The sequence below is a fragment of the Lutimaribacter marinistellae genome, from assembly GCF_042648365.1.
Classification (GTDB): Bacteria; Pseudomonadota; Alphaproteobacteria; order Rhodobacterales; family Rhodobacteraceae; genus Lutimaribacter_A; species Lutimaribacter_A marinistellae.
Map to the genome: position 1 here is coordinate 448305 of NZ_JBHRXI010000010.1, position 57671 is coordinate 505975.

Sequence of the window (57671 nt, forward strand, 5' to 3'; positions counted from 1 at the left end):
TGGAACAGCAGATCCAGCACCGTCCGCGCGGCCTTGCGGCGCGTGGTATCGCCGTCGCAATAAAGAACATCCTTGCGGATATCGAAATAGAAGGCCGACAAGTCCACCGTGGCGAAGTTGAACACTGCGCTGAACACGTCCTGGAAATCGAACCGCGCATAGCCGTCGCGCACACGTGCATCCAGCTCGGCCATCCGGCTCAGAACCCACTGTTCGAGCGCCGGCATCTCCGCCGGGTCGATCCGGTCGGCCTCGGTGAAGTCGGCAAGGCTGCCCAGCATGAACCGCATCGTGTTGCGCAGACGGCGATAGCTGTCCGCCACACCTTTCAGGATCTCGGGTCCGATCCGCTGGTCGGCGGTGTAATCGGTCTGCGCCACCCACAGCCGCAGGATGTCGGCGCCGTATTGCTTGACGACCTCCTCGGGCACGATGGTGTTGCCGAGCGATTTGGACATCTTGTTGCCCTTCTCGTCCAGCGTGAACCCATGCGTCACCACGTTGCGATAAGGTGCCCGGCCCAGCGTGCCGCAGGCCTGCAGCATCGAGGAATGGAACCAGCCGCGGTGCTGGTCCGTGCCTTCCATATAGACGTCGGCAATGCCATCCTCGGTCCCGTCCTCGCGGTCGCGCAGGACGAACGCATGGGTGGAGCCGGAATCGAACCAGACATCGAGGATGTCGAACACCTGCTCATATTCCGCCGGATCGACGATACCGGACAGGAACCGCTCTTTGGCACCGTCTTTGTACCAGCAGTCGGCGCCCTCTGCCTCGAAGGCTTCGGCGATGCGGGCGTTGACCGCATCGTTGCGCAGCAGGAAATCGGGATCGGTCGGCAATGCACCGGCTTTCACGAAACAGGTCAGAGGAACACCCCAGGCACGCTGCCGCGACAAAACCCAATCGGGACGCGTTTCGATCATCGAGTAGAGCCGGTTGCGGCCGGTCTGCGGCCACCACTTCACCAGCTCGTCGATCGAGGTCAGGGCGCGGCTGCGGATCGTCTCGCCATGCGTGTTCTGCCCGTCACCGACCGGTCTGTCGATAGCAACGAACCATTGTGGCGTGTTGCGATAGATCACCGGTGCCTTCGATCGCCAACTGTGAGGATAGCTGTGCTTGATCTTTCCGCGCGCCAGCAGGCCGCCCACCTCGACCAGCTTGTCGATCACCGCCTTGTTGGCATCGCCCTCGCCGCCCTTGCGGCTGAGGATATACTTGCCGCCAAAGAACGGCAGATCCGCACGGAAGGAGCCGTCATCCATCACGTTGTAGGTGATGACCTCTTCAAGCATTCCCAGATCGCGATAAAGCTCAAACTCCTCCATCCCGTGGCTGGGCGCGCAGTGTACGAAGCCTGTGCCTTCTTCGTCGGTGACGAAATCGGCGGCGCGGAAATCGCGCGGCTGGTCCCATTCGCCGTTGGAGCCTTCGGCCCCCTTCAGCGGATGGCTTAGCGTCATGCCGGCCAGCTGCGCAGCACTCACGTCGCGGACGCGCCGCCATTGATCGTCGGAGAGCCGCGCACGGGCCATCACGTCGCCGGCCAGCTTGTCGGCGAGGATGAACCGGTCGCCAACACTTGCCCAGCACTCGTCAGGCGTGCCGGTCACTTCGTAGAGCCCGTAAGAAAACTCCTCGCCGAAGACGACCGCCTTGTTCGAGGGGATGGTCCACGGCGTGGTGGTCCAGATGACGACATGCGCGCCGACCAGATCCTGTGCCGCATCGGGTAAGTCGACGCTTTCGACACGGAACTTCACCCAGATGGTGAAGCTTTCCTTGTCGTGATACTCGATCTCGGCCTCGGCCAGCGCGGTCTTTTCGATGGGCGACCACATCACCGGCTTGGACCCCTGATAAAGCGTGCCGTTCATCAGGAACTTCATGAACTCCTCGGCGATCACCCGTTCTGCGTGGAAATCCATCGTCAGGTAGGGATCGGCCCAGTTGCCCGTGATGCCCAGCCGCTTGAATTCCTCGCGCTGGATATCGACCCAGCCCTCGGCGAACTTGCGGCACTCCTGGCGGAAGTCGATGACATCCACCTGGTCCTTGTTCTTGCCCTTCTTGCGGTACTGCTCCTCGATCTTCCATTCGATGGGCAGGCCGTGGCAGTCCCATCCGGGAACATAGCGGCTGTCAAAGCCCATCATCTGGTGCGACCGCACGATCATGTCCTTGATCGTCTTGTTCAGCGCGTGACCGATATGCAGGTGCCCGTTCGCGTATGGAGGACCGTCATGCAGGGTGAAGGCCGGGCGGCCCTCTTTCTCACGCAGGCGGTCATAGACTCCGATCGTTTCCCACCGCTCCAGCCAGGCCGGCTCGCGCTTGGGCAGGCCCGCGCGCATCGGGAACTCGGTCTTGGGAAGGTTCAGGGTGTCCTTGTAGTCTCGCGTCTCGGTCGTCGTGTCGGCGCACATGTGTCGCGTCCTTGGAATAATCGTCTTTCAGGGGATCGGTTCGATCGGTGCGAAATCTCCACACCTTGGCCCGGCGTCTCGAGGATCAGAGCGCCGGGTTGGTAATTCGAATGATGATGGCAAAAGGTCTGGCCATGCGGGCCTTATATGGCCAGCCCATGCGCGCGTCCAGTGCCGCAATGCCGCGCTCAGGGATGGAACAGGGTCCCCACCCCATAAGCGATGAACGCCGCAGCGCCCCCGATCGCCAGGGTCTCCATTGCCGAATGCCACCAAGGCGCCAGCGACCAGCGGCTTTTGACCGCGCCTATTGCAAAGAAAACCGCGCCGGTCATCCATGCGGATATCGCGAATGCGCCTTCGAATTTCAGGAGAAACGGCAGCAGCGGGATCATTCCGGCGACAAGGAAAGACAGGAACGTCGCAAGGGCGGCACGCATCGGATGCGGATCGACGGGTCCAAGCCCATACTCCCCCTCAAGCATCATCGCGATCCAGTTCTCGCGATTCGCCGTTACGGCCTGTGTCGCCTCGTCCAGAACCTGACCCGAGAGCCCTTTTTGCGCCAGTATCTCGCGGACTTCCTCGCGCTCGCCGTCGGGATACAGACGGATATGCCTTTCTTCGACGGCCCGTAGACGGCGGATATTGTCCAGTTCGGCCTTGGTCCCCGAGTAGTTGCCAGCCGCCATCGAAAACCCGTCTGCCAAGACATTGGCAATCCCGAGCGCCACGATGATGAACGGTGACAACCCCGCGCCGGCCACGCCAGCCACGATGGCAAATGTGGTGACGGACCCATCGATGCCGCCATAAACCACGTCCCGCAAAACGCCTTGTCCGGGCGGCGCGTTGATCCGCTCGGCGATTTCCTCCTTGCTGTGCCCGTGGTCTTGCATGGCTGTGGCTCGCTTTTCCACAGGACACTAGCAGTGGCGGGGAACGCCCGACTTGACCGAGATCATTCGACCTTGCTGCGGCGTGGGACCAGCCCGGTCAATGCCCGGCCAATCACCGATCGCACGGATGGCCGGTGTCGGGACGAGAAAGGCAAGGGACGACACACTTCCATAGCGGCAACCCCCACACGCGCACTGAGCGCGCCATTGACCAGCCCTTCGCCGAACCGGCGGGACAGCTTCGACAGAACAGACCCACCGAGGATCGGCTCGATCAGATCGTCGCCCGCAGCAACCGCACCGGTGGCCACGAGATGGGCAAAGACTGCCCGCGTCAAACGCCAGCTGCCCAACGTTCCTGCCCTGCCGCCATAGATCTCGGCCACACGTCGGATCATGCGCAGCGATGCCCCCAACGCGGTCGCGACATCGGCAAGGGCGAGCGGCACAAGGGCGGTCACGGTTGCAACCTGCCGCGCCGCAGCCTCGACTTCGCGCAATGCAGCGGCATCGAGCGGCGCCAGCAACTCGTCCTCGGCCATGGCGAAAAGCGTCTCGGCATCGAACGGCTCCTCCAGCCGTTCGCGCAGCCTGTCGCGACCCCAGCGGACCTCCTCTCGGCCGCCATAGAAGGCGACAAGGCGGCGCGTCACGGCACGGGCTTCTTCCAGATCGGCGTCGGCAAGCGCGGTATCGGCGGCCATGCGCAGGTCGTCGACCTTGCCCAGCCGTCCGATCGCTGCGGCTTCGCGCAGAACGATCAGCAGGAACACGAAAGCCAGCGCCGCGATCAGGCCGGACACCGCCCAGCCCAGTGCTGGAACACGATCAATCAGGGACATGGCGAAATCCCAGGCAGCAACCGATATCCACGCCCCCAATACGGCCGCGGTCAACCCCCAGAACCAACGCGCCAAGCGCGAAGGTTTGCGCGCCGCAACACGCGCAGCGATCTGCATCGCCTCGCCTTGTGGTGGGGCCATATCGGGAACCGGCGGCGCGTCGCTCACCTTTGGTGCAGGCTGCGCATCATCCTCCAGGTCGAAAAGGATTGGGCCTTGGCTCATGCGGTCACATTCTCCCTGATCCAGACATAGGCAATATCGGGCAGGTTTTCATCGTTTTCCGCCCCGGTGCCGCGCCCGGCCACAGTAAAACCGTTCCGTTCATAGAAGCGATTTGCAGGCCCGTTGGCAGCAAAAGCGCGCAAATGAAGACGTTCGCAACGATCCTGAGCGGCACGCAACAGCACGGCCCCCCAGCCCCGCGCCTGAACCGACGGCGCGAGGTACAACGCAACGATTTCCTCACCGTCACGCGCCAAAAACCCTTCAACGCGGCCCCGATGTTCAAGAACCGTTACCCATCCCCGGTCGATCATCTTTCCACAATGGGCGATGGTTTCGGCCTCGGACCACAATTCGGGCATCCACGCGGTGTCCCGTGCGAACGCGTGAAGGATACTGCCTGTCCTGCCCGCGTCGGTGGGGCGTGCCGGACGCACACGAATGCTCACAGCCGGTCACCAATCAGGAACTGCGCCGCGCGGTCCAGGCGGATATGCGGGGGGCCATCGCCAGGCGACAACGTGAGAGGGGCGGGCGCAAAGCGCATGTAGCCGAAATCGGCCTCCAGCCACGCCTCGGCCCCCTTGCGAGCCGGCCCCAACAGGTGCGAAGGATCCTCTGGCAGGGCGCCGGGATAGAACGCCGCCTGCTTGCCGGTCTCCTCCAACCTGCCACGGACACAAGGAAGCTCTCGGCCGTCATGTGTGCGGATCTCTTCGGTCGTTGCCCGAAGCGAGGCAAGCGAAAGCGCGGCGGTGTCTGCACCGGCAAACCGAGCCTTGTCGCGGGCCTCACGCGTCAGCGCCTCCATGATCGCCGTCAGGCGCGGATGTTGGGTGTGGTGCAGGTGGTCGGCCTTGGTGGCCGCGAACAGGATCCGTTCGACGCGCTTGCCCAGCAGCAACTGGGTCAGCCACGCGTTACGACCGGGACGGAACGCCCCGAGAATGTCTGCCATGGCCAGTCGCATATCCTCGACTGCCTGCGGCCCGCTATGGATCGCGCCCAGCGCATCCACCAGAACAACCTGCCTGTCGATACGCGCGAAGTGCTCGTGAAAGAACGGCTTGACCACTTTTGCCTTGTAGGCCTCGAAGCGGCGCTCCATCTCGCGGCCCAACGATTTGCGCGGCAGGTTATCGACATCGGCCAAAGGCGCAAAAGTCAGCGCGGGAGAGCCCGCAAGATCGCCGGGCAACAGGAACCGCCCCGGCGTGCAATCGTAAAACCCTGCTCCGCGCGCCGCCGACAGATAGCCGGTGAAACTCCGCGCCAGTGCCTGTGCCGCCGGTTCGTCGTGTGCCGCACCGGCATCGGTTGCACGGACCAGGCCGACGAACTCGGCCGCTTCGGTCCGCGGCTCGATCCGGCTGAGCGTTTCCGCAGACCATTCGGCATAGCTCTTGTCCAAAAGCCCCAGGTCCAGCAACCACTCCCCCGGATAATCCACGATATCGAGGTGAACCGTCCGCGGCCCCTGCAATCCCGACAGAAGGCCTGCGGGCCGAACCTTCAGCGACAGGCGCAACTCCGAAACCGCCCGCGTGCTGTCAGGCCAATGCGGCTCCGTCCCGATCAGCGCGGCAAGATGCGCCTCGTAGTCGAAGCGGGGAATCGTGTCGTCTGGCTGCGGTTGCAGGTAGGCCGCCAGAATGCGCGCCTCGGATTGCGCGACAAGACCCGGCATGCGCCCCCGGTCCAACAGGTTGGCGACAAGCGAAGTGATGAAAACCGTCTTTCCAGATCGCGCGAGGCCGGTGACGCCCAGCCGGATCACAGGCTCGAAGAATGCCTCCGATACGGTATCGCCGACGGTTTCGACGCCGCGAAAGATGCTGTCGGCGATAGAGGATATGACCAATTGACTGCCTCGCACTGCTCTTCGCCGCAAGATAGGCAGGGCGTGCCGTCAACACCACCCCTGCCCTTGCCTGCCCGCGTTGCGCACGCTACCAGCGCGCCATGCCGAGATACGCGTTGAAAATCGAATACCAGGGCGCGCCATTCGCCGGGTGGCAGCGCCAGAAGGACCAACCATCGGTGCAGGGCGCGGTCGAGGACGCCCTGACGCGGCTCGAACCCGGTCCGCACACCATCGCGGCTGCGGGGCGCACCGATGCCGGTGTTCATGCATTGGGCCAGGTCGCGCATTGCGATTTGACCAAGGATTGGGACCCGTTTCGCCTGTCCGAGGCGTTGAACTATCACCTGAAGCCTGCCCCGGTTGCCATCGTGGCCGTGGCACAGGTCGACGATGATTGGCATGCCCGTTTCTCTGCCATTGAGCGTCAGTACCTTTTTCGTATTCTCCAGCGTCGCGCCCCTGCCACGCATGACAAGGGCCAGGTTTGGCGCATCGGTCACAGGCTGGACGCCGAGGCCATGCAGACAGCGGCGAACGTGCTGTTGGGGCGGCACGATTTCACGACCTTTCGGTCGTCGATCTGCCAGGCCGCCAGCCCCGTCAAGACGCTGGACGAGCTACGCATAGAGCGGGTGGACGGGTTTTCGGGACCCGAGATCCATTTCCACGTCCGCGCCCGATCGTTCCTGCACAACCAGGTGCGTAGTTTTGTCGGCACGCTTGAACGCGTCGGGGCCGGGGCATGGACGCCCGAGGATGTGCGTGACGCGTTGGAGGCACGAGACCGCGCGGCCTGCGGACCCGTCTGCCCGCCCGAAGGGCTGTACCTTGCGCGCGTCGGATACCCGGAAACGGTGTTCGGCTAGGGTTACACAACGCGCAGGAACAGGCCGCCCGCGATCATCGCAACGACAAGTCCCGCGGCCATTTCTATCATCGGCAAGGCAACTCCCGCGACGCGCCAGGCCGATGCAGCACCGGCAAGACCACCGCGCATTCCGGCCGACATCAAACCGACGCCCACGGTGACGACCGCTGTACCAAGCGCCATTGCGAACGCGCCTGCAATACCCGTGGCTGCGATACCCATCTGCCAGGTCAGGATCAGGACGAAAACCGCACCCGTACAGGGTCGCGCCGCAATGCTCGCCACGAGGATCAACGCCTCGCGCAGCGAGCCGACATTCTCGACCTCTTCAAGGCTCGGGCCATGTCGATGACCGCATTCCGAGCATGCCTGGCCATGACCATGGTCGTGGTGATGATGATGGTCGTGATCATGGTGATGTTCATGATCGTGGTTATGGTGGTGATCGTGGTTATGGTGGTGATCGTGGACATGCTGATGGTCATGATGCGCCATCGCCGGTCCACGCGTCGCGAGCAGTTTCCGGGCGCCACGCCAGACGAGCCACACACCAACCAGCGCGATGGCGGCATAGCTCGCGGGTGCCATGATCCGTTCGGTGACGCCGACCAGTTGCTGGCGTCCCAGGTTCAGCAGGGCGACCCCGGCATAGACCAGCACCACTGCGGTAACCGCCTGCCCAAGGCTGGCGGCAAGTCCGATGCCAGCAAGCCGCAGAACCGGCACCTTTCGGCCCAGCCCGTAGCCGCCCACCAAGACCTTGCCATGACCCGGCCCCACGGAATGGAAGAAGCCATAGGCAAAGCAAACGCTCAGCAGCAGCATGACCGCCTCGGGTTGGCCTGCCCGCACCGCGCGCAAGGCAGTGGCGATCTGGTTCTGGAATTCCCGCTGCTCTCCCGCGGCCCAATAGGCCAACTGGTCGAAGCCGCCGCTTGCCCAGAACCACCCGATAATCAGAACCGCCGCACCGGCGGGCACAATCAGGAGACGGGACATGTAAGCCGGATCTCTGTCGCGAATTCCTCGCCCACGAGGGGGATGTCGTTCTCTTCCAGATCGGCATCGGCGTCAATCGTAAGCAGCATGGCCCGCATCTGCGCAAGTTGTCCGTCGATATCCGGCACGACCTTGTCGATCGCACATCCAGCCCGGCCGTTGACCGTAACCGGGCGGGTCACCTCGTAGGCGGTGTAATACATCTCGTCGAACGGCATGACCGACAGGACCTGCCCGTCAATCACGGGCGCGCCCGACACTTCGCGCAGGTGGGTCGAGACGATCCGCCCCTGCTCCGTCGTGGCCGTCGGCTCCAACGGCCCCGAAAGCTCCAGTTGTTGACCGCCCAAGCGCATGACCAGATCACCGTTGTATCCTTCGACCCACTCGGCGTCGAACCCGGCAAGCTGGCCCTCCTCCGCTTCGGTCAGGACGCCATCCATGTCGTTGTCGAGCCGCATTTCCTCCAGCAGCATCAAGGAGTAGAAATCGTCATAGGCCCATTCGACCCGCACATGGGTCAGGCGGCCCTCGTCGTCAAAGATGAGTTCGATACCGGTGTCCACGAATACATGTGGATGCGCCGCCAAACCGGCGGGCAGGCAACAGGCCAAAAGGGGAATGATCCAACGCATGACCCGATCATATTGCGGCGCGTGCAACGGAACAATGACTGCGCGCCCCTGATTCCCGCAGCGGACCCCGATGGGCGGAAACTTGCGCGCCTAACGCTTGAGCGGGTGCAGAACCAGCGTCTGCAGAGCGACCGCGACCGGCCCCTTGGTGTCATGCAGGATGGAATGGGACATGCCAATCCCGGTCCCGTGCCAATGCGACAGCGCCTCGGATGCCAGCCACTCGCTTTCCGGCTCGCGATGGATCTGCAGTGTCAGATCCGTATTCATGAATCCGAAGCGCACCGGTGGCTCGTTCCATGAGATCCCGTTGCCGCAATCGGCCAGCGCGCAAAGCGACTGGATCGGCGACTGGTCCTCCCCCTCCAAAAGCTGCGGCGTCCGCATCCAGACCGTCTTGGGGCCGGGTGCGCGCGACGCGCCCTTAGGGTAGGCCATGTCGACGAACGCACCAAAGGCAGGCTTGTCATGCAGGGCCCCTATCAGCAAGGAGTCATCCTGTTCCGCCTCGTCCCAATCGGGCGAGGCCACCTGCGCCGTCGGCACATCCTCAAGATCCTTGCGCACGAGGTGCATGGAACTGGCCGTCATGCACAATGTGCCGTCCAGTGCGTGGACCTCCACCCGCGTGGTGGCGAGTGTCCGCGTGCTGCGCGCCACCTCCGTCACCACCTTCAGACCGTCCAGCGGCAACGGCTTCAAGACGTCGAGCGTCAGCCGGGTCAGCATCTTGTCCGGCCCCACGGCCAGTTCGGCAGCCCGCGCGACCAGTCCGGTGACCGGCCCCGCGTGGCAGTGATCGGGCGACCACGGGCCGCGCGCGGGGTCGTTGCCGAAGAACACATCGTCCTCGGCCTGCCGGAAATAGGCCTGCGCAGTCATGGGATCAGACTTTTTCCTGCGTATACTTCTTCAATTCGGTCCGAGCGACCTGACGGCGATGAACAGCGTCCGGCCCATCGGCAAGGCGCAGTGCCCGCTGCCCCGTCCATGCCATGGCCAGTGGCGTGTCCTGGCTGATGCCCTGCCCGCCATGCATTTGCATCGCCTCATCGATGACCTTGAGCGCCAGACGCGGCGCCACGACCTTGATCTGGCTGATCCAGGGCGCGGCCGCCCGCGCATCACCCTGGTCCATCATCCACGCCGCCTTGAGGCACAGAAGGCGGGCCATCTCGATTTCCATCCGGCATTCGGCGATGATGTCGTAGTTCGCACCAAGCTGGGCCAGCTTCTTGCCGAACGCCTCCTTTGACAGCGACCGTTTGCACATACGCTCCAGCGCCACCTCGGCCTGACCGATCGAACGCATGCAGTGATGAATACGACCGGGCCCAAGCCGCCCCTGAGCGATCTCGAACCCGCGCCCCTCGCCGAGCAGAATGTTATCGGCCGGCACACGCACGTTCGTGAACCTGATATGCATATGTCCATGGGGGGCATCGTCGTGACCGAACACAAGCATCGGGCGCAGGATCTCGATACCCGGCGTCTCGGCATCGACGACTATCATCGACTGGCGCTTGTGCTTCGGCAGGTCGTCACCGCCGGTCTTCACCATGACGATGTAAACCTTGCAGCGCGGATCCCCCGCCCCGCTGGCCCAGTATTTCTCTCCGTTCAGCACATAGTGATCGCCATCGCGAACGCAGGACATTTCGATATTCGTGGCATCCGAGCTTGCTACGTCGGGTTCGGTCATAAGGTAGGCCGAACGGATCTGACCGTCGAGAAGCGGCTCAAGCCATTGCTTCTTCATCTGGTCGTTGCCGTAGCGCTCGAACACCTCCATGTTGCCGGTGTCCGGCGCCGAGCAGTTGAACACCTCCGCTCCGAGCGGCGTCTTGCCCATCTCTTCGGCGAAATAGGCATATTCAACCGTCGACAGGCCAAAGCCCCGCTCGCTGTCGGTCAGCCAGAAGTTCCACAAACCCGCGGCCTTGGCCTTGGCCTTCAACCCTTCCAGGATCTCGGTCTGCCGCTCGGTGTATTGCCAACGATCCCCTTTGGCGACCTCGGCGTGATACTCTTCCTCGAGCGGCATGATCTCGTCCCGGATCATCGCCGCAACGCGACCGAGCAGCTCACGGTTCTCCTCCCGCATGCCGAAACTCATGTTCTGGATGCTCATGCTCTCTCCTCCTCGCGCGCGCGCTTTACCTCGGGCGGAGGATGGCTTAGCTGGCAAAGCAATGTCCAGTTGCTTGACGGGACGTTACAGAAAAGTTTGAGAGGAAGGGCACATGGCACTGCTGATCGATATCGGCCACGACGGATGGATGCGTAACGAGGATCTGGCCCAGAAGCTCAAGGCCTTTTTCCCCGGCGCGGATATCCGCACCCGAGAGGCCCTCGGCGATCCGGCCGAGGTCACAATGGTCGCCGTCTCGCGCCTGTCCGAGGATCTGCCGGGCCTTCTGCCGAACCTCCAGCTCGTCCAGAAACTCGGCGCCGGGGTCGAGACCATTGTCGCGCACCCGGCGCTCCCACCGCATATCCGCGTCACTCGCCTGCGCCCCGACGCCCCCGCGCGCGAAATTGCCGAGTGGTTCCTCGCCCATATCCTCGTGCGCCAGCGCAATCTCAGGGAATATGCCAAGGCACAGGAAGAGCGCCGCTGGTCGCCGATCGAACCGGCCGAGACGCCGGAAACCACGGTCGGCGTTCTGGGCCTTGGCACGATCGGCGCACGCAGCGCATTGCTCCTGCGCGACCTCGGCTACCGTGTCGTCGGATGGAGCGCATCGCCCAAGTCCCTCGAAGGCGTCGACTGCCGGCACGGTCAGGCGGCTCTGCCCGATCTGCTGTCCGAGTGCGATCATGTCTGCTGCATCCTCCCCTCGACACCCCAGACACGCGATCTGTTCGATGCCGCGATGCTCGCGCGCATGAAGCCCGGCGGCACGCTCCTCAACGCCGGACGCGGCGACCTCATCGACGAAGCGGCGCTGCTGGCCGCACTTGCCGAGGGTACACCCGGCCATGCCGTGCTCGACGTCACGCGCACCGAACCCTTGCCGCAGGACAGCCCGCTCTGGAGCGATCCTAACGTGACAATCACCCCGCATGTTTCGGGCTGGCATCTTGGCGATGCGCTGACAGACGTGGCGGAAAACTACCGCCGCCTTGTCGAGGGCACTCCCCTCCTGCACGAAGTCGACCGAACCCGGGGCTACTGACAGGCCGATCAACAGACCAAGCTCAAATGGAACGCCGTGCGCTCGATGCTTGCTCCGACTGACCGTCCGTCAGGACGGTCACGCAAAGTGGCGGGCCGACAGGCCCGCCTCGTTTTTGCAGTTCCTACTCCGCCGCTTCCGCATACTCTTCCATCGGTGGGCAGGTGCAAACAAGATGCCGGTCGCCCCAGGCATTGTCGACACGGTTGACCGGCGGCCAGTACTTGTCGACCCGGAAGGCGCCCGGCGGAAAGCAGCCCTGCTCGCGGCTATAGGGACGGTCCCATTCGCGCACGAGGTCTTCCATCGTGTGCGGCGCGTTCTTGAGCGGATTGTTCTCATTCGGCATCCGGCCCTCTTCGATGGCGCGGATTTCCTCGCGGATCGCCAGCATCGCTTCGCAGAACCGGTCAAGCTCGGCCTTGGTCTCCGACTCCGTCGGCTCGATCATCAGTGTCCCCGCCACCGGCCAACTCATTGTCGGCGCGTGGAAACCGCAATCCATCAGGCGCTTGGCGATATCATCCACCGTCACGCCCGCGCTGTCGGCAAAGGGCCGGGTGTCGAGGATGCACTCATGCGCGATCCGTCCGTTGCCGCCCTTGTAAAGCACATCATAGGCCCCCTCCAACCGCTTGGCGACATAGTTGGCGTTCAGGATCGCCACCCGCGTCGCCTGCGTCAGGCCGTCACCGCCCATCATCAGGCAATAGGCCCAGCTGATCGGCAGGAGCGATGGCGAGCCATAAGGCGCGGCGGATACGGCCCCCTCGCCAAAAACCGGGTGTCCGGGCAAATGCTCGACCAGATGCTCCTTGACCCCGATTGGTCCCATGCCCGGACCGCCACCGCCATGCGGGATGCAGAACGTCTTGTGAAGGTTTAGGTGGCTCACGTCGCCGCCGACATCGCCGGGCCGGGCAAGCCCGACCATGGCATTCATGTTCGCCCCGTCGATATAGACCTGACCGCCATGATCATGGGTGATCTGGCATACCTCGCGCACCGTCTCCTCGAACACACCATGGGTCGAGGGGTAGGTGATCATGCACCCCGCCAGCGCATCGGCATGCTTTTCGGCCTTGGCGCGGAAATCCTCGACGTCGATATCGCCATTGGCGGCGGATTTCACGGCCACCACCTTCCACCCCACCATCTGGGCCGAGGCCGGGTTGGTGCCATGTGCGCTCATCGGGATGAGGCAAACACTGCGATGCCCCTGACCCTTTGCGCGGTGATAGGCCGCAATGGTCAACAGACCCGCATACTCGCCCTGAGCGCCCGAATTGGGCTGCATCGAGATCGCGGCATAGCCCGTGATTTCGCACAGCTTGGCCGACAGGTCGTCGATCATCTCCCTGTACCCCTCGGCCTGGTCACGCGGCACGAAGGGATGCAGATGCGCGTATTCCGGCCAGCTGATCGGCATCATCTCGGCGGCCGAGTTGAGCTTCATCGTGCAGGAGCCGAGCGGGATCATCGCACGGTCCAGTGCGAGGTCGCGATCGGCCAAGCGGCGCATGTAGCGCATCATCTCGGTTTCTGCACGGTTCATATGGAAAATCGGATGTTCGAGATAGCTGCTTTGGCGGATCAACGCATCCGGCAGGCGGTATTCGGGATCGAATTCCGCATCGTCCATGATGATCCCGAAGGCCCGCCAGACCGCCTCGATGGTTGCCGGGCGGCTGCGTTCGTCGAGCGTGATGCCGACCTTGGTTTCGCCCACGCGACGCAGGTTGATTCCCTCACGCACGGCAGCCTGAAGCACCCCGCGCTGAAGAAGGCCCACATCCACGGTGATCGTGTCGAAGAAATGTTCCGGCTCCACGTGGAATCCCGCAGCCTCCAGCCCCTTGGCCAGCCGGACCGTCTTGCGGTGAATCCGCTGTGCGATTGCCTTGAGCCCCTTGGGACCATGAAAAACCGCGTAAAAACCGGCCATTACGGCCAGAAGGGCCTGCGCCGTACAGACGTTCGATGTGGCTTTTTCCCGCCGGATATGCTGTTCGCGCGTTTGCAACGACAGGCGGTAGGCGCGGTTGCCATGGCTGTCGACCGATACGCCGACAAGACGGCCAGGCATGTTGCGCGCATATTTTTGCTTGGTCGCCATGTAGGCCGCGTGCGGACCGCCATAGCCCATCGGCACGCCAAAGCGCTGCGTGTTGCCAACGGCGATGTCGGCCCCCATCGCACCCGGCTCCTTGAGCAGGGTCAACGACAGCGGGTCCGCGCTGATTACGCCGATCGCCCCGATCTCGTGCAATGCGCTGATTTCTTTTGTGAAATCTCGCAGGTGACCATAGGTTCCCGGATACTGGAAGATCGCGCCGAAGACCTTGTCCGCCTCGAGCGCATCCGGTGCGCCAACGATCACTTCGATCCCCAGCGGCGCGGCGCGCGTCTGCATCACGGCGATGTTCTGCGGGTGACAGTTCTCATCGACGAAGAAGGCCCTGGCCTTCGACTTCGCCACCCGCTGCGCCATCGTCATCGCCTCGGCGCAGGCAGTGGCCTCGTCCAGCAGCGACGCGTTGGCGATTTCCAGCCCCGTCAGATCGCTCACCATGGTCTGGAAATTCAACAACGCCTCCAGCCGGCCCTGGGAAATTTCCGGCTGATAGGGCGTGTAAGCCGTGTACCAGGCAGGATTTTCGAGGATGTTGCGCTGGATCGCGGGGGGCGTGACCGTGCCGTGATACCCCATGCCGATGAGCGAGGTCAGAACCTTGTTCTTCTTCGCGACGCGCGCCATGTGGAACAGCAGTTCCTGCTCGGATTTCGGCTTCCCGAAATCGAGCTTCTCGGCCTGGCGGATGGATTTCGGAACCGTCTCGTCGATCAGCGTGTCGAGGTCGGCCGCACCGACGGTGGACAGCATCTCGTCCATCTCGGCGGGCGAGGGTCCGATGTGGCGGCGGTTGGCGAAGTCGTAAGGAAGGTAGTCGGTCGGAGTGAATGTCATTCCAGTCTCCCGAATGAAAGGTCCGGCGCCAAAGGGGCGGCGAGCGCCGTTTTGACCGTTTTGTACATGGTGCGCGCGGCGGTTTGACCGTTTTGTACGTCGATGTACAAATCGCGCACAGGACCGCACGGCGCCACGGGGACGCCGGCGGCCACGGCGTCAGCCGATGAATTTCTTGTAGGCGGCCTCGTCCATGTAATCGTCCATCTGCGAGGCATCCGACGGCTTGATCCTGAAGAACCACGCATCGCCCTCGGGGTCGTCATTGACCTTCGCAGGGTCCTCTACGATGGCTTCGTTGACCTCCACGATCTCGCCATCGATCGGCGCCAGGATGTCCGAGGCGGCCTTGACGCTTTCGATCACCACGATCTCGTCATCCTTGGTGACCTCTGTGCCGACCTCCGGCAACTCGACAAAGACGACATCGCCGAGCTGCTCGGCGGCGTGGGCGGTGATGCCGACGGTGACGACATCGCCATCCTGTTGCAGCCATTCGTGTTCTTCGGTGTATTTCATGTCCGTCTTCCCTCTGGACCTCTTGCCTTGCTCAATGGCGGCGCGGCACGGCGGATATCCCTGCCGCGCGCCGGTCTGTCTCGATCCTGCCGATGTGAGCGCTGAGCGTCATCCGGCATCCGCGGGATGCGCCCATTGCGCGCGCCCGCCGCGATGCCCCCTCTGTCCTTGTGCCTGAGATCATTATCCCTTCGGCGGGCGCACCAGACGCCACTCTCCAGAGTTCCTGCGCGGTACATGGTCCCGTTCGCCTGAGAGTTTCCGGGGCGGTTGCTCCTTCGGCACCGGCGATTGCCGGTTCTCCCGTGTACCGGGGCAGACCCTAGCGGGCGCATGTGCCAGCGGCAAGGGCCAATCCGCCCTCCTTCCTCTTGCCGGAAATATCCCGGAGCGCGAGGCAGCGCCTCGCCCGCGCCCGTTCCGGGCGCAATTAATGACTGCGCCCGGAACGGGCGCCCGGCCCAACCGGCGGGGTCGCATCCATGATGCGGCCGCGCCGGGCGGGAGCGCACCCGCCCCGGTGGCGCGCGAGTTTCAAATATTGGCGAACGGACCTATCCCGCCGCCCCGCCTTACGCGGCGCGGGAGGATGGCGCATGGTGAGGACAAACGACCGGAGCCGCCCTGCATGACCGAACCCGTCTACTACGCCCCGACCGGGGGCCATCCCGGCCAGGACCAGTTGCTGACCGACCGGGCCATGTTCACCGAGGCCTACGCGGTGATCCCGCGCGGCACGATGCGTGACATCGTGACCAGCGCCCTGCCCTTCTGGGAAGGCACGCGGCTCTGGGTACTGGCCCGGCCGCTCAGCGGCTTTGCCGAAAGCTTCTCGCATTACATCATGGAGGTGCAGCCCGGCGGCGGCAGCGACCGCCCCGAGAGCGACCCCGCGGCGCAGGCGGTCCTCTTCGTGGTCGAGGGCGCTGTCACCCTGACGATCGGGGGCGCCGATCACGTGCTGGAGCCGGGCGGTTACGCCTACATCCCGGCCGGTGCCGACTGGCGACTGCACAACCACGCGGGCCCGGTGGCGCGGTTCCACTGGCTGCGCAAGGCCTATGAGCCGGTCGACGGGCTGGACCGGCCCGAGCCATTTGTCACCAACGAGCGCGAGGTCGCGCCCATCCCGATGCCCGGCACCGAGGGCCGCTGGGCCACGCAGCGCTTCGTCGATCCCGGCGACCTGCGCCACGACATGCATGTCAACATCGTGAATTTCGAACCCGGCGGGGTGATTCCCTTTGCCGAGACGCATGTGATGGAGCATGGGCTCTACGTGCTCGAGGGCAAGGCGGTTTATCGTCTGAACCAGGACTGGGTCGAGGTTGAGGCAGGCGATTACATGTGGCTGCGCGCCTTTTGCCCGCAAGCCTGCTATGCCGGGGGGCCGGGGCGCTTTCGCTACCTGCTCTACAAGGACGTGAACCGGCACATGCCGCTGCGCGCCGGTCCGCGCTGAGGCCGCGACGCCGCAGTTTGACGCGCGCCGCGCGCTTGGGGGTTCACAGCCGGGCGGAAATTTGCTCAAACCGGAAGGCGCGCTGCTGAGGAGACCGGCCCATGACATTGCGGAACATCGTGACCACCCTGGGGTCCGTTCTGGGGATCGGCCTCATGGCCGGCTGTGCGATCAGCCCGACGGGCTTCAGCGATGGCGATTTCAAGGTCGTCTACGTGATGGAGCGCAACTGGGCCGTGGCGCAGGTGGCCGAGGATCCGGCGATCTGGCGCGCGACACGCGACTCGAACGGCTACGACCCCTATGGCCCGCCGCCGCGCCTGCGCACCGTGCAAGGCCTTGCCGCCATCGCGCAGGCGACCGGCTGCCGCCCGGTCACGTCGACGGCCTATCGCAACATCTCCGGCCAGGTCTTCGCCCAGGTGGCCTGCTGAGGCCCGGCGCGCCGGTTCGCGCGCCTTTCCCGAGACATCACCCCGACCACGCGAGGCGGTTCACATGAAGATCGCGATCAACGGATTCGGCCGGATCGGCCGCACGATCCTGCGCCAGGTGCTCGCCGGCCCAACGGATGTGGAGGTGGTCGCGATCAACGACATCGCGCCGCTGGACCTGTGCAGCTATCTCTTTGCCTATGACAGCACGTTCGGCCCGTGGCAGGGCCGGGTCGAGGGGCGCAACGGCGCGCTGCATGTCGACGGGCGGGCCTTTCCGATGAGCCACGAGGCTGATCTGGCCCGCATCGACCTGTCCGGCGTGGACGTCCTCATGGATTGCACGGGCATTGCCCGCAGCAGCGACGTGGCGGGCCGCGGCCTGGCCGCAGGCGCGCGCCGCGTGCTCATTTCAGGCCCCTCGCCCGCGGCCGAAGTGACCGTCGTGCTGGGCGCGAACGAGGACCGGATCCGCGACGCGCGAATCGTGTCGAACGCCTCCTGCACCACCAATGCGCTGGCCCCGCTGCTGAAACTGCTCGACGAGATCGCCGGGGTGGAAACCGCGCACATGACAACGATCCACTGCTATACGAACAGCCAGCCGCTGGTCGATGCCCCGCGCGGAGACTTCGCCCGCTCGCGCGCCGCCGCCCTGTCGATGGTGCCCACGACAAGCTCGGCGAACTCGTTGATCGAAGACGTGCTCCCGCAGCTTGCCGGCCGGGTCAGCGGCGCAGCGGTTCGCGTTCCCGCCGCAAGCGTCTCGGCCGTGGACCTCGTGGCCCGGACGGCTTCCCCAGTCACGCCCGACACGCTGCGCGCTGCGGCAGAAGGTATGGATGTCCTGGGATGGACGGACCTGCCGCTGGTCTCCTCCGATCTGCGCGCCCGACCGGAATCGCTCGTCATCGCAGGGCCCGAAACACGGGTAACCGGAGAGCAGATCCGCATCTTTGGATGGTACGACAACGAATGGGGCTTTTCAGCGCGTATGCTCGACATGGCGCGCCTGATGGCGAAATAGCTCTCCCGCCCCTTCCCGGCGCATCACAGATGCGCAGAGAAGCGTTGGGCCCGGCGCCGCGCTGACGCGCGGCGCGGTCGCTGAAATACGTCCTGCTCCTTCCTCTTGCCCAAAATATCCCGGAGCGCGAGGCAGAGCCTCGCAAAACGATGCGCCCGGAACGGGCGCCCGGCCCAACCGGTGGGGTCGCATCCCTGATGCGACTGCGGCGGGCGGGAGCCCTACCCCGCGACCACTGCCCAGGGCACGTCGAACCAATGCTCTTCGAGGTTCGCGCCCTCACCGATGCGATCCACCACGGCGAACAGCCCCGGCTCCGAGAGCGGGGTCAGCACACCGTGCCAGGTGCCCCGGAGAAAGTTCACCCCCTGCCCGGGCGCCGTAAGGAACGCGCGGGGGCGACCCGGCGAGCCCTGTTCATCGGGTGCGACGATGACAAGAAAAGGTGCCTGCGTCATCGGCAGGAACGCCTGGCTGCCCTCGGGGTGACGTTCCACCATCTCCAGCCGGTAGGGCAGCGCCCGCGGTTGCGCCTGGAACAGGCTGATCCCGGCGCGGCCCTTCACGAAATCCAGCGTCGCGCGGTCATGATATCGCCCGCAAAGCCCCTGGTTGATCATCTTGTCGGGCGCGCCCGCTGTATCGAGCACCTCGCCAAAAGACGCAAAGTTCGCGCGCGTCAACTGTTCGGTCACGACCTGCCTCATGGCAGCAGGTCCCGCAACCGGTGCAGTGCGATACGCTCAACCTGTCGGCAGGCCTCGGCAAACTCCGTGTCGCGGTCCTGTTCGACCCTGCGCAGGAAGGCCTGCAATATCGAGCCCTTGTCGTGGTCGCGCACGGCGATAATGAAAGGAAACCCGAATTTCGCGGTATAGCGCGTGTTCAGATCGGTGAAGGTCTGCCGCTCGGCATCGGTAAGCGCGTCAAGCCCTGCCGATGCCTGTTCGGCCGTGCTTTCCGCCGTTAGCCGCCACGCCTGTGCCAGTTTTCCGGCGAGATCGGGATGCGCGGTCAGAACGCTCAGCCGCTCTTCTTCGGTCGCTGAACGGAAAACGCGGGCCAGCGCGTTGTGAAGGCCCGCGGCCCGGTCATGGGCCGGGCCGAGTTCCAATCCCCATGCGCGTTCGGCGATCCACGGTGAATGTTCGAAAATGCTGCCATAGGCTGCCACGAAAGCATCGCGCGGCATCTCGGAGGGGCGCTGGCGCGCTTGCGGCGGGTGGTGTTCGGCCCAGTGCTGCGCGATCTCAAGCCGCGTGGCGAACCAGACACCTTCGTGCTGGCGGACATGATCGAGGAAGCGCTGCAGCGCCAGAACCCGGCCAGGCCGGCCGATCAATCGGCAGTGCAGCCCCACGGACAGCATCTTGGGCGCGCCCGCCACGCCCTCGGCATAAAGCGCATCGAAGCTGTCGCGCAGATAGGCAAAGAACTGGTCGCCCGAGTTGAATCCCTGCGGCGTGGCAAAGCGCATGTCGTTTGCATCGAGCGTATAGGGCACGATCAACTGGTCGCGCCCGCCGATTCGTACCCAGTAGGGCAGATCGTCGGCATAGGTGTCGGCGACATACGCCATCCCGGCCTCCGCTGCGAGACGCACCGTGTTCTCGGAACAACGCCCGGTGTACCAGCCGCGCGGGGGCTCTCCCACCACCTCCTCGTGCACGCGGATCGCCTCTGCGATCTGTGTGCGCTCCTCTTCTTCGGGCATGTCCTTGTGCTCGACCCATTTCAGGCCGTGGCTGGCGATCTCCCATCCGGCCGCCTTCATCGCTGCGACCTGCTCCGGGGACCGCGCAAGCGCGCTGGCCACGCCATAGACGGTGATCGGCAGGTCCGACATCAACCGATGCAGCCGCCAGAAACCCGCCCGCGCGCCGTATTCATAGATAGATTCCATGTTCCAATGGCGCTGCCCCTGCCAAGGCGCGGCGCCGACGATCTCGGAGAGAAAGGCCTCGGAGGCCGCGTCGCCATGCAGGATGTTGTTCTCGCCGCCTTCCTCGTAGTTCAGCACGATCTGCACGGCGATCTTGGCACCACCCGGCCAGTTCGCCTGCGGCGGGGTCGCACCGTACCCGATCATGTCGCGGGGATAGCGGGGTGGGGTCATGAGAAGGCTCCGTTCCTGTCTGTCCGGAAGGTGGCATACCGTGAAAACGGCGCAAGCGCTTTCAAATCCGGACGATGGGTGTTTCCTGCGAATCCATGCACCACACTGCGATTTTCAAAAATGCACTGAGACTGCGTTATACACTCCCGGGTTTGCAAAATGCCGGTCGCTGGTGTCGAGTGACGCTGCCAACGCATCGCAGGAGGACGCACCGTGACAGGATATCTGACAACACATGTTCTGGACACCAGCCTTGGACGTCCTGCTGCTGGGCTGGAGGTGGTACTTTACCGACTCGACGAAAGCGAACGCACGGAACTGGCCCGGATGAGAACGAATGACGACGGCCGCACGGACAGGCCTATTCTGCCGCAGGAAAGCTTCTCCCCCGGAACCTACGAACTGGTCTTCATGGCCGGGGCCTATCTGCGCAAAACCGGAAGCGCCGGCGCGGAACCGCTCTTTCTCGACGAAGTACCGATCCGCTTCGGCATGGCCGACGCGCAGGCGCATTACCACGTGCCGCTCCTGCTGTCGCCCTACGGCTATTCGACCTATCGCGGAAGCTGACGCCCGGGGCGCTCCCGCCCCTTCGGCACGCATCTTCGATGCGCCCCCGAAGCGTTGGGCCGGGCGCCGCGCTGACGCGCGGCGCGCCACCACCGGGTAAGTGCCCGCGAGCCCTTTTCCCTCTATCTCTCTTGTCTTCCCCTTTCCTCTTGCCCGAAATATCCCGGAGCGCGAGGCAGAGCCTCGCACCCGCGCGACAGCGCGGCCCCGCCCAACCCCGAGGAGGGCGCGCGACAGCGCGGACCCGCAGGGGGCGGGAGCCCCCAGGCTCAGTCGACCTCGTGGGTAACGATGGTGAACCCTTCTGCCTCGCGGGGCGGGACGAAGTGTTTCGCAAAGCGGTGAAACTGCTCTTCGGTCGGGGCGAATGGGTGGTCTCCGGCGGCGTTGCGCGCCCTCAGCCGTTCGAGGCAGAGCGCATCCGGCGTCATCAGCAGATGCAAACGGTTATCGGCGCCCGTTCCCGCCACAAGCCCGCGCATCCACTCCCGCTGTTCGACGGTATTCGCCGGGTAGTCCAGCACGACCGGGACACCCACCCGGAGGAGTGCCGTGACATGCGGGCCCATCGCCTGCCGCAGTTTCGCGGCGCAGCGCAAATAGTCGGCGCCGCTATGCATGTCTTCGGAAAAGAGCGCTGCCAGCCAGGCATCTTCCGAGATCAGCACCGCACCCTCGGCACTGGCCAGGCGCGCGGCGAGGGTTGATTTGCCCGAGGCCATCTTGCCGCAGATCATGTGCAACACGGCGGCCAACCCCTCACATCCCGCGTTTTTCCGACGCCCGCACGGCGGGGCCGATGCGGTCGGTCATGAAATCCATGAAGAGCCGCGCCTTCGGGTCCTGGTGGCGACGATGGGTATAGAGGCAGGCCATCTGCACAGGTACGGGCGGCGTGTCCTGCGCCACGGCCACGAGGCGCCCGTCGCGCAGGTGCTCGGCCACTTCGAAGACAGGTTTCATCGCGATCCCCTGACCAGACAGGGCCCAGTCGGTCAGCACGTCGCCATCGTCGCATTCGTAGCGGCCGGAGACCTTGAACCGTTTCGGGCCTTCCCCGGTCTGCAGCTGCCACTGGAACTCGGTCGCGCCGGGAAAGCGCAGGTTGAGGCATTCGTGACCCCGTTCCACCAGTTCGGCGCCCGAAGCAGGCATTCCGCGACGCGCGATGTAGTCGGGCGCGGCGCAGAGCACGCGCTCGCAATCGGCGATCTTACGGATGCGCAGGTTGGAATCCTCGGGCAGGCCGATGAAGAAGGCGAGGTCGAGCCCCTCGGTCGTCAGGTCGACATGGCGGTCGGTCAGGCGCAGGCGGATGTCGATCTCGGGGTATTGGTCGAGGAACTCGGGTACGTTCGGCGCGATCAGCCTGCGCCCGACGCCCAGCGGGGCGGCCACGAAGAGCGAACCGCGCGGCGTATCGGTAAGGTGCATGACCTGCGCTTCGGCCTGGTCGACGGCCTCGAGCACCGATACCGCGCCGGGATAGAAGGCGCGCCCCTGCCCCGTGGCGGTCAGGTTCCGGGTGGTGCGCTGGAACAGGCGGACGCCCAGATGCTCTTCGAGCTGCGAGATCCGGGCCGATGTGACCGCGGGCGAAATCCGCAGATCGCGCCCGGCGGCGGACATGGAGCCGAGTTCGTAGACCCGGACGAAGGTGCGGATGTTGTCGAGATAGGACATCTTGCGGAAAAATTTGATACAGCTTGGCAATCATCGGCAATAGCGAACAATCCCGCGCTTGCCTAGTCTGACCCGGAACCACGGAGTTTCGCCGAAGATGTATGACCTTGCCGTTTTCTGGGACTGGACCGGCTTTGCCGTGCGCTGGCTGCATGTGATCACCGCCATCGCCTGGATCGGATCGTCCTTCTACTTCATCGCGCTGGACCTGGGCCTGCGCAAGGCGCCCGACCTGCCACCGGGTGCGCATGGCGAGGAATGGCAGGTGCATGGCGGAGGGTTTTATCACATCCGCAAGTTCCTGGTGGCGCCCGAGCGGATGCCCGAGCACCTGACCTGGTTCAAATGGGAAAGCTATGCCACGTGGCTGTCGGGGGCGGCGCTGCTGATGATCGTCTACTGGGCGGGCGCGGAACTGTACCTGATCGACGCGCAGAAGGCCGATCTGGCCGTTTGGCAGGGCATCGCGATTTCGGCCGCGACCCTCGCCGTGGGCTGGCTGGTCTATGACCGGCTGTGCAAGTCGGGGCTGGCCGAGCGGCCGACGCTGTTGATGGTGCTGCTTTTCGCGATGCTGGTGGCGATGGGCTGGGGGCTGAACCAGGTCTTCACCGGCCGGGCCATGATGCTTCACCTCGGTGCCTTCACCGCGACGATCATGACGGCGAACGTGTTTCTCATCATCATTCCGAACCAGAAGATCGTGGTGGCCGATCTGAAGGCCGGGCGCGCGCCCGATCCGAAATACGGCAAGATCGCCAAGCTGCGGTCGACGCATAACAACTATCTCACCCTGCCGGTGATCTTCCTGATGCTTTCCAATCACTATCCGCTGGCCTTCGCCACCGAGTACAACTGGATCATTGCGGCGCTGGTGTTCCTGATGGGGGTCACGATCCGGCACTTCTTCAACACGATGCATGCCGGCGGCGAAAAGCCGTGGTGGACCTGGGGCGCGACGCTGATTCTGTTCCTGTGCATCATGTGGCTGTCGACCGCGCCGATGTATCGCCCGCTGGAAGAAGCCGAGGCAGCCCCGCTCACCCCATACGAGCAGAAATTCGCCGAGGCGCCGGGATTCGAGGCAGCGCACGATGTTGTGATGGGGCGGTGTTCGATGTGCCATGCGCGCGAGCCCGTCTGGGACGGCCTGCACTGGGCGCCCAAGGGCGTACTGCTTGAAACGGCGGGCGATATGGCGCGCAACGCGCGCGATATCTACCTTCAGGCCGGGGTGAGCCACGCGATGCCGCCGGCCAATGTCACCTGGATGGAACCCGAGGACCGCGACGCCATCGTCGCGTGGTACCGGGCGGCCACGCGATAGGTGCGGCTTCCGCGCAACAGCGAGAGTTTGCGCGTTCCCCCAACGGCAACGGCTGTGCTACACGTTGCGGGATGACGGGCAAAATCGGCAAGACCTAGAGACGACCGGCCGTCATCGACGGGATGAGGCAGTCTGGAGCCGGAGATGATTGGAAATGGGCGTTGGGGGACCGCCTTGCGCGGCCTCTGTATCGGATGCGCGGTGATCTTTCCCGGTGTCGCGGTGGCGCTTGAGACGGTTCTGAACGTTTCCGGCGGCTCGCCGAACCTGCGCGACCGGATCGAGCAGTCGTCTTCCGTTCTGAACGCCGAGGAACGCGGGCTGGACGCCCCGCTGGAGCTGTTATCCGCCGCGCAGGCCGATTACCGCACGATCGTCCAGATCCTGTATGACGAGGGACATTTCGGGCCGGTGGTGAATATCCGGCTCGATGGGCGCGAGGCCGCACGGGTCAATCCGCTGTCGCCCCCCAGCGCGGTGCAGCGGGTCGAGGTCATCGTCGAGGCGGGCCCGGCATTCCGTTTCGGGCAGGCAGTGATCACGCCCGTGGCGCCGGGCACGGAACTGCCCGAGGAATTCGTGACCGGCGGGGTCGCAAACACCGGGATCATCCGCGACACGGTGTCCGAGGGGCTGACAAGCTGGCGCGAACTGGGCCACCCAAAGGCCGAGCTTGGCAACCAGAACATACGCGCGCGCCATGCGCAGGCCCTGCTGGATGCCGAGATCAGGCTGGCACCCGGTCCGCAGCTCGCCTTTGGCGATTTGCGGATAAGCGGACCCACTGCCGTGTCGGAACGCGCGATCCGCAAGATCGCGGGCTTTCCCACCGGCGAGATCTATTCGCCTGACGATTTGCAGAAATCGGGCAGCCGGTTGCGGCGTACGGGCGCGTTCCAGTCGGTTTCGTTCCAGGAGGCCGAGGTTCCGAACCCCGACGGCACGCTGGACTATACGCTGACGCTGGAGGACATGCCGCAGCGGCGGATCACCTTCGGTGCCGAGATTTCGTCGCGCGAGGGGATCGACCTGACCGTGGCGTGGATGCACCGCAACCTGTTCGGCAATGCCGAGCGGTTCCGGTTCGAGGCGTCGCTGCGCAACATCGGCGGCGATGAGGATCTGGACGGGCGGATCGGTCTGCGCCTGGACGAGCCCGCGCGGTTCGGCCCGGATGACAGTGCGTTCTGGATCGCGCAGATCGAGCGGCAGAACCGCCTGCACTACAACCTGCTGCAGGCCGATGTCGGATACGGTACGCGGCGGACATTCTCGGACACCTTCTTTGCCGAGGCTTGGGCCGGGTTCTCGTATTCGGATGCCGACGACGCCTATGGGACCGACCGCAAGTTCCGCTACCTGCTGATCGCGGCGCGGACCGAGCTGGACGAGCGCGACAGCAGCGTCAGCGCGACGAGCGGATATTACCTCAATGCCGAGCTGACGCCGTTTGCCGGGCTGGGCGATGCCGATTCCGGTCTGCGGGCATTCGTCGATGGCCGGGCCTACTGGACACCCGGTGTCGAGGGGCGCGTGACGCTTGCGGGCCGGATGCAGATCGGCTCGGTCATGGGGCCTTCGGCTTCGGGCGTGACGCCGGGTTTCCTGTTCTTCTCGGGCGGTGCGGGCACGGTGCGCGGCCAGCCTTATGAAAGCCTCGGCATTCCCGTGGGCGCCAATACGGCGGGCGGCAAATCCTTCCTCGGCGTGTCGGCCGAAGTTCGCGGCCAGGTCACCGAGCGTATCCAGGTGGTGGGCTTTTACGACTGGGGCGCGGTCGATGACAGCGCCTTTATCTCGACCGGAGCCGAGAGCCACGCAGGCGCCGGGCTGGGCGTTCGCTATGGCCTGGGCGGGTTCGGCCCGCTGCGGCTGGACCTTGCCTATCCGGTTCAGGGTGACACCGGCGACGGGCTGCAATTCTACATAGGTATCGGGCAGGCCTTTTGATCATGCGCAGATATTCCCCCCTCCTCCTTGCCGCCGCCGTCACCGTTCCTCTCGCGGTTCCCGCGCAGGAAACGCAGGACCTGGAGGAGACCGGGGGCCTGCTGGTCAATTTCCTTGAGGATACGCTTTCGGGTGAGGGGCGGAACGTGCAGGTCCGTGGCCTCGACGGCGCGTTGAGTTCGCGCGCGACGATCGCCCAGATCGTGATCTCGGACGATGAGGGCGCATGGCTGACCATCAATGACGCGGTGCTGGACTGGAACCGGCTGGCGCTGATCCGGGGGCGATTCTCGGTCAACGAACTGACCGCCGGTGAAATCCTGATCGAACGCGCGCCCAACGCGCCGCCGCTGGCGGAAGACCTGCCGGAACCCGAAGCGCAGCCGTTTCGCCTGCCGGAACTGCCTGTCGCGATTCAGCTGGGAGAGCTGCGGGTGGACCGGCTGCTGCTGGGTGCGCCGCTGGTCGGCACCGAGGCCGAGCTTGAAGTGGCGGGCACGCTGGAACTGGCCGATGGGGCGCTGGATACCGACCTGTCGGTGACACGGCTGGACCGCCCGGGCGACGTGGTCGAATTGCAGGCGGCGTTCAGCAACGAGACGAACGAGATCGCCATTGACCTGCAGGTGATCGAGGATGAAGGCGGGCTGATTTCCACCACGCTGAACCTGCCGGATACGCCGCCGCTGATGCTGCGGGCGCAAGGCACCGGCCCGATCACCGATTTCACCGCCGACATCACGTTGGCAAGCGACGAGGTGGAACGGGTGGCCGGCCAGGTCCGTCTGCGCGAGGCGCCGCCCGAGGAGGGCGAGGACCAGACCCTGCCCGCGGGCATCGCCTTTACCGCCGATATCAGCGGCGACCTGACACCGTTTTTCGCCGATGAGTACGATCCCTTTTTCGGCACCGACACCCGGCTTTTCGTCGACGGGTCCCGCGAAGCCGACGGGCGGCTCGAGATCGAGGCGGCCGAGATCACTTCGAGTGCGCTGCAACTGGAGGCGGCGCTGATCCTTGCCGCTGGCGGTGACATCGAGGAGGTCGCGCTGCAGGGCCGGATCACCCCGCCCGATGGGGAAAGCGTCACCCTGCCCGTGGCCGAGCCGCGAATCCTGCTGGGATCGGCGCAGGTATCGGCCCGGTTCGACAGCGAAACCGGCAATGGCTGGGACCTGAGCCTGACCGCGCGCGACGTGGACAGCACCCAGTTCGCGGTGGAGCTGGCGCAGATCACAGCGCAGGGAACGCTGGACCAGGTGCAATCGCCGCCTGACCTGCAGGGGGATCTGAGCGCGGCGCTTGACGGGCTGGCCTTTGCCGAACCGGCGCTTGCCGAGGCCGTGGGCGAACGGTTGGTTCTTGACGGGTTCTTTGAACTCGCGCCTTCGGGCGATCTGTTCCTGCGCGATTTCGAGCTGGAAGGCACCGATTACGCCGCGCAGCTGGAAGCGGTGCTGGACGGTCTGACCAGCGGTTTTGCCATCGAGGGCGAGGCAAACGTTCAGGCCGATGACCTGTCGCGCTTTTCCCGCATCGCGGGCCAGGACCTTGCAGGTGCGGTCGAGGCCAGCATTCGCGGCTCGGGCTCGCCCTTGGGCGGCGATTTCGACGTGCAGATCGAGGCGCAGGGCCGCGACCTTGCAAGCGGTATGGCCGAGATCGACCCGCTTATCGAAGGCGACAGCCGGATCGAGCTGGACGCGGTGCGCGACGGCAGCGGCTTTACCATCCGGCGCGCCTTTGTCGATGCCGCGGCGGTAACGGCCGAAGCGTCCGCCCGGCTGACAAGCCCCGAGGGTGTCCTGACCTTTGACGGCGATCTGGACCTCGCAACGCCGGACCTGTCGCGTTTCTCGGCCCTTGCAGGGCTGGATCTGGGCGGTGCGACCGAGTTGCGGTTCCAGGGGCGCGGACAGCCCGAGACGCTGATTTTCGACGGAACGCTCGACCTGACAGGGCGCAACCTGCGCACCGGGCTGGAGCAGGTCGATCCGCTTTTGCAGGGCCGGATGCAGGTGACGCTGGATGCGAGCAGCGATGGCGATCTGGTCGAGATCCGCTCGGCCGATATCGACGGCCAGAACTGGACGCTGGATGCCGCGGCCACGATCCGCGAACCTGCCGGGACAGGCGAAGTCGATGGCCAGATCACCCTGACCGCGCGCGATGCGGGCATCTTTTCCGGGCTTGCGGGCATGGACCTGTCGGGCAGCGCACAGGCGATGGTGACCGGCTCGGGCACGATCCGGGAGCCGAGTTTTGACGCGCGGCTGGAGCTGGAAAGCACAGACCTGCGCACGAGCAAACCCGAGTTCGACCGCCTGCTGCGCGGCGATGCGCGCATCCTTGCGGTGGCGCGCGGCGATCTGGACGCGGTCGAGATCGAACGGTTCACCATCGATGCCCCGGCGGTGAACGCCGATGTCAGCGCCACGGTCACAGACCCGATGGGCGCGCTGGCGGTCGATGGCACGGCCGAGGTCAGCGCCCCGAACCTGGCCGTGTTTTCCGGACTGGCGGGCATGGACCTGGCGGGCCGCGTGCAGGCCAGCGTGGCGGGTTCGGGGTCTGTCGGTGAGCAGAGTTTTGACGCAGAGCTGGAGGTCACGGGTACGAACCTGCGCACGGGCCAGGCGGAGTTCGATCGTCTGCTGCGGGGCGATGCGCGCATTTCGGCCGTGGCGCGCGGTGACATGGACGCCGTCGAGATCGAGCAACTGACAGTCAACGCGCAGGCCATCGACGCCGATCTGAGCGCCACGATCACCGACCCGCTGGGACAGGTGAGCGTTGATGGCCGCGCCGCGGTGAGCGCGCCGGACCTGGGCGCCTTTTCGGGCCTTGCAAAGATGGACCTTGGCGGAGGGGTGGCCGTGAGTCTCGAAGGGTCGGCGACGCCCGAGACACGGGTTTTCGACCTTGTGCTGTCGTTGCAGGGGCAGAACCTGCAGACCGGGATCGCCGAGGTCGACCAGCTGATCACCGGCCGTACGACCCTGGAATTCGACGGTGCAAACAATGACGAGGGGCTGCGGATCCGCACGCTTGACCTCGATACGGCGGCAGTCACGGCCGATGCGCAGGGCCTGGTAAGCACGCAGGGCGGGTCGCTGGATCTGCAGGCGCGGCTGGACAATGTCGCACGGTTCCTTCCGGGTGTGCAGGGGCCCCTGACGCTGGACGGTACCCTGGCACCGCAGGGCAACGACGGGGTTCGCGGTAACGTGACGTTGCGCGGGCCGGACAGCTCCTTTGCCGATGTCTCGGGCACGGTGACGGCGCAAGGCGCGGCGGATATCGATTTCGACGCCCGGTTCGACCAGATCCAGCGCTTTGTCCCGCAGTTGAGCGGCGCGATCACCGCGCAGGGCAATGCCCAACGCGCTGACGGCGTGTGGCGTATCGATGGCAGCGCGACCGGGCCTGCGGGCCTTACTTCGGACGTGTCCGGCACCTTCAGCGAGGCCTCGGGCGCGGCCGATCTGGCGGCGCGGGGCCAGGTAAACCTTGCAATCGCCAATTTCTTTGTCTCGCCCAACCAGGTCGCGGGTAACGCGCAATACGATATCCGCCTGCAGGGGCAGCCGTCGCTCGACGCGATAAGCGGTACGATCTCGACCTCCGGCACACGGGTCGCGGTGCCATCCGTCGGTGTCACGGTGGAAGGGATCAACGGGACAGTTCGGCTGGCCTCGAGCCAGGCGCAGATCACCATGACCGGCGGGCTGGCCACGGGCGGCACTTTCCGCGTCGCGGGGCCGGTGGCGTTGGCACCGCCCTTTGACGGGCAGATCACGATCGCGCTGAACGAGCTGGTTCTGACCGATCAGGTTCTCTATGAAACGCGGCTGGGCGGAGAGCTGTCGATCTCTGGTCAGTTGCTGACCAATCGCAGCGTGGCCGGCACGATCCAGGTGGGCGAGACGAATATCAACCTTGCCGCACTGGGCGGTGCGGCCAATGCAGCGCCGATCCCGCCCATCACCCATGTGAACGAGCCCGGCGCGGTCCGCGATACGCGCGACAAGGCCAACCTGATTGCAACGGGCGACGGGACCGGCGGCAGCAGCCGCACCACGCTGGACGTGTCGATCAACGCGCCGAACCGGATCTTTGTCCGCGGGCGCGGGTTGAACGCCGAGCTTGGCGGTTCCATCGATATCAACGGGACGGCCGGAAGACCCGTGCCCTCGGGGCAGATCAGCCTGATCCGCGGCGTGTTCGACATTCTTGGCCGGCGTCTGGACCTGACCCGCGGGGTGATCTCCTTGCAGGGCGACCTGACCCCCTACCTGGAATTCGAATCCACCACCTCGACCAGTGACGGGCAGGCCACGCTGGAAATTGCCGGCCCGCTCGACGCGCCTGTCATCGAGATCACGTCGGAGCCCGAACGCCCGACCGAGGAGGCGCTGGCAATGCTGCTGTTCGGTAACAGGTTCTCGGAACTGTCGCCGTTGGTCATCGCGCAGATGGCGGCCTCGCTTGCGACGCTGAGTGGCGGCGGCGGGGGTGCGCAGGATGGGCTGCGGGAGGCGACCGGCGTCGATTCGGTGGATATCAGCACCGACGAGGGCGGCGATGCGCAGGTCGGGCTGGGCGCCTATATCGCCGACGGGGTCTATACCGATGTCACCGTGAACACCGAGGGCAAGACCGAGGTCAACCTCAACCTCGACGTGACCGACAACCTGACCCTGCGCGGCACCGTGGATGGCGAGGGCGAAACGGGCGTCGGGATCTTTTTCGAGCGCGATTACTGAGCCTTGCCGCGAAACCGCCATCCTGTCGCCCGGTTCGGGTGGCAGGGGCCGGTTTTGGCGAAGCCGGGAACAGGTGGGGATCTGGCATGACGATCTCGACATTCGATGATGAGGGCAAGTGGACCGGATGAGCGCCGTTAACGTCGATATCGTACTGATCGGCCGCAACGAGGGCGCCCGCCTGGTGGCGGCGCTGGCAGCGGCGCGGGGGCAGGCGCGGCGTCTGGTTTATGTCGATTCGGGTTCGACCGATGACAGTGTCGCGGCCGCGCGGGCCGCGGGCGCGTTGATTGTCGAGTTGGACATGTCCGTCCCGTTCAGCGCGGCGCGGGCGCGCAATGCGGGGTTCGAAGCCGCGCAGGCGCAGGACGATCCCGCGCCCTTTGTCCAGTTCATCGATGGCGATTGCGCGCTGGTGCCCGGCTGGCTGGAAGCGGGGGAGGCGCGGCTGCGCGAGGATGACGGGCTTGCGCTGGTGACGGGATGGCGGTCCGAGATCAAGCGTGACGCGAGCGTCTACAACCAGATGTGCGACCATGAATGGCATCGTCCCGCCGGGCCGATCACCCATTGCGGCGGTGACATGATGGTGCGCGCCGAGGCATGGCGCGCGGTGGGCGGCATGAACCCGGCACTGGTCGCGGGCGAGGATGAAGAGATTGGCCTGCGGCTGCACAAGGCAGGCTGGCGGCTGGAGCGGCTGCCGCTTGCGATGACCCGGCATGACGCGGACATCACCCGGTTCGGTCAATGGTGGCGACGCACCGTGCGGGCGGGCCATGCCTTTGCCCATGTCGGCACCATCCACCCCGAGCATTTCCGGGCCGAACGGCGCCGGGTGCTGGTCTATGGGCTGGTCCTGCCGCTGGTGGCGATTGCGGGCGCGTTCGTCTCGGGCTGGATCCCGGTGGCAGCTCTGGGTCTTTACCTGCTGTCCTACCTGCGCACGGTGCAAGGCCTGCGGCGCGCGTGTCTTCCGCCGCGCGAGGCGCTCTCGCACAGCCTGTTCCTGAGCCTGTCGAAATTTCCCAACCTGATCGGGATGGCGACCTATTGGCAGCGGCACCTTGCCCGCCGGACACCCGAGATCATCGAATACCAGTGAGACCAGTCAGTCCGGGCGCGACCGGAGCTGCAGCGCACGGACCGTCTGGCCCGGCAGGATGGCCGCGCATTTGGCGTAGCGCGGCCCAAGGCGAAGCGGATCGCCCAGCGCGCGCCAGAGCCACTCGACCCCCAGCTGCCGCATCCAGAGCGGTGCGCGTTTCTGATGCCCGCCGATGAAATCGACGCCTGCCCCGACAGATGCAAAGCCGATCGCGGGCGCCTGTGTCCGGCCCCGAAGGGCAAATCGTTCCTGTTTGGGTGCGCCCAGCGCAAGGAAACAGAGCCGCGCGCCGGAGGTTTGCAGATCCTCGAGAATCCGCCCCGCCGCGTCACCGTCCGGGTCGAACCCCATGGCCGGCGCGTGGCTGTATACGACGGACAGGCCGGGGATCTCGGCCGTCAGGATACGGGCGGCATCGGCCAGCGCTGTTTCGTGACTGCCGACAAATGCGATGGGTACTCCGGCGGCCGCGGCCGTTTCGCAGAGTGGGCGGACGAGGTCGGACCCCGGGACCAGTTCGACCGGCTGGCCCGCGAGGCGCGACAGGGTGACGATGGGGCGGCCATCGGCCACCACCAGGTCCTGCGCGGCATAGACGCGTGCAAACTCGGCATCGGCGCGCAGCTTGACGAGATGGTCGAGATTGACCGTGGCCAGCGCAAACCCCTCGCCCGCGTCAAAGCGCCGGCGAACCTCGGCCAGAAGCTGTGCCCGGTCGGGCATGTTGACCGCGATCTCATGCGCGCCAAAGGTGAATTTCATCGCCTTGCGTCCACCTGCCCTCGGGCTCTTGGCCCCCTCACCTTCCTGCATAGCGACAGTGCGGCGCTATCGCCACCCCTGACGCGACATCGCTTTCGTTGCGCCATTCCGACGCCGCATTCGGCTGCTAGCGCAGACACGGACCCGCGCGGATGCTATGCTGCGCGCCGAACAAGGAAACCGAACCCAAGAGCCATGCCCAACCCGATCGCCTATCTGATGCTGATGGCCTGGCCATTCGTCAGCGTGATCCTGTTCCTGCGTCTGCCGCTGGAACGGGCGATCCTGTGGACGATCCTTGGCGGCTACATGTTGTTGCCGCCGGTGGCGGAGTTCGATCTGCCGCTCGTGCCCTCGATGAACAAGGATTCCATCGCCGCGGTCTGTGCGGTGCTGTGTTGCATGTTCATCGCGCGCGAGAGGGTCGAGCTGTGGCCGCGGCTGTGGTCGGCGCGTATTTTCCTTGCCCTTCTTCTGCTGTGCGTGGTGCCCACCGTCATAACCAACCGCGAGCCGCTGTTCTATGAGCGCTGGGGCGGGATGGGACCCATTCACCTGTATACGCGGATCATTCCGGGCATGGGCCTGCGCGATACGCTCTCGCTGATGCTGGGGCAGATCATCATGCTGCTTCCTTTCTTTCTGGCCCGGCAGTTCCTGTCGACCGAGAAGGGAATGCGCGAGACGCTTATCGCGATGGGGCTGGCCGGCCTGATCTACTCGGTGCCGTCGCTTCTGGAGACGGTGATCGCGCCCGTGCTCAACATCTGGGTCTACGGCTTTTTCCAACACGATTTCGGCCAGATGATCCGGGGCAGCGGCTATCGTCCGATCGTCTTTCTGGAACATGGTCTGTGGCTGGCGTTGTTCATGGCCTCGGCACTGATGGCGGCGGCGGGACTGTCGCGCAGCGAGACGGGGCGGGACCGCCTGCGATGGACCGGTGCCACTGTCTATCTTTACCTCGTGCTCATTGCCTGCAAGAGCCTTGCCGCGTTGGTCTGGGGTACGCTGCTGAGCGCGGTGATCCTGGTTCTGCCGCGCAGGCCGCAGATCCTTGTCGCCACGTTGCTGGCGCTTTTCGCGATCACCTACCCGATGATGCGAAACCTCCACATGATCCCGCTGGATAGCGTTCTGGACCAGGCCGAGGCGATCAGTGTCGACCGAGCCGAGTCGCTGGCCTTTCGGTTTTCGCAGGAAGAGGGCCTGCTGGAGCGTGCCGCCGAAAAGCCCTTGTTCGGGTGGGGCGGATGGGGCCGCAACCTGCTGATCGACGAGGATACAGGGCGGTCTACCTCGATCGTGGACGGGTCGTGGATCATCGTGTTCGGCACCTATGGCTGGCTTGGCTACATCGGTCAGATCGGCCTGCTGTGCCTGCCGATCTTCTTGTTGTTCTGGCAGGTGCGCAGGATGAAATCCGACGACATCTCGGCCTTCGTGACGCCAATCGCGCTTGTTCTTGCGGCAACGCTGATCGACATGCTGCTGAACGCGACGCTGGAAAACATCACCTGGATCTGTGCAGGCGCGGTGCTGGGATATGTCGAAAGGCTGGCGCGACCGGCCAGGGCGGAAGGACCGAAACCGCTGTTCGGAAGCGGCCCGATCATTGGGCAACGTGCCCCGCGCGACCGACCGCGCACGGTTTTATAGGAGACACTTGTCGGCATTACGGCCACGCCCCCTTCACCCATCGTCCTCAAAATGGTCACAATGATCCGGCAAAGCGCGTATTATTGCAAAAGCTGCAGCAAGCGACGATGGCGTTGGTTGCCGTTTTCGAAACGGAAACAGGACGTTGTGGCGTGCCGCTGCCGATGAATAAAACTTGAATGTGTCAGCTTGCCTGCAAGTCTTCTATGGTGACCAAGGTGGCGGGCTGATGTGAACGAACAGGGAATCGTTTGGTCAGGCTGATGGGAACACGGGACATCGAGAACCGCAGCGGCGACATCGCGATCGTCGGCATGTCAGTCTGTGTGCCGGGTGCGGGATCCGCCGCGCAATTCTGGGACAATCTGCGCGCAGGCCTCGAATCCATCCGTCCCCTGAGCGAAGAAGAATTGCTGGAAGCGGGTGAATCGCCCGAGCTTTTGTCGCATCCCGATTACGTGCGCGCTGCCGCGCCGTTGGACGGGTTCGACATGTTCGACGCCGAGTTCTTTGGCTTCAGCCCGAAAGAGGCCGCGATCCTCGACCCGCAGCACCGCAAGTTCCTGGAAGTGGCGTGGGAGGCGATGGAGCAATCCGGCCATCCGCCGCGCAGCCTGGACGGGCGGGTCGGCGTCTATGCCGGGTGCGGCATGGGAAGCTATTTCTATTTCAACATCTGTTCGAATCCCGGCCTTGTCGAGGATACGGGCATGTTCCTGTTGCGCCACACGGGCAATGACAAGGATTTCCTGTCGACACGGGTCAGCCATGTCTTTGATCTGAACGGGCCGTCGGTGAACATGCAGACGGCGTGCTCGACCTCGCTGGTGGCGATCCATTACGCGGCGCAGGCCCTGCGCGACGGCGAATGCGACATGGCGCTGGCGGGCGGCGTGACCATCGAATTGCCGCAAGGGCGCGGCTATCTGTTCAAGGAAAACGAGATCCTGTCGCCGGACGGCCATTGCCACGCCTTCGATCATCGGGCGCAGGGTACGGTTTTCGGTTCGGGCGCTGGGGCGGTCGCGCTGCGGCGGCTGGAGGATGCGATTGCCGATGGCGATCACATCTGGGCAGTCCTCAAGGGCTCGGCGATCAACAATGACGGGGCGGCCAAGGCGGGCTATCTCGCGCCGTCGGTCGATGGGCAGGCCGCGGCGGTGACCAAGGCGCTGGCTGCGGCGGGCGTATCGGCCGAGACGGTAGATTACGTGGAATGCCACGGCACCGGCACCTACCTGGGCGATCCGATCGAGATCTCGGCGCTGACCGAGGCCTATCGCGCGCAAACGGGTGACGTGGGTTATTGCGGCGTCGGGTCGGTCAAGACGAATATCGGCCATCTCGATACGGCGGCGGGCGTGGCCAGCGTGGTCAAGACAGCCATGGCGCTGCATCATCGCCAGATCCCGCCATCGCTGGGGTATGAAGCGCCGAACCCCGCGATCGATTTCGAGACCAGCCCGTTCCGCGTCAACGACCGCCTGAAGGAATGGGTGTCGCACGCGGGACCGCGGCGGGGGGCCGTGAACTCGCTTGGCGTTGGGGGCACGAATGCGCATGCCATCCTCGAAGAAGCGCCCGAGCGCGCGGCCTCGGAAGAAAGCGATTTCCCGTTCCAGATCCTGTGCTTGTCGGCCCGGTCCCGTGCTGCGCTCGACGGCAATGCCAAGGCGCTGGCGGCGTGGCTGCGCGACACGCCCGATGCTGACCTGGCCGATGTGGCCTATACGCTGAAGGAAGGCCGCCACGCGTTCGAGAAGCGCCGCGTTCTGGTCGCCGAGACGCCCGAGGAAGCCGCCGCCCTGCTGGAAGAAGGCGATCCGCGCCGCGTCTTCAGCCATGACGCGCTGGACGGCACGCCCGAGACGATTTTCATGTTCCCCGGCGGTGGCGCGCAATATGCCGGCATGGCGCGCGACCTGTACGAGACCGAGCCCGTCTTTGCCGACTGGATGGATCGCGGCCTGGATCACCTGCAAAAGCAGCTGGATTACGACATCCGGGCGATCTGGCTGCCGGAGGATGACGCCGAGGACGCCGACCGGCAGTTGCAGAAACCGTCGGTTCAGTTGCCGCTGATCATGATCGTGGAATATGCGCTGGCGCAGCTGTGGATGAGTTGGGGCGTGCGCCCTGCCGCGTTGGTCGGCCATTCGATGGGCGAGAACACCGCCGCCTGCCTTGCCGGTGTGATGGGCTTCGAAGACTGCATCGATCTTGTCCTGCTGCGCGGGCGGCTGTTCGACACGGTTCCTGCGGGCGGCATGCTGTCGATCTCTCTGCCGCTGGCCGAGGTCGAGGCCTTGAAGGGCGAAGAGCTGGACATTGCCAGCGTGAATGCCCCGCGCCTGACCGCCGTGTCGGGACCACAAGAGGCGCTGGACCGGCTGGCCGACGAGCTGACGCAGCGCGAGGTGGAATTCCAGCGCGTACAGATAGATATCGCGGCGCATTCGCGCATGCTGGACCCGATACTCGATGGTTTTCGCGGCTTCCTGCGCGGGCTGGACCTGAAGCCGCCGCAGATCCCTGTGATGTCGAACCGCACCGGTGGGGAACTGACCGCCGCGCAGGCCACAAGCCCGGATTACTGGACCGAACAGCTGCGCAACACGGTTCTGTTTGCCGATTGCATCGAGGGTCTGGCGTCGAATCCCGGTCGCGTATTTCTTGAGGTCGGGCCGGGCAAGGCGTTGAGCACGCTGGCGCAGATGAGCACGCAGGTCTCACCGAACCAGGTGCTGAGCTCGCTTCGCCACCCGCAGCAGAAGATTGCCGACGACGCCTATTTCCTTGGCGTCATCGGTCGGCTGTGGGCGCTGGGGGTCGAGGCGGACTGGCCGCAGATCTGGGGAGAGGCCCGGCGCAACCGCCTGCCGTTGCCGACCTACGCGTTCCAGCGCAGCCGCTATTTCATCGAACCCGGCCAGCCCGTGCAAGCAACCGCGTCGAGCGGGCCGGTGCGGAACGCCGACATCACGAAATGGGGCTGGCGCCAGGCGTGGCGTCCTCGGCTGGCCGAGTGCGACATCGACGTCGAGACGGAACTGGCGCAGGCCGGCCCGTATCGCTGGCTGATCTTCGAAGACGACGCAGGTATCGCCGCGCCTGTCATCGCGCGGCTGGAGGATGCCGGGCACATGGTCAGCCGGGTACGATCCGGCGACACTTTCGCGAAACATGGGCCGGGGCAATATGCGCTAGCCCCCGAACAGGGGCGGCACGGCTATGACCAGCTGTTTCACGATCTCGCCGAAGAGGGCCGCCTGCCCGACCGGATCGGGCATTTCTGGCTGGTGACGGATCGCGAGACTTTTCGCCCCGGCGACAGTTTCTTTGACCGCAACATGGCGCATGGTCTGCTGAGCCTGACCCATATGGCGCAGGCGATGGGCAATGTCGAAATGCCGGATCGCGTGCATCTCGAGGTGTTCACCACCGGCGCAGCGCAGGTTCGGGACGAAGCCCTGCCCTATCCCGAGAAAGCCTGCATCGCGGGGCCGGTCGGGGTGATGCCGCGCGAGATGCCCGGCATGACCTGTGGCTGGATCGACATCGAATTGCCCGAACGAAGTGGCCGGTCGCTCTTTGGTCGGGCGGCGGACAGCACCGATCGGATGACACCGCGCCTGCTGGAAGAACTAATGTCCGAACCCGGCAACATCATCGCCGCATGGCGCGGTGAAAAGCGGTTTGGCCAGAGCTGGAAGCCGGCCGATCTGACCGAGGACGCGCCAGTGTTCCGCGATGGTGGGACTTACCTGATTACCGGGGGTTTTGGCGGGATCGGCCAGGTCGTGGCGCGTGACCTGATGGAACGGCATGGCGCAAACGTGGTGCTGCTTGGACGGGCGCCGCTGCCCGAGCGGGACAATTGGGAGCACTACCTTGCAACCCATGCGCCGCATGATCGCGCGGCCCAGCGCATCCGCGCCCTTCAGGCGCTGGAGGCTACCGCGTCGGGCCGGGTGATGAGCGTGGCGGCGGATGTCTGCAATATCGAACAGATGCGCGCGGCGGTGGCGCAGGCCGAAGACGCCTTTGGCGCCATCACCGGGGTGATCCACGCCGCCGGGCGGGTCGATGACGGGCCGATCATGACGCGCACCGATGCCGAGATGGGTCAGGTTCTGGCCCCCAAGATCACTGGGTTGCAGGTGCTGGACCAGGTCTTTCCCGATGGCATGGTCGAGGTCATGGTCCTGTTCAGCTCTTCAAGCACGGCCACACGGCCGGCGGGACAGGTCGATTACATCGCGGCGAACGAGTATCTCAATGCTTGGGCGAAATCGCGGGTGAATGCGGCAACCCGGGTCGTGGCCGTGAACTGGGGCGTTTGGGCCGATGCCGGGATGGCCGCCGAGGCGATGGCCGCCCGGTTGGGCGGCAACCGTCCCAGCGAACGGGCTCCGGTCGATGCCCCGCTGCTGGACGAGGCCGGGTTCGATGCCGAGGGCAACCGGATCTTTGTCACCACGCTGCGAACCGAGGACAGCTGGGTTCTGGACCAGCATCGCACCGCCTCGGGCGAGGCGCTGATGCCCGGTACCGGCTATATCGAACTGGCGGCAGAGGCGCTGCGCGCGCATGGGATCGAGGGGCCGTTCACGATCCGCGATCTGTATTTCTTCCGCCCGCTTTGGACCGGTGCCGCCCCGCGCGAAGTCGTGACGCGGCTGGAGCCGGTGCGCGGCGGGTTCGCGTTTTCGGTACATGCCGCTGTCGAGGGGGGGTACATCCTCAACGCGCAAGCGGTTTTGGAAGCGGGCGGTGATACTGCGGCCCCGGTTGACCTAGCCGCTATAGCGGCGCGATGCGGGACTGTCGAGCACGCGGTCCCCGGCGCTGCGATCCGGTCGCCGCAGGAGGCGCACCTGCAATTCGGGCCTCGCTGGCAGGTCACCCGGCAAACCGCAGTGGCAGAAGGCGAGGGATTGGCGCGGCTGTCCTTGCCCGAGGCGTATCGCGGCGATCCGTCGGTGGGCTATCTGCTGCATCCCGGCCTTCTGGACCTTGCGACCGGTTGGGCAATCTCTCTTGCGCCGGGTTATGACCGCGCGGCGCTTTGGGTTCCTGTCTCGTACCGCGAGATCCGCGTGCATGCACCCTTGCCGGGCGAGGTGCGATCCTGGGTGCGGCTGAGCGACGGTGCGGTACCGATCGACGGGTTCGTATCGTTCGACGTGACACTCACCGATGCCGAGGGTGCGGTCCTCCTCGAGGTCGAGGGGTTTCAGATGCAGCGCACGAACGAGGTTCTAACGCGCCCTGCACAAGAGCCCGCTGACGCAGATGCCACCGAACTGGGCCTTGTCGCTACTGGCCGCGATGCGCCGCTGTCACCCGAGGAACAGCGCCTGCACCACAATATCGGCCAAGGTATCCGTGCCGAGGAAGGGGCCGAGGCGCTGCGCCGCGCGCTCAACGCAGGCAAGAGCCAGATCCTCGTCAGCTCGATGGACCTGCCTGCGCTGATCACCCAGGCGGACCGGGCCGTGGCGCAACAGGAGACTGGCGGCCAGAGCTTTGACCGGCCGCAACTGGATACCGATTATGTTGCGCCGCAGGGCGAGATCGAGACGGAGCTTGCTGGCTTTTTCGAAACGCTGCTGGGCGTAAGCCAGGTGGGTGCCGAGGACAGCTTCTTTGACCTTGGCGGGCATTCGCTGATTGCCGTGCGCCTGTTTGCGCAGATCAAGCGACGCTTTGGAACGGAATTTCCGATCTCGCTGCTGTTCGAGGCGCCGAGCGTGGCGCGCATCGCCGAACGGATCGAGGCGCGGATCGGTCCGCGAGACGACGCGCCGCCCGAAGAGGATGCCCCCACCCTGCGCCATGTCGTGCCATTGCACGAGGCGCGCGACAGTGGGGCGACGCCGTTCTTTATCGTTGCGGGAATGTTCGGCAATGTTCTGAACCTGCGCCATCTGGCGTTGATGCTGGGCCGGGAACGCACCGTCTATGGGTTGCAGGCACGGGGGCTGATCGGCGACGAGGCACCGCATGACCGGGTGGATGCCGCCGCTACGGATTACATCGCGGAGATGCGTCAAGTGCAGCCCGAAGGGCCCTACCTGCTGGGTGGATTCTCGGGCGGCGGGATCGTCGCCTACGAGATGGCCCGGCAGTTGGAGGAAGCGGGCGAGACGGTCGGGGTCGTGGTCATGCTCGACACGCCCTTGCCGGTGCGACCGGACCTGTCGCGGCAGGACAAGGCCCTGATCAAGATGCAGGAATTCCGGCGCAAGGGGCCCGGCTACCTTGCCGAATGGGCCAAAGCCCGCGTCGCGTGGGAAATGGAGAAACGCCGCGCGCCGCGTCCCGACAACGGTGTCGCGGCCTTTAACAATGAACGGATCGAAGCGGCGTTCCGCGCCGCTGTCGGCAGCTATCGCCTGCAACCATGGAACGGAAAGCTCGTCCTGTTCAGGCCCCCCCTTGACCGGTACTGGCAGGTCAGCGGCGGCAACTGGGTTTCGCGCGAACGCGAGTATGTGTTTGAGGACAACCAGTGGAGCGCGTGGGTGCCGGACCTGCGCGTGATCGAGGTGCCGGGGGATCACGACAGCATGGTTCTTGTGCCAAATGTGTCGGTACTGGCGGAGCATCTGAAATCGGTGCTGGAGGAGGTCGACCCCTCGCCCCCGATCCGCCGGGCGGCAGAGTAGGACGGATATGGATAGGGCGCCCATCCTTGCGGTTCTGCTGAACTACCGCACACCCGAGATGACTGTGGAGGCCTGCGCCTCGGCGATTGAGGAGATGCGCGCGCTCGGCGGCGAGATCGTGATCGTCGACAACGGTTCGGGCGACGGCTCCTTCGATCTGCTTTGCGAAGAGGTGCAGGCGCGTGGCTGGGCCGAGAGCGGGCTGGTACGTGTGCTGCAGAGCGGGCGCAACGGCGGGTTCGGCGCGGGCATGAATTTCGGCATGGCGGCCGGGTTGTCCGACGGCACCCGGCCGGGATTTTTCTACCTGCTCAACTCCGACGCCAAGCCGGATCCGGGGGCCATTCGCGCCCTGCGCGACTTCCTGCTGTCCAAGCCCAAGGCCGGGCTGGTGGGCAGCGCGCTTCGCGGCCCGGATGGAGAGCCGCATCGCACCGCGTTCCGCTTTCCCTCCATCGCGGGGGAGTTCGAGGCGAATGCCCGGATCGGGGTGATCTCGCGCCTGTTCGAGGACAGCATCGTGGCCTTTCCCGTCCCGCGGGACACGATCCGCGTGGATTGGACCGCCGGGGCAAGCCTGATGATCCGCGCCGAGGTGATCGACGCCACGGGCGGGTTCGACGAGACGTTTTTCCTCTATTACGAAGAAACCGACCTGTGCCGCCGTGCCTTGCAGGCCGGGTGGAGCACCTATTACCTGCCGGCAAGCCGCGTGGTGCATATCGGTTCGGCCAGCACCGGGATGAAGACGTGGTCGCGAACGCCCGGCTATTTCTTCGACTCGCGGCTTTACTACCTCGCCAAGCATCATGGGCGCGGCTACGCGGCGATGGCCACGATTGCGGCCCTGGGCGGTGGCGTGTTGTGGCGCCTGCGGCGGCTTGTCGGAAACAAACCGCAGGTCGATCCCGACCGGCATTGGCGGGATATGGCGCGCCATTCGCTTGGCGCCCTGTTTCGCCCTCGACGGTCTGCGGCGCGATCCGAACTTACCCCTCTGACGGAGGACCGAAGATGAGTTTTTCCTGTGTATTGATCGGTCAGGAGTCGCTTCTTGTCGGCTGCGGCGAGGCGCTTTTGGACGCCGGGCACGAGATCCGTGCCGTGGTGTCGCCGGATGATGAAATCCGGTCATGGGCGCGCGCCAAGGCTATTCCGACCAGCGCGCGCATCGCCGACCTGTCCGCGCAATTCGCGCCGGGCGGGTTCGACTGGCTGCTGTCCATCGCGAACCTTTCGGTCATCCCCGAGAGCGTTCTGGCCCTTCCGGCGCGGGGAGCCGTGAATTTCCACGACGGTCCCCTGCCCCGCTATGCAGGTCTGAACACTCCCGTCTGGGCGTTACTGGCGGGCGAGGCGCAGCATGGCGTGACATGGCACATGATCGAGGGCGGGATCGACGAGGGCGATATCCTTGCGCAAAAGATGGTCGAGATCGCGGACGATGAGACGGCATTCTCGCTGAACTCCAAGTGTTATGCCGCGGCGATGGACAGTTTCCCGGCAGTCATGGAGCAGCTGGAGACCGGGTTGCAACGACAGGCGCAGGATCTGGGCCAGCGTAGCTATTTCGCGCGGGACGACCGGCCCGAGGGGTTTGCCCGTCTCGACCTGCACAAGCCTGCGGGCACTCTGGCCCGGCAGGTCCGGGCGCTGGATTTTGGCGGCTACTGGAACCCGTTGGCCTGCGCCAAGGTGGATACCGGCCACGGCCCCTTGCGCGTGTCGGGCGCCGAGGTCGCCGGACGGTCGGGCGCGTTGCCCGGTACGGTGATCGCAGTCGAAGGCGATACGATGGTCGTGGCCACGGGTGATGGCGATCTGCGCCTGACGGGGCTGACGGATCTGGGTGGCGCACCCGCCGCGATGCCGGCACCTGATACCCGGCTGCCCGGTATCGATGCCGAGGAAACCAAGGCGCTGGATAGCCTGCAAGCACGTATCGCCAAGGGCGAACCGGCCTGGCGGCGCGCATTGAAGGCGTGCCGCCCGCTGCCGGTTCCGTTGGCTCTGCGCGGCGCTCCGGGCGGTTGGTCTGCGCAACGGATCTCGGTTCCCTACGGTCTGGATGCGGATGCGCTGCGCGCGGCGGCACTGGTCTGGGCGTTGCGCGGCAGCGGAGAGGAACATGGCGACGTGGCCCTGACGACGCCTGCCCTGCAAGCGGAAGCCAAAACGGGCTACACCGCCCCGTGGGTGCCAGTGCAGGTCGCGCTGTCGAACAGCTTGCACGAGCTGGGTGAAACACTGAAAACTGCCGAAGCGCGGTTGCAGAGCGCGGGGAGCTTTGCGTGGGACCTGATCGCGCGCGATCCTTCGGTCACGCTGGAGGGCACGCCACCCGTCGCGCTGGCGATGGACGGATCGGGGCCGGTTGAAGACGCCATCGTCACCTTGGCCGTGAAGGATGGCGCTGCCACCCTGCACCTGCGCGACGGATTGATCGATGACCGCACGGCCGAAATCCTTGCCCGCAGGCTTGAATGCGTCCTGCAATCGGTCGCCTCGGCCGGGGTGAGCGCGACGGTGCAGGAGATCGATGCGTTGCCGGCCTCGGAACGGGGCCAGACCGTGGCCGAGTGGAACCGCTCGGCGCGTGATTATGATCGTGGTCAGATGATCCATGAGGCGTTCGAGGCGCAGGCGGCCAAGTCACCAGACAGCACCGCGCTGGTCTTTGAGGGCGAAGAGTTGAGCTATGCTGATCTCAACACGCGGGCCAACAGCGTCGCCGAGCGTTTGCGGGCCATGGGTGTCGGTCCCGGCGCGCATGTCGGGTTGTACATCGACCGGTCGATCGAGTTGATCACCGGCGCGCTGGCCATTCTCAAGGCGGGGGGAGCCTACGTTCCGCTTGATCCGGCCTATCCCGCCGACCGCATCGCGCATTACATCGCCGACAGCGAGGCGGCGGTGATCCTGACGCATAGCGCGATGGCAAAGGACCTGCCGGACGGGAATGCCGACATCGTGGCCATCGACACGATCGCCACCGACCCGGCGGCGCAGGACACCGACAGCGGCGCTACGGCGGATGATCTGGCCTACGTCATCTACACCTCCGGCTCGACGGGCACGCCCAAGGGCGTGATGGTCGAGCATCGCAACGTCGCCAACTTCTTTGCCGGGATGGACGACCGGATCGACCATGCGGGCGGCGGTGTCTGGCTGGCGGTGACCAGCCTGAATTTCGACATCTCGGTGCTCGAGATCTTCTGGACACTGGCGCGAGGCTTCAAGGTTGTGTTGTCCTCGGGCGAGAACCGGGCTGAGGTGTCGAAGGGCCCTATCGCCATTTCCGACCGGCCCATCGATTTCAACCTGATGTATTGGGGCAATGACGACGGACCGGGACCCAAGAAATACGAGTTGCTCTTGGAAGGGGCGAAATTCGCGGCGGCAAACGGGTTCAACGCGGTCTGGACGCCCGAGCGCCATTTTCACGCCTTCGGCGGCCCCTATCCGAACCCGGCGGTCACCGGCGCGGCGGTCGCCGCAGTCGCGCCCAACCTGTCGGTGCGTGCAGGCAGTTGCGTGGCGCCCCTGCACCATCCCGCCCGCATCGCCGAGGATTGGGCGGTGATCGACAACCTGACCGGTGGGCGCACAGGGATAGGTTTCGCGTCGGGCTGGCAGCCAGACGACTTCGTGCTCCGGCCCGAGAACGCCCCGCCCAACAACAAGCCCGCCATGTTCGAGGCGATCGAAACGGTGCGCAAGCTGTGGCGCGGCGAGGCGGTGGGATTTGCCCGTGCCGACGGCTCGATCCACGAGGTGGTGACACAACCGCGGCCTGTCTCGAAAGAGTTGGATGTCTGGGTCACCACCGCGGGCAACCCCGAAACCTGGCGCGAGGCGGGGCGCGTGGGCGCGAACGTGTTGACCCATCTTCTGGGCCAGTCCATCGCCGAAGTCGGAGAAAAGATCCGCATCTACCATGCGGCACTGCGCGAAGCGGGGCATGATCCGGCCGATTTCCGGGTGACGCTGATGCTGCACAGTTATCTTGCCGACACGCGTGAGGACGCGCGGCGGATCGCCCGCGAGCCGATGAAGGATTACCTGCGCTCGGCAGCCGGACTGATTAAGCAATATGCCTGGGCCTTTCCGGCCTTCAAGAAACCCAAGGGCGTCAGTAACCCGTTCGAAATGGACCTTGGCAGCCTGTCGGGCGAGGAGCTTGAGGCGATCCTCGATTTCGCCTTCGAGCGCTACTTCGAGGAGTCCGGCCTGTTCGGGACCGTCGAGGATGGTATCGCGCGGGTTGAGGCACTCAAGCGGATAGGCGTGGATGAGGTGGCCTGCCTGATCGACTATGGCATCGATCCCGTTCAGGTCCTCGAGGGGCTGAAACCGCTTGCCGAGGTGCTGGCGCGGGTCAATGCGCCCTCTTCACTGGCGGCGGACGATTTCTCGCTCGCGGCGCAGATCATTCGGCACGGGGTGACGCATCTGCAATGCACCCCCTCGATGGCGCGGATGATCGCGATGAACGACGAGGCCCGTATGGCGCTTGGCCGTGTTCAGACATTGCTGCTGGGAGGCGAAGCACTGCCCGGCGAACTGGTCGAGGATCTGCGCGAATGTACCGGCGCGCGGGTACTCAACATGTACGGCCCGACCGAAACGACGATCTGGTCGACCTGTGCCGAGGTGCCCGCGGGCGCACGCGGAACGGTCGACGTGGGCACGCCAATCGCCAATACCGCCGTTTACGTGCTGGACCAGGCCGGGGCTCCGTGCCCGATCGGCGTTCCCGGAGAATTGTTCATCGGTGGCGAAGGCGTCACGCGCGGATACTGGAAGCGCGAGGCGCTGACGGCCGAACGCTTCGTTCCCGACCCTTTTGCTGCCGAAGCCGGATTGACGGTCACCGCCGCGCCCATGATGTACCGAACGGGCGACCTGGTGCGCTGGCGGCCTGACGGTCGGCTGGATTTCCTTGGCCGCACCGATCACCAGGTCAAGATTCGGGGCCAACGGATTGAACTGGGCGAGATCGAGACCGCGATGGTGGGCTTTCCCGGCGTAAGCGGCGCGGTGGTGGTCGCACGTGAGATGACGCCGGGCGATCTGCGGCTGGTGGGTTACGTCACCACGCAAGGCCCGGTTTCGGACGCGGCCCTTCGTGCGCATCTTGCGGCGCAGTTGCCCGAGGCTATGGTGCCGGCGCATATCGTCACCCTCGATGCCTTTCCGCTGACCCCGAACAAGAAGATCGACCGCAAGGCATTGCCTGAACCGATGCCGGCACGGTTCGAGAAGGCGGAACCCACTGCTGCGCCCAAGGGCGGTGTCGAAGCCGAGATCGCCGCGATCTGGTCACGGATCCTGGGCGTTGGGGCGGTTGGCCCGCAGGACAACTTCTTTGCCCTTGGCGGTCATTCCCTGTTGGCGGTTCAGGCGCATCGCGAGATCCGCACCGCGCTGGATGCGCCGCGCCTGTCGATCACGGATATTTTCCGGTTTCCGACACTGGCCGGGCTGGCCGCGCACCTTTCGGATGGCGAAAGCCCGCAGGAGGACACCCCCAAGGTCGATGCTCCGGAGAGGTCCGAAACCATGTCCAAGCGGCGGGCGATGCGGGCGAACCGGCGGGAACGAACCTGATGAACGGGGCCGAGGCCGAGCTGGCCCTCATGCTGGCGGCCCCGCTTTTCGACAGCCGGATAGCCCTCGCCTCGACCGACCCGCGCAGAGCCTATGATGTCTATCCCGAAGAGATCGCGGCGCTTGGCGGCGCGGTCGACAAGCGCCGAAGGGAGTTCGCGGCGGGCCGCATGGCCGCGCGTCTGGCGCTGCGCGACCTCGGTGCACCGGCGATGGCGGTACCCGTGGGCGATGACAGGGCACCCATCTGGCCACCGGGCCTGGTGGGATCGATCACCCATACCGACGTGGCCTGCCTTGCCGTTGCTGCCTGGGAGGGGGAAGTTGCGATGCTGGGGCTCGATCTCGAACCGGACCAGCCGCTTGACGAGGATCTGGTCCGCGAGATCTGCACCGAAACCGAACGCGACTGGCTTGCCGAACAGACCCAGCCCGGTCTTGCGGCAAAGGTCATCTTTTCGGCCAAGGAGGCGGTCTACAAAGCGCAATATACGCGCAGCCGCACCCTGTTCGGGTTCGATACTTTGCACGTGATGCCGGATCTCGCAGGCGGCGCTTTCGCGGCAGAGTTCCGGCGTGACGTTCCCGGGTTCGCCAGCGGCAGACGAATAGACGGAAAACTCGTCATCGGGCATGGTTTCATCCTGACGGCGGTTGCCGAACCGGCATGATCGCATCACATCCTAACTGGGAGTTTCAGGGAGTTAGACCCATGCGCGTCCTTCTCTTGGCCTTGGGCCTTGCACTCGTCATTGCGACGGCGGTTTGGTGGTTCTGGCTGCGTCCGCGCGTCCCGGATGCCGAGACCGTAAGCGCAGCCTATGCCACCCCGCTTCCGCCGCCCGCCGAGGCGCTTCGGGTGTTTCACCTAGGCCATTCGTTGGTGGGGCCGGACATTCCGTTCATGCTGCAACAGCTCGCACAGGCGGCGGGGTTTGAGGATCACGCCTATGCCAGCCAGGTCGGATGGGGGACGCCATTGCGCACCCATTGGGACCCCGAGATCGAGATCATGGGGCTTGAAACGGTGCGGGATCAAGGCGACTGGGCGGATGCGCGCGAGGCGGTCGGCTCGGGCGCCTATGACGCGGTGGTGTTGACCGAGATGGTCGAGATCAAGGACGCCATCCGGTACCATGACAGCACCACCTATTTCGGGCGCTGGGCCGACCTTGCCCGCGAAGCCGGCCCAGAGGTCCGGGTCTACCTCTATGAAACATGGCATTGGGTCGATGACCCGGCGGGATGGACGAACCGTCTGGAAGGTGACCGCGCGCCTTATTGGGAGAACGCCATCTTGCTGCCCGATCTTGCCCGCCACCCTGAGCGACCGGCCCACATGATTCCGGCCGGAACGGTCATGGCCCGGCTGATGGCAGAGATCGAGGCCCGCGGCGGGGTCGATGGCATCCCCGGCCCCGAGGCGCTGTTCGGCGTCGATGACCAAGGACGCCCGGACAAGATCCACCTTGGCGACCTTGGAAAGTATCTTGTCGCGCTGACCCATTTCGCGGTTCTCTACCAGCGCTCGCCCGTGGGCCTGCCCTATCGCCTGACCCGTGCGGATGGCAGCCCCGCCGACCCACCGACACCCGAGGCCGCGCGCCTGATGCAGGAGGTGGTGTGGGAAACCGTCACCTCGGACCCGATGACAGGGGTTGCACAATGAGCTGGCTTGCGACCATCACCGGTATCTTCTTTATCGGGCACAGCCTGTTCGGGCCGACCAATCCGCAGATGATGGCGCAGGTTCTGGCTGATCGCGGCGTGACGGTCGAGGCGCAGATCATCAACGGCGCGCCACTGAGCTGGCAATGGGAGCACGGCGCCGATGCCGAGGGTACGAATGCGCGTACAACTCTGCCGACCGGGCGGTTCGACACGGTGATCCTGACGGAGGCGGTACCGTTGCACAACCACATCGCCCATAGCGGTACTGCGGAAAATGCCAAGCGGTACTATGACCTTGCCGTGCGGGCGAACCCTCGGGCACGGGTGTTCCTGCAGGAGGTCTGGCACGACATGCGCTCGGGCAGCGGTGTCGATATTCCGTATGACGATCGCGACGACATACCCTGGCTTGAGCGGATCAAGCAGGATCTCGACACCTGGCACGGCGTTCTGGACAGCGTGAACGCCCAACGCCCCCACGGGGCCGAGCCGATGCGGCTGATCCCGGCGGCCCAGGCCCTTGCCTTGCTGGCCGGCGAGATCCGTGCAGGATCGGTGCCGGGGATCCGGGGCATCGACGCCCTGTTCTCGGACGATATCCATCCCAACGATCTGGGCTTCTACTTTCTGACGATGGTTCAATATGCGACCGTTACGGGCGAGAGCCCCGAGGGGTTGCCCCGACGCCTGCAGGACCGCTGGGGCGGACGATACGCGGCGCCCAACCCCGCACAGGCGCAGGCCTTGCAGCGCATCGCGTGGGCCGCGGTGGACGCTTATCGCGAAACGGCACCCCCGGCCCCGGCACCCGCGGCTGAACAGGCCGCGGCCCAAACGGCGGCAACCAGCACGGACAGCTTCGAGAGCATCGCCACTCGGGCGCAGCCGGGGTTCGATCCCCCGCCCATTCCCGAAGGCCCCGTGCCGCTGGCCATCGGGTTGGCCGGGGTGAATGACTGGTCGGCGCAACAGCCTTTCGTGGACGTGTTCAAGACCGCCCGCGAATGGGTGGGTCACCTGCCCGGCGAATGGGGCGGCGTCTCGCACGCGGAACTGGATCAGGCGGGCTATCTCGACGAAAACGGCTGGCCGCAGGCCATCCCACCCGAGCTTGGCTCGATCGGGACGGTGATCCTGACGGACCTGCCCGAAGACGCTAGCTCGGCCGCCGGTCGTTACGTTCTGAGCTTTGACGGGAAGGGCATCGTCGAGGTGACCGGTCGCGCAAGGAACGTGCGCTATGGAAACCAGCAGGTGTCGTTCGACTTTGCCCCCGGCGATGGATCGGTGGATATTCGAATCCAGCGCACCGATCTTGGCGGCGATTACGTGCGCAACATCCGTGTGATCAAGGAAGAGAACCTTGCCATCTACGAGGCCGGCGCGGTCTTCAACCCGATCTGGATCGACCATGTGATGGGGTTCGATGTCTATCGCTTCATGAACTGGATGCAGACGAACGGCTCGACCCAATCCGAGTGGCGGGACCGGCCCAAGCCCGGAGATTACACCTGGGGCCGCAACGGTGTTCCGGTCGAGGTGATGGTCGAACTTCTCAACCGCACTGGCGCGGACGGGTGGTTCAACATGCCCCACCTTGCAACCGACGAGTACATGCAGCGCTTTGCCGAGATCGTGCGAGATACCCTGTGGGTCGAGCAGAAAGCCTATGTCGAGTATTCGAACGAGGTCTGGAACTGGCAGTTCCCGCAGGCGCAGTGGGCCGAGGAGCAGGCCAAGGCGCGGTGGGAAAAAGAATATACTTGGGTTCAGTACTACGCCAAGCGCGCAGTCGAGATGTCACGGATCTGGACCGAGGTGTTTGGCGCGGCGGCGGATGAACGGTTGGTTCGCGTTGTCGCGACGCAAACCGGCTGGATCGGGCTGGAGGACGCGATATTGCTGGCGCCCGAGTGGGTCGCCGAGGAGAACGGTCGCGCGATCCCGGCCACGCATTTCGACGCCTATGCCGTGACCGGCTATTTCGGCGGCACTCTTGGCTGGGAAGACCGCGCGCCCATGGTCCGTCGATGGTTGGATGACAGCCTCGCAGCCGCGCGTGCAGCTGCCGAGGAACGGGGGCTGACGGGTGCTGCGCGGGACACATTCGTTCAGGCGCATCGCTATGATCTGGCGTCTGCACAGGCCTGGGCCGAAATCCGCGACGGTGCCGTCTCGGGCGATCCGGCGGACACGTTGCTGGCCAGTTTCGAGACGTTGTTCCCCCATCACGCCGAGGTCGCCGAACGCCATGGTCTGGACCTGATCATGTACGAAGGCGGCACGCATGTGACGGCCTCTGCCGTTCTGGTCGATGACGTGGAACTGATGGAGTTCTTTCACCATCTCAACTACAGCGCCGAGATGGGGGAGCTTTACCGCGAGATGATCGCGGGCTGGCATGCGGCAGGTGGCAAGCTGTTCAATGCCTTTCTCGACGTCTACCGCCCGAACAAATGGGGAAGCTGGGGGCATCTGCGGCACTTGTCAGATGACAATCCGCGCTGGGATGCGCTGATCGGATACCGGTGAGGGTCCGCTTTCTGCTCAATCGCTCGATGATGCGCTTGCTGCCGCGTGGAAGTATCCGGCAAGCTTCGTCGCCTCTGTGTCGATATCATGCCGGGCGCGCACCCGTTCGCGCCCGGCCTCACCCATTGTCAGCAGTGTTTCGCGGGGTGTCGCCGCGGCGCTTGCAATGACCTCGGCCAGAGCATCGGCATCGCCTGCCGGAACAAGCCAGCCGGTTTTACCCTGCTGCACAAGCTCGGGTGTCCCGGCGATGTAGGTTGCAATCACCGGACGGGCGGCGGCCATCGCCTCCATCACGACCATGGGGAGCCCTTCGGCAAAGCTGGGCATGACGAGCGCATTTGCGGCATCAAGTTGCGCGCGCACACCCTCCTGGTCGAGCCATCCGGTGAGGGTCACCATGCCCCGCAACCCGTGAGAGTCGATCGCGCGCTCGAGGTCGGGCCGCATTTCGCCGTCACCGACCAGCGCAAGGTGCAGTTCGGGCAAGCGGTCGCGAAGTCGGGCCAAGGCTTCGATCAGGATCATTTGACCTTTCTGCTCGACGAAGCGTCCAATGGAGACAAGGCGAAGAGGGCTGGTGGGCGGATCCTGTGGCGCATCAAAGGCGGCGGGTTCCACACCGCAATGCACCACCTTCAGCTTGTCCCAATTGTCGAAGGACGCCCATCTGCGCAGCTGGCTGCGCCCGAACTCGCTGACGCCGACCGCAAACGCGGCGCGATCAATCTTGTCGTTCAGCGACAGGGCGCGCGGGGCATCGAACTCTTCTGGTCCGTGCACGGTAAAGGAATATGTCGGCCCCCCCAGCGCATGCGCCAGCATTGCGACGGCCGTGGAGTTGGTGCCGAAATGGGCATGAAGGTGTTGAACCCCCTCTTCGGTGCAACGCCGGGCGACCCGTGCAGCCTCGGCCAGGTAGATGAGGTGACGGACCCGACCCACCTCGGAGCGGGTGCCGCATCGCCATGCCAACGCGGCAGCACGCCAGAACCGTGGCGAGAGCGCGTGCGGAACAAGCCCGGCCAAGAGGCGCAATGCCCTCTGATCCAGTACGTATTCGACGCGCTCCGCCTCGTCCCTGTCGCGACTATCGACCAGATCCGTATCGGGACGCCGCATGGCAAGCCGCGTGATCGTGAATCCCTGCCGCTCCAGCGCCTGCATCTCACGCCGGATAAAGCTGTGCGAAGGCAGAGGATAGGTATTGAGGATATAGGCGAGTTTCACCAGCAAGGCCTTGTTTCACGGAGCGGTCGGTCCAGAGGTAACGCGCACGGGGTGACGAGGAAAGGCGGACGCTTGGCGAGGGGCCATTGCCCTTGGTTTTGTGTACCCTGCGCCACAACGAAACAGGCGACGGGGCTGGCCGATTGACCCTTGTAGCCGCGCTGCCTAGCCTGCCCCTCGGACGGCGGGGCGTCCGGCCTGAGACCAGTGATGAACCGAATCCTTTCCGCATTTCAAGGTAGCAGCCTGATGTCGCGCGTGCTGCGCAGCGCGTCATGGGTAATGCTGGGCTATGGGCTGAGCCAGGCGCTGCGCCTTGCCTCGAACCTCGTGCTGACAAGGCTTCTGTTTCCCGAGGCCTTTGGCATGATGACCCTTGTGGGACTGGTCGTCGTCGGTATGCAATTGTTCTCGGATATCGGGATCGGCACATCGATCATTCAGAACAAGCGCGGCGACGAGCCCGATTTTCTTGATACGGCATGGACCTTGCAGGTGCTGCGCGGCTTCATCCTGTACGGGCTTGCATGTGCCGTGGCGGGACCTGTCGCGAGTTTCTACGGAGAGCCCGAGCTGGCGCGATATCTGCCGATTGCGGCGCTCGCCCTGCTTTTGGCGGGTTTCAATCCGACCCGGATGGAGACCGCCAACCGGCACCTGATGATCGGGCGGCTGATCGTGCTGGACCTTTCAGCGCAGGTCATCGGCGTCATTTTCATGATTGGCGCGGCGATCATTCTGCAATCGGTGATGGCACTGGTCCTCGGCGGGGTCGTGCAGGCCGCGGCAAAGCTTGCGCTGATGCATTTCCTGTTGCCCGGACATCGAAATCGGCCGCGCTGGGAATCGGCGGCAGCAAAGGAGCTGATCCGCTTCGGCAAGTGGATCTTTCTGAGTACCGGGATGACCTTTCTGCTCAGCCAAGGCGACCGCGCGATCCTGGGTAAGTTTCTCAGCCTTGAAGTGCTTGGCCTGTACAATATCGGCTTCTTTCTCGGGAACTTCCCGATGATGCTGGGGCATGCGGTATTTCAACGCGTGATGATCCCCGTTTACCGCGACCGCCCCGACCAAGACAAAGGGGGTGCGTACCTGCGCAAGATGCGCCTTCTGCGGGCGGGTCTAACCGTTGGAACGGCCGGCCTGTTACTGATCATGGCGCTGGTGGGACCGGCCCTGGTCGGAGTGCTTTACGACGACCGCTACCTCATGTCCGGGCCGATGGTTGCGCTGATCGCCACCGCGTTCCTGCCGCAGGCGATTTTCATGACATATGACGCCGGCGCCTTGGCGGCGGGCGACGGGCGCAGCTTCTTTGTGACCATCATGCTGCGCGCGACGGGCCAGGCGCTGGCAATTCTGGCGGGCGTAAAGATGTTCGGCCTTGTCGGCGGCATCATGGGGATCGCCATCGCGGCGCTTGCCACCTATCCCGCGATCATCTGGGTCGCGCGCAAGCACAATGTCTGGGATCCGCGTCACGATGTACTGGCAGGTTCGGCCGCCTTGGCTGGCGCTGCACTGGTGCTGAGCATACATGGCGAGAAGATCTCGGCGCTGCTAGCGTTCTGAGGAGTCAGCCGGCGGCAGGTTTGTCGAGCGCGTCCCTGCGCCTCCGGCGGGAAAAGATCCAGCGTCGCCGCGGTCGGGTATCAAGGATCGGCACGGTCACCACCGGCGCTATGCCCAGTTCGCTTTCCATCTGGGTCGCGGATCGAATGACACCGCTGCGCAGATCCAGCAGGAAGGCCAGCGCAACCGCAAAGAAGAAACTTGCCGCGCCGCCCAACACGGCTTTTTTCTTGCGGCTCTCGGTCACCGGATAATCCGGTATGACCGCCTCTTCGATGACCATGAGGCGCTCGGACTGGCGTTCAGCTTCGAGGCGGAACCCAAGCTCGGCCTCGAGACGGTTGGCATGGATGCGGTCCAGCTCGGCCCGGAGCTGTTCGAGTTCGCGCTCATAGGCGCCAAGCTGCCGTTCAAGCTGCGGGCTGGTCGAAATCAGCGCTTCAATCTCGCGCTTGTAATCCTCCAGCAAGGCCTCCTGAGCGTCGAGGACAGACAATTGTTCGCGGTACTCGCCCCTGAGGCGTTCGGCGGTCGCGGGACGCTCGTCGCGCCCGGCCTTGTCTATGGCGCGTTCCAATTCGATCCGTTCGCGGGCGATGGTCAGAAGCTCGGAGTTGATGCTGCTGATTTCTTCCCGGCGCACTTCCAGACTGCTGGGCAGGACGAGATTGTTGTTGCGCCGGAAATCGGTGATTTCATCCTCGACGCTCGCGATCTCGGTCAGGAGCGACTGTTCCTGTGCATCGAAAAAGGCAAGCGTTTCACGCGCGTTCTCGATGCGGTTCTGCTTGCTCAGTTCCACCGTGCGCTGGCCGAACTCATGTGCGATCTGCTGGGCAAGCAGAGCGGTCGGCATGCGTGCCGTGATTGTCAGGACGGAGATGGTTCCGTCATCGGCCATGCCGTCGCGCGCAGCCGCAACCCCGTCGATGCGGACGGATTGACGGAACCGGGCGACCTTTTCCTGCGTGGTCAGCGCCGGCAAATTCGCATAAAGGCCGTATTTTTCCATGGTCTCGAGAACCGAGTCCCGCGTCATCAGCCGATGCTGGATCGCCTGAAGCCGTCGGGCAGAGGACCCTTCGACCGTTGTCCGGGCAAGGTTGTCGGCGATCCGCGGCTGGGCGATCTGGATCACTTCGGAAGCTTCGTACTCGTGCTGTTGGCTCAACGCCCAAAACAAGGACAGCATGCAGCCGATAAGACTGACCAATACGATCAGCAACGCACGTCGGCGCAACATGTGCAGGAAATCATCCAGTGATGCCAGTGAGCCCATAACTCGCTTTTCCGATTGGCGGGCGGATATCGCCCGGATTGCTTCGCACCCCGGTCGTCGAGCGCGACCGGAGCACAGAAGCATATCATGTCGACAAAACTAAGGCACGTCCCGCAGGAGGGGAGGTGAAATCACGCCGATTTCAGGCCGCCTTTGCCCGCCCCCTGTTGAGAACGATCCCGAGAAGCGGTGCCGCGTCACCGATCACCTTCTCGCAGGCGCGGATCTCTTCGCCTGTCGTACGTGTCGCATCGGCAACCAGAAGCACCGCATCCACATTCGGCAGGAAGGCCTGCAGATCGTCCGAACGAAGTACCGCAGGCAGATCGTAAAGAACAACGTCAGGAGACAGTTCGTCGATCATCTCGTCCAGTACGATCTCGGACGCGGGAGCCTGCAGGAGTTCCGACGCGTCCCGCACGGGTTCACCGGCGAGCCCCAGAGCAAGGGTATCGCTGCAACGGACAAGGTGTTCGTCGGCGCCGATATGGCCTTTGAGAAATTCTCGGGTACGGGCAGGGATATCCGTCAGGCCAAGCAGTGGCGCAATGCCCGGGTCGCGCAAGTTGAGATCGACCAGCAACGTACGGCTGTCGGGCACGCGCGCAAGGCTGAGCGCAAGGTTGACCGCGGTAAAGGTTGCTCCGCTGCCTGCGGTCGGGGCCGCGACGGCCACACGGCGCCAGCCGCGCGACTTGAGCGCGTGCAGTAGACGGGTGCGCAACAAATCGAACGCCTTCGCGGCAGGGTCTTCGCGGAAAAAACTGACAAGAGGCGACCGGGCAAGCAGGTGCTTGCGCATCCCCAGGGAGACGACCGGCAGCCGGTCCCAGGTGGCAGGCCGGGTCGCGGGCAACTGGATCTTTTCTGGCTGATCGTCGGTCATGTGCCGAATGTCCTGCGTTTCGATTGCAGGTTCGGCCCGCTTTTCTTCGGGCGCACGGGGTGCCAATAGATCGCGACGCGATTCCGCCTCCAGCGCCGCGCGGCGCCGGAACGGACGCTGAACCTTGGTCGAATTCTCCGGACTCTCCGGTTTCTTCATCTGCACGGTATGCCCAATACTCGGGACGAGGGTCGTGTCATGATAAGCCATATTGTCGCTCCAGACCTGCCTATTACGCTGATGCCGAAAGCTCGGCTGTCAATAGCCTGTCTGCCGAAGCACGACACCGACTGTTTGCACCAGAATGGACAGGTCCGTCCCCAAGTTGAGTTTATGCAGGTACTCCGCATCTACCTCGGCGCGGTAACCGAACCCTTTCTCGTTGCGTGCCGACACCTGCCAAAGCCCCGTGATTCCCGGTCGCAGACTGAAATAGGTTTCCGGCGTTCTGTAGAGCGGCAGCTGCTGCGGCAGCATCGGACGCGGCCCCACGATACTCATTTCCCCGGTCAACACGTTCCAAAGCTGCGGCAGCTCGTCGAGCGAGGTCTTCCGCAGGAAGTCTCCGACAGGTGTGATCCTGGGATCATTCTTGAGTTTTTGCGTGCTTTCCCATTCGGCGCGCAGAACGGGATCCTCGCGCAGGATTCGCTCCAGCGTTTCGTCGGCATTGGTGATCATCGTGCGCAGCTTGTAGATCGAGAACCTGCGTCCACCGCGGCCAAGGCGGGGCTGGGTGTAGAACGGGCGCCCGCCTTCAAGGTAAAGGGCAAGAGCGCAGAGCAGGATGATCGGCAGCGCTACTGGCAGCGACAGAATGACGAACAGAATGTCCAGCACCCGCTTGACGAAGCCGGAATAGAAGCCGCTGCTTGCCATTGTATCGGCAGCGTCTTCCCCTAAATACGGCAGTGTATTCCTCTCCGGTACCACGGCGACTTGCTCGTATTGCCAGTGCGACAGATGCAGCAGGCCGGAAAATGCGTGAGGCGTAGCCGGACGTACCAGCTTGGGCGTTTGGTCCTTCATGTCATCCCCCCCGGGACAAAACCATCCGACAGCACCGAAAGCAGCGACGGTGCAGCAGATCGAACTCGACTATTCAGGCGAGAGACTTTGTCCCTCGGCCTGTGGTGACATGCCCAGGGCGGCCCCACATCGCACCCCGAACTGCGGCAGGATCAAGGCTTAACGGCGCCAAGTTTCTGCCACGTTTGAACGTACCACTGGCCGGACCAATTTTAAGGAATACCGCGTGAACAGACTGTTTCCATTTCGGAACGCCCTATTTGGCGGGTATTCTTAGAAAATCGTCCTCAACAATCACCCCTTGCCAGGCAGCATTGTTTCTGGTTCTCCCAACGCTCCCACGTGGAATCACCTCGCGACGTCCAACATGAGACTTACACGAAAATCGCAGCAATTGCGGCAAAAAAATGGCGAAAACATTGGGTTACGAAACGTAACCTCTCCTCAGGGTTGCGCGACAGGGCCTGTTTTGACGAAATCACACCTTTGAATACGTATGCCCTGCAGAATACGAGCGACAAGCTTTGTCCGCTCACCCCTCGCCTTGCCAGAAATGTTCTTTTGACTTGCTGAAAGAAGTGCCGTCAGATGGCCGCAACGAGCTGAAGAGGTGATGTCATGGCCCTGTCCCTACAGGTAATCTATCCGATCGAAGACGGTACCCGCTTCGATCATGCCTATTACGCCAATACGCATATGCCGCTGGTGGGTGAGCATATGGGCGCGCACATAGACAAGGTTCTGGTGACCAAGGGGCTGGCTGGAGGTCCGGACCAACCGCCCGCAACCTATGCGATTGCGACCATGGTTTTTGCCGACAAGGCCGCGATGGATGCCGCAATGGCCAAGGCGGGACCGGTAATGGCGGATATTCCGAATTTCACCGATACACGCCCTCAG

General features: G+C 64.6%; 39 protein-coding genes and 1 riboswitch (2 of these 40 cut by a window edge). Of the genes, 19 read left to right on the forward strand and 20 right to left on the reverse strand.

Features of this window, described 5'->3' with window-relative positions; all coding sequences use genetic code 11:
* From ileS to ACFORG_RS11005, 5 genes are all read right to left on the reverse strand, one after another.
* Positions 1-2429: the 5' portion of an isoleucine--tRNA ligase gene (ileS, locus tag ACFORG_RS10985; RefSeq protein ID WP_386735485.1), read on the reverse strand. It extends 505 nt beyond the left edge of the window; the window shows 2429 of its 2934 coding nt (coding positions 1-2429); the start codon lies at positions 2427-2429; its stop codon lies beyond the left edge, outside the window.
* Positions 2430-2617: 188 nt separating this feature from the next.
* Positions 2618-3328: a VIT1/CCC1 transporter family protein gene (locus tag ACFORG_RS10990; protein ID WP_386735487.1), complete on the reverse strand. Its 711-nt coding sequence runs from the start codon at positions 3326-3328 to the stop codon at positions 2618-2620.
* 62 nt (positions 3329-3390) lie between these two features.
* Positions 3391-4395, reverse strand: a complete 1005-nt coding sequence (locus ACFORG_RS10995; protein WP_386735488.1) for a YcjF family protein — start codon at positions 4393-4395, stop codon at positions 3391-3393.
* Positions 4392-4844 carry a GNAT family N-acetyltransferase gene (locus ACFORG_RS11000; protein WP_386735490.1) on the reverse strand — a complete coding sequence of 151 codons (453 nt, stop codon included), beginning with the start codon at positions 4842-4844 and terminating at the stop codon, positions 4392-4394. Before ACFORG_RS11000 ends, ACFORG_RS10995 begins: the two co-directional genes overlap by 4 nt.
* Complete coding sequence (locus tag ACFORG_RS11005) at positions 4841-6256, reverse strand: YcjX family GTP-binding protein (RefSeq protein ID WP_386735491.1); 1416 nt, start codon at positions 6254-6256, stop codon at positions 4841-4843. Before ACFORG_RS11005 ends, ACFORG_RS11000 begins: the two co-directional genes overlap by 4 nt.
* Positions 6257-6357: 101 nt before the next feature.
* On the opposite strand from ACFORG_RS11005, the gene truA reads away from it, so the two are divergent.
* Positions 6358-7125, forward strand: coding sequence for a tRNA pseudouridine(38-40) synthase TruA (gene truA / locus ACFORG_RS11010; protein WP_386735493.1), 768 nt, complete (start codon positions 6358-6360; stop codon positions 7123-7125).
* Positions 7126-7127: 2 nt separating this feature from the next.
* On the opposite strand, the gene ACFORG_RS11015 is transcribed toward truA, so the two are convergent.
* The 4 genes from ACFORG_RS11015 to ACFORG_RS11030 form a co-directional block, all read right to left on the reverse strand.
* Positions 7128-8126 (reverse strand): nickel/cobalt transporter, encoded by a 999-nt coding sequence (locus ACFORG_RS11015; protein ID WP_386735494.1) that lies wholly within the window; start codon positions 8124-8126, stop codon positions 7128-7130.
* Entirely contained in the window at positions 8111-8761 is a 651-nt protein-coding gene (locus ACFORG_RS11020; RefSeq protein WP_386735495.1) for a DUF1007 family protein, read from the reverse strand. Before ACFORG_RS11020 ends, ACFORG_RS11015 begins: the two co-directional genes overlap by 16 nt.
* Before the next feature lie 90 nt (positions 8762-8851).
* Positions 8852-9643, reverse strand: coding sequence for a thioesterase family protein (locus ACFORG_RS11025; protein ID WP_386735496.1), 792 nt, complete (start codon positions 9641-9643; stop codon positions 8852-8854).
* 4 nt (positions 9644-9647) lie between these two features.
* Entirely contained in the window at positions 9648-10892 is a 1245-nt protein-coding gene (locus ACFORG_RS11030; protein WP_386735497.1) for an acyl-CoA dehydrogenase family protein, read from the reverse strand.
* 112 nt (positions 10893-11004) lie between these two features.
* Between ACFORG_RS11030 and ACFORG_RS11035 the strand changes: the two genes are divergently transcribed.
* Positions 11005-11940, forward strand: a complete 936-nt coding sequence (locus ACFORG_RS11035) for a 2-hydroxyacid dehydrogenase (RefSeq protein WP_386735498.1) — start codon at positions 11005-11007, stop codon at positions 11938-11940.
* Positions 11941-12064: 124 nt separating this feature from the next.
* On the opposite strand, the gene gcvP is transcribed toward ACFORG_RS11035, so the two are convergent.
* Together gcvP and gcvH are read right to left on the reverse strand one after the other, a co-directional pair.
* Positions 12065-14908, reverse strand: a complete 2844-nt coding sequence (gene gcvP, locus ACFORG_RS11040; RefSeq protein WP_386735499.1) for an aminomethyl-transferring glycine dehydrogenase — start codon at positions 14906-14908, stop codon at positions 12065-12067.
* 159 nt (positions 14909-15067) lie between these two features.
* The gene (gene gcvH, locus ACFORG_RS11045) at positions 15068-15427 is read right to left on the reverse strand and encodes a glycine cleavage system protein GcvH (RefSeq protein ID WP_386735500.1); all 360 of its coding nucleotides are present in this window, start codon (positions 15425-15427) and stop codon (positions 15068-15070) included.
* A gap of 228 nt (positions 15428-15655) precedes the next feature.
* Positions 15656-15743: riboswitch (glycine riboswitch) on the reverse strand.
* A 312-nt stretch (positions 15744-16055) separates the two neighbouring features.
* On the opposite strand from gcvH, the gene ACFORG_RS11050 reads away from it, so the two are divergent.
* The 3 genes from ACFORG_RS11050 to ACFORG_RS11060 all read left to right on the forward strand — a co-directional run bounded on the left by ACFORG_RS11050 (position 16056) and on the right by ACFORG_RS11060 (position 18350).
* Complete coding sequence (locus ACFORG_RS11050; RefSeq protein WP_386735501.1) at positions 16056-16889, forward strand: bifunctional allantoicase/(S)-ureidoglycine aminohydrolase; 834 nt, start codon at positions 16056-16058, stop codon at positions 16887-16889.
* A 101-nt stretch (positions 16890-16990) separates the two neighbouring features.
* Positions 16991-17323, forward strand: coding sequence for a hypothetical protein (locus tag ACFORG_RS11055; RefSeq protein ID WP_386735502.1), 333 nt, complete (start codon positions 16991-16993; stop codon positions 17321-17323).
* 64 nt (positions 17324-17387) lie between these two features.
* Positions 17388-18350, forward strand: a complete 963-nt coding sequence (locus tag ACFORG_RS11060) for a type I glyceraldehyde-3-phosphate dehydrogenase (protein ID WP_386735503.1) — start codon at positions 17388-17390, stop codon at positions 18348-18350.
* A gap of 221 nt (positions 18351-18571) precedes the next feature.
* Here ACFORG_RS11060 and ACFORG_RS11065 read toward each other — a convergent pair whose 3' ends face one another.
* Both ACFORG_RS11065 and puuE read right to left on the reverse strand, forming a co-directional pair.
* Complete coding sequence (locus ACFORG_RS11065; protein WP_386735504.1) at positions 18572-19057, reverse strand: ureidoglycolate lyase; 486 nt, start codon at positions 19055-19057, stop codon at positions 18572-18574.
* Positions 19054-20466 carry an allantoinase PuuE gene (puuE, locus tag ACFORG_RS11070; protein ID WP_386735505.1) on the reverse strand — a complete coding sequence of 471 codons (1413 nt, stop codon included), beginning with the start codon at positions 20464-20466 and terminating at the stop codon, positions 19054-19056. Before puuE ends, ACFORG_RS11065 begins: the two co-directional genes overlap by 4 nt.
* A gap of 213 nt (positions 20467-20679) precedes the next feature.
* On the opposite strand from puuE, the gene uraH reads away from it, so the two are divergent.
* On the forward strand, positions 20680-21036 hold the full coding sequence (uraH, locus tag ACFORG_RS11075; RefSeq protein WP_386735506.1) for a hydroxyisourate hydrolase: 357 nt from the start codon (positions 20680-20682) through the stop codon (positions 21034-21036).
* Between the two features lie 269 nt (positions 21037-21305).
* On the opposite strand, the gene ACFORG_RS11080 is transcribed toward uraH, so the two are convergent.
* The gene (locus tag ACFORG_RS11080) at positions 21306-21773 is read right to left on the reverse strand and encodes an AAA family ATPase (RefSeq protein ID WP_386735820.1); all 468 of its coding nucleotides are present in this window, start codon (positions 21771-21773) and stop codon (positions 21306-21308) included.
* 22 nt (positions 21774-21795) lie between these two features.
* Positions 21796-22719 (reverse strand): LysR family transcriptional regulator, encoded by a 924-nt coding sequence (locus tag ACFORG_RS11085; RefSeq protein ID WP_386735507.1) that lies wholly within the window; start codon positions 22717-22719, stop codon positions 21796-21798.
* 97 nt (positions 22720-22816) lie between these two features.
* Between ACFORG_RS11085 and ACFORG_RS11090 the strand changes: the two genes are divergently transcribed.
* From ACFORG_RS11090 to ACFORG_RS11105, 4 genes are all read left to right on the forward strand, one after another.
* Positions 22817-24046 carry a urate hydroxylase PuuD gene (locus ACFORG_RS11090; protein ID WP_386735508.1) on the forward strand — a complete coding sequence of 410 codons (1230 nt, stop codon included), beginning with the start codon at positions 22817-22819 and terminating at the stop codon, positions 24044-24046.
* A gap of 144 nt (positions 24047-24190) precedes the next feature.
* Positions 24191-25996 (forward strand): autotransporter assembly complex protein TamA, encoded by a 1806-nt coding sequence (locus ACFORG_RS11095; RefSeq protein WP_386735510.1) that lies wholly within the window; start codon positions 24191-24193, stop codon positions 25994-25996.
* Between the two features lie 2 nt (positions 25997-25998).
* Positions 25999-30762 (forward strand): translocation/assembly module TamB domain-containing protein, encoded by a 4764-nt coding sequence (locus tag ACFORG_RS11100; RefSeq protein ID WP_386735511.1) that lies wholly within the window; start codon positions 25999-26001, stop codon positions 30760-30762.
* Positions 30763-30889: 127 nt separating this feature from the next.
* Positions 30890-31867: a glycosyltransferase gene (locus ACFORG_RS11105; protein ID WP_386735512.1), complete on the forward strand. Its 978-nt coding sequence runs from the start codon at positions 30890-30892 to the stop codon at positions 31865-31867.
* Positions 31868-31873: 6 nt separating this feature from the next.
* On the opposite strand, the gene ACFORG_RS11110 is transcribed toward ACFORG_RS11105, so the two are convergent.
* Positions 31874-32632, reverse strand: a complete 759-nt coding sequence (locus tag ACFORG_RS11110; protein WP_386735513.1) for a WecB/TagA/CpsF family glycosyltransferase — start codon at positions 32630-32632, stop codon at positions 31874-31876.
* A gap of 195 nt (positions 32633-32827) precedes the next feature.
* Here ACFORG_RS11110 and ACFORG_RS11115 point away from each other — a divergent pair, with 195 nt between their 5' ends.
* From ACFORG_RS11115 to ACFORG_RS11145, 7 genes are all read left to right on the forward strand, one after another.
* Positions 32828-34291 (forward strand): hypothetical protein, encoded by a 1464-nt coding sequence (locus ACFORG_RS11115; RefSeq protein ID WP_386735515.1) that lies wholly within the window; start codon positions 32828-32830, stop codon positions 34289-34291.
* A gap of 263 nt (positions 34292-34554) precedes the next feature.
* Positions 34555-40962: a type I polyketide synthase gene (locus ACFORG_RS11120; protein WP_386735516.1), complete on the forward strand. Its 6408-nt coding sequence runs from the start codon at positions 34555-34557 to the stop codon at positions 40960-40962.
* 7 nt (positions 40963-40969) lie between these two features.
* Entirely contained in the window at positions 40970-41980 is a 1011-nt protein-coding gene (locus ACFORG_RS11125) for a glycosyltransferase family 2 protein (RefSeq protein WP_386735517.1), read from the forward strand.
* On the forward strand, positions 41977-46572 hold the full coding sequence (locus ACFORG_RS11130) for a MupA/Atu3671 family FMN-dependent luciferase-like monooxygenase (protein ID WP_386735518.1): 4596 nt from the start codon (positions 41977-41979) through the stop codon (positions 46570-46572). Before ACFORG_RS11125 ends, ACFORG_RS11130 begins: the two co-directional genes overlap by 4 nt.
* Complete coding sequence (locus ACFORG_RS11135; protein ID WP_386735519.1) at positions 46572-47243, forward strand: 4'-phosphopantetheinyl transferase family protein; 672 nt, start codon at positions 46572-46574, stop codon at positions 47241-47243. Before ACFORG_RS11130 ends, ACFORG_RS11135 begins: the two co-directional genes overlap by 1 nt.
* 41 nt (positions 47244-47284) lie before the next feature.
* Positions 47285-48241 carry a hypothetical protein gene (locus ACFORG_RS11140; RefSeq protein ID WP_386735520.1) on the forward strand — a complete coding sequence of 319 codons (957 nt, stop codon included), beginning with the start codon at positions 47285-47287 and terminating at the stop codon, positions 48239-48241.
* Complete coding sequence (locus ACFORG_RS11145; protein ID WP_386735521.1) at positions 48238-50775, forward strand: hypothetical protein; 2538 nt, start codon at positions 48238-48240, stop codon at positions 50773-50775. The genes ACFORG_RS11140 and ACFORG_RS11145 overlap by 4 nt, the downstream gene beginning before the upstream one ends.
* 15 nt (positions 50776-50790) lie before the next feature.
* Here ACFORG_RS11145 and ACFORG_RS11150 read toward each other — a convergent pair whose 3' ends face one another.
* A complete protein-coding gene (locus tag ACFORG_RS11150) occupies positions 50791-52005 on the reverse strand; it encodes a glycosyltransferase (RefSeq protein ID WP_386735522.1) in 1215 nt (404 codons plus the stop codon).
* 210 nt (positions 52006-52215) lie between these two features.
* On the opposite strand from ACFORG_RS11150, the gene ACFORG_RS11155 reads away from it, so the two are divergent.
* On the forward strand, positions 52216-53577 hold the full coding sequence (locus tag ACFORG_RS11155) for an oligosaccharide flippase family protein (RefSeq protein WP_386735523.1): 1362 nt from the start codon (positions 52216-52218) through the stop codon (positions 53575-53577).
* 4 nt (positions 53578-53581) lie between these two features.
* Here the strand turns inward: ACFORG_RS11155 and ACFORG_RS11160 are convergent, their stop codons facing one another.
* The 3 genes from ACFORG_RS11160 to ACFORG_RS11170 all read right to left on the reverse strand — a co-directional run bounded on the left by ACFORG_RS11160 (position 53582) and on the right by ACFORG_RS11170 (position 56771).
* Complete coding sequence (locus ACFORG_RS11160; RefSeq protein WP_386735525.1) at positions 53582-54856, reverse strand: DUF874 domain-containing protein; 1275 nt, start codon at positions 54854-54856, stop codon at positions 53582-53584.
* Between the two features lie 142 nt (positions 54857-54998).
* Positions 54999-55952 carry a CpsD/CapB family tyrosine-protein kinase gene (locus ACFORG_RS11165; protein ID WP_386735526.1) on the reverse strand — a complete coding sequence of 318 codons (954 nt, stop codon included), beginning with the start codon at positions 55950-55952 and terminating at the stop codon, positions 54999-55001.
* A 48-nt stretch (positions 55953-56000) separates the two neighbouring features.
* Entirely contained in the window at positions 56001-56771 is a 771-nt protein-coding gene (locus ACFORG_RS11170; protein ID WP_386735527.1) for a sugar transferase, read from the reverse strand.
* Positions 56772-57389: 618 nt separating this feature from the next.
* On the opposite strand from ACFORG_RS11170, the gene ACFORG_RS11175 reads away from it, so the two are divergent.
* Positions 57390-57671, forward strand: partial view of an EthD family reductase gene (locus ACFORG_RS11175; RefSeq protein ID WP_386735528.1) — the 5' portion only. Its footprint extends 27 nt past the window's final position; the window shows 282 of its 309 coding nt (coding positions 1-282); the start codon lies at positions 57390-57392; its stop codon lies off the right edge, out of view.

Excerpts from the sequence above, each read along its gene's own strand:
- ACFORG_RS10990 (WP_386735487.1), bottom strand. The coding sequence starts at position 3,328 with ATGCAAGACCACGGGCACAGCAAGGAGGAAATCGCCGAGCGGATCAAC.
- ACFORG_RS10995 (WP_386735488.1), bottom strand. The coding sequence starts at position 4,395 with ATGAGCCAAGGCCCAATCCTTTTCGACCTGGAGGATGATGCGCAGCCT.
- truA (WP_386735493.1), top strand. The coding sequence starts at position 6,358 with ATGCCGAGATACGCGTTGAAAATCGAATACCAGGGCGCGCCATTCGCC.
- ACFORG_RS11015 (WP_386735494.1), bottom strand. The coding sequence starts at position 8,126 with ATGTCCCGTCTCCTGATTGTGCCCGCCGGTGCGGCGGTTCTGATTATC.
- ACFORG_RS11020 (WP_386735495.1), bottom strand. The coding sequence starts at position 8,761 with ATGCGTTGGATCATTCCCCTTTTGGCCTGTTGCCTGCCCGCCGGTTTG.
- ACFORG_RS11025 (WP_386735496.1), bottom strand. The coding sequence starts at position 9,643 with ATGACTGCGCAGGCCTATTTCCGGCAGGCCGAGGACGATGTGTTCTTC.
- ACFORG_RS11030 (WP_386735497.1), bottom strand. The coding sequence starts at position 10,892 with ATGAGCATCCAGAACATGAGTTTCGGCATGCGGGAGGAGAACCGTGAG.
- ACFORG_RS11035 (WP_386735498.1), top strand. The coding sequence starts at position 11,005 with ATGGCACTGCTGATCGATATCGGCCACGACGGATGGATGCGTAACGAG.
- gcvP (WP_386735499.1), bottom strand. The coding sequence starts at position 14,908 with ATGACATTCACTCCGACCGACTACCTTCCTTACGACTTCGCCAACCGC.
- gcvH (WP_386735500.1), bottom strand. The coding sequence starts at position 15,427 with ATGAAATACACCGAAGAACACGAATGGCTGCAACAGGATGGCGATGTC.
- ACFORG_RS11050 (WP_386735501.1), top strand. The coding sequence starts at position 16,056 with ATGACCGAACCCGTCTACTACGCCCCGACCGGGGGCCATCCCGGCCAG.
- ACFORG_RS11055 (WP_386735502.1), top strand. The coding sequence starts at position 16,991 with ATGACATTGCGGAACATCGTGACCACCCTGGGGTCCGTTCTGGGGATC.
- ACFORG_RS11060 (WP_386735503.1), top strand. The coding sequence starts at position 17,388 with ATGAAGATCGCGATCAACGGATTCGGCCGGATCGGCCGCACGATCCTG.
- ACFORG_RS11065 (WP_386735504.1), bottom strand. The coding sequence starts at position 19,057 with ATGAGGCAGGTCGTGACCGAACAGTTGACGCGCGCGAACTTTGCGTCT.
- puuE (WP_386735505.1), bottom strand. The coding sequence starts at position 20,466 with ATGACCCCACCCCGCTATCCCCGCGACATGATCGGGTACGGTGCGACC.
- ACFORG_RS11080 (WP_386735820.1), bottom strand. The coding sequence starts at position 21,773 with ATGATCTGCGGCAAGATGGCCTCGGGCAAATCAACCCTCGCCGCGCGC.
- ACFORG_RS11085 (WP_386735507.1), bottom strand. The coding sequence starts at position 22,719 with ATGTCCTATCTCGACAACATCCGCACCTTCGTCCGGGTCTACGAACTC.
- ACFORG_RS11090 (WP_386735508.1), top strand. The coding sequence starts at position 22,817 with ATGTATGACCTTGCCGTTTTCTGGGACTGGACCGGCTTTGCCGTGCGC.
- ACFORG_RS11095 (WP_386735510.1), top strand. The coding sequence starts at position 24,191 with ATGATTGGAAATGGGCGTTGGGGGACCGCCTTGCGCGGCCTCTGTATC.
- ACFORG_RS11100 (WP_386735511.1), top strand. The coding sequence starts at position 25,999 with ATGCGCAGATATTCCCCCCTCCTCCTTGCCGCCGCCGTCACCGTTCCT.
- ACFORG_RS11105 (WP_386735512.1), top strand. The coding sequence starts at position 30,890 with ATGAGCGCCGTTAACGTCGATATCGTACTGATCGGCCGCAACGAGGGC.
- ACFORG_RS11110 (WP_386735513.1), bottom strand. The coding sequence starts at position 32,632 with ATGAAATTCACCTTTGGCGCGCATGAGATCGCGGTCAACATGCCCGAC.
- ACFORG_RS11115 (WP_386735515.1), top strand. The coding sequence starts at position 32,828 with ATGCCCAACCCGATCGCCTATCTGATGCTGATGGCCTGGCCATTCGTC.
- ACFORG_RS11120 (WP_386735516.1), top strand. The coding sequence starts at position 34,555 with ATGGGAACACGGGACATCGAGAACCGCAGCGGCGACATCGCGATCGTC.
- ACFORG_RS11125 (WP_386735517.1), top strand. The coding sequence starts at position 40,970 with ATGGATAGGGCGCCCATCCTTGCGGTTCTGCTGAACTACCGCACACCC.
- ACFORG_RS11130 (WP_386735518.1), top strand. The coding sequence starts at position 41,977 with ATGAGTTTTTCCTGTGTATTGATCGGTCAGGAGTCGCTTCTTGTCGGC.
- ACFORG_RS11135 (WP_386735519.1), top strand. The coding sequence starts at position 46,572 with ATGAACGGGGCCGAGGCCGAGCTGGCCCTCATGCTGGCGGCCCCGCTT.
- ACFORG_RS11140 (WP_386735520.1), top strand. The coding sequence starts at position 47,285 with ATGCGCGTCCTTCTCTTGGCCTTGGGCCTTGCACTCGTCATTGCGACG.
- ACFORG_RS11145 (WP_386735521.1), top strand. The coding sequence starts at position 48,238 with ATGAGCTGGCTTGCGACCATCACCGGTATCTTCTTTATCGGGCACAGC.
- ACFORG_RS11155 (WP_386735523.1), top strand. The coding sequence starts at position 52,216 with ATGAACCGAATCCTTTCCGCATTTCAAGGTAGCAGCCTGATGTCGCGC.
- ACFORG_RS11160 (WP_386735525.1), bottom strand. The coding sequence starts at position 54,856 with ATGGGCTCACTGGCATCACTGGATGATTTCCTGCACATGTTGCGCCGA.
- ACFORG_RS11165 (WP_386735526.1), bottom strand. The coding sequence starts at position 55,952 with ATGGCTTATCATGACACGACCCTCGTCCCGAGTATTGGGCATACCGTG.
- ACFORG_RS11170 (WP_386735527.1), bottom strand. The coding sequence starts at position 56,771 with ATGAAGGACCAAACGCCCAAGCTGGTACGTCCGGCTACGCCTCACGCA.